A 54,553-nucleotide genomic window follows, 5' to 3' on the forward strand; every position below is an offset into this window, starting at 1 on the left:
CTTCCTCGATCAATTAGCCACGCCGCACCGTCACCAACGTCCTGGCCGGGTACAACTAGACCGGCTGCACGGACCGCGCGCCGGCCAGGCCGCGGGTCCGCTGCACGGTGACCAGTCCCTGAACGCCGAGGCTCACCGCGACGAAGAGCAGGATGCTCGCGGTGTTCACGGTCTCCGCGGCCGGCACGACCGTCCTCGCCAGCAGGTCGAGGCCGACGTGCGCGCCGATCCCGACGACCCAGAGCACCGCGGTCAGCGCGTGCCCCTGGGTCCAGACGACGCCGTCGCGCACCCAGAGCCGCACCGTCCGGGCCCGCAGAGCGCCGAGCACGGCCCCGATGGCGAGCCCGAGCGCCAGGAGCGTCCACCCCATCGGCGGCACGGGGTGGGCACCGGCCGCCGACACCAGCTGCACGACCCCGACGACCGCGAGGATCCCCGCGAGCCGCAGCCTGCGGGCCGTCAGCGGCTGTGGCCGCAGCTGGTTCACGATCACCCACGCCAGCACCGCGATCCCGACCAGTGCCGAGAGCATCCCGGTCATCCCGTCCTCCCTCCCCGGGCCGGCACCCCGCCGACCGACCGGACGACCGTCGCCCGCCCGGGTGGGCCCGGGCGTCCACCCGGGGGTGGAGACGCGGTGGAGAGCGGGTGTGCCGGGCGCCGCGCGGGGCCAGACTCGGCGCCATGGACGTCCGACCCGATCCGGCCGCCCCGGCCGCGGTGTCGCGGGGGCTGCCGACGGTCGGGGTGCCCGACGCGCCCGCGACCTCGGTGCTCGGGCGGGTGCGCGGTCTGCGTCCCGCGTTGTGGCTGCTCGTCGCGCTGGTGTCGCTGTGGCCGCTGACCGGCGAGGCCGTCGTCGCGGCCGGGCTGATCCTCGTCGGGGCCGCGGCGGCGGTGGCCGCCGACCGCGACCCCGGGATCGTCGCGGGCGACCGCACGGGACGCCGGGTCGGGCTGCTCGCGGTTACCGCGTTGAGCGGCCTGGGCGCCGTGCTCGTCGAGCCGCGTGGCCTCGGGTACGTCTCCGCGTTCGTCGCGGCGACGATGGTCGCGCGCCACGTCACCGACGTCCGCGTGATCGCCGGCTTCGCCGGCGTGCTCACCGTGCTGGTCGCCGCGGTGATGGCGGCCGTCTCCGACAGCCCCTGGGCGATGCTGGCCGCGGTCGCGGTCCCCCTGCTCGCCTCCCGGGGCTACAGCCGCGCCCGGTTCCAGCGCGAGCACGCCCGGGTCGTGGCCCTGCTCGCGGAACGGGACGCGCTGCGGGGCGCCGAGCTCGCGGCGGCCGCCGCGGAGGAGCGGGCGCGGATCGCCCGCGACCTGCACGACGTCCTCGCCCACACGCTCTCGGGACTCTCGCTGCACCTGCAGGCGATCCGGGCGGTGCTGGCGCGCCGTTCGGACAACACCGACGACCCCGTGCTCGCCCAGGTCGACCGCGCCGCCGACCTCGCCCGCTCGGGCCTGGCCGAGGCCAAGGAGGCGGTCGCCGCGCTGCGCGCCTCGGGACCCGCGGCAGGGCGCGCCGACGTGGAACGCCTGGCCGCGGAGGCCGGCGCCACGCTCACGGTGGCGGGCGACCTCGACGCCTGCCCCGCCCCGTGGCGCGACGCCGCCGTCGCCACCGTCCGGGAGGGGCTGACCAACGCCGCCCGCCACGCGCCGGGAGCGGCCACGCGGGTCGAGGTGGACGCGCGCGAGGGGCTCGTGGTGCGGGTGGGCGACGACGGTCCGGGGTCCGGCCGGGAGCCGGCGGGCGGTGCCGGCGGGGGTCACGGGCTCGCGGGTCTCGCGGAGCGGGCCGCACTCGTCGGCGGGGACCTCGCGGCCGGGCCCGATCCCGACGGCCCGGGCTGGCGGGTCACGCTGCGGGTGCCGGCCGGGGACCGTGCGACGGTTCCGGGCACGGTGACCCGGTGACTCCACTGCGCGTCGTCCTCGCCGACGACCAGGCCGTCGTGCGGGACGGTCTCGCGCTCCTGCTCGGTGCCGCCGACGATCTCGAGGTCGTCGGCGCCGCCCCCGACGGCACCGCGGCCGTGGAGGTGGTGCTCGCCGAGCGCCCCGACGTCGCGCTCGTCGACCTGCGCATGCCCGGGCTCGACGGCGCCGGGGTGACCGCGGCGCTCCGTCGCGACGCGCCGGAGGTGCGCGTCCTCGTGCTGACGACGTACGCCGACGACGACGCCGTCCTGCCCGCGCTGCGCGCCGGCGCGGCGGGCTACCTGACCAAGGACACGACGGGCGAGGCGCTCGTCTCCGCGATCCGCACGGTCGCGGCGGGCGGGTCGGTGCTCGACGCGGCGGTGCAGCGCCGGCTCGTGGAGCTCGCGGGGTCGCCGCCGCCGGTCGAGACCGGCAAGGCCGGCGCCGACGTCACCGTCGAGGCCGGCCTCACCGCCCGCGAGGTCGACGTGCTGCGTCTCGTCGCGCAGGGCCTGTCGAACCAGCAGACGGCGTCACGGCTGGTGGTGAGCGAGGCGACGGTGAAGACGCACGTCAACCACCTCATCTCGAAGCTCGGCGTCGACGGCCGGCCCGCCCTCGTCGCCTGGGCCTGGCGCCACGGCGTCGCTCCCTGAGGTCCGTGAGCAGTTGGCGCCCCTGGGAGGGCGCCGACTGCTCACGTCCGGGGGAGGAACCAGACGCCCAGGCCGGCGAGGGCGACACCGGCGCCGAGGAGGCAGACGCCGCTCCACCCCGCGGCCGGGTAGATCAGCGACGTCGCGGCCGAGGCGAGCGTGCCGCCGAGGAAGGCCGAGACCATGTAGGCCGTGGTCACGCGGCTGCGGGCCTGCGGGGCGAGCGCGTAGATCACGCTCTGGTGGCTGATCTGGAGCGCCTGCTGGGCGAGGTCGAGCACGACGACGCCCACGATCAGCGCGACGACCGACGCCGCCCCGAGCCCGAGCAGCGCCCAGCTCGCCGCCAGCACCACCAGGCCGACGGTGACGACGAGGGTGCCGTGCCCCCGGTCGGCCAGCCGCCCGGCCAGCGGCGCCATCGCCGCGCCGGCGAGACCGGCGAGCCCGAACAGCCCGATGACCGCGGGCCCGTAGCCGTAGGGCGGCGCGGACAGCAGGAAGTCGATCGAGGTCCAGAGGATCGTGAAGCAGCCCATGCCGACCGCGGCCAGCATCATCCGGCGCCGCAGCTCCGGCTCGCGGCGCACCAGACCGAGCACCGAGCGCAGCAGCCGGGGGTAGCTCGACGACTCGGTGGGCGCGACGTGCGGCAGCCCGACCCGGACCACGACGGCGAGCAGCACCATCACCCCGGCCGCGACGCCGAACACCCAGCGCCAGCCGCCGGCCTCGGCGACGAACCCGGCCACGGTGCGCGCGCCGAGGATGCCGATGAGCAGCCCGCTCATGACGGTGCCGACCACCTGGCCGCGCTCGTGGTCGCCCGCCAGCGAGGCCGCGAGCGGCACCGCGATCTGCGCGACCGCGGACGTCACCCCCACCAGCGCCACGGCCGCGGCCAGCACCGCGAACGTCGGCGCGGCGGCGGCGAACGCGAGCACGGCCGCGCACGCCGCGAGCAGCACGGTGACCAGGCGGCGGCGCTCGAGGAGGTCGCCCAGCGGGACGAGCAGCGCGAGGGCGGTCGCGTAGCCGATCTGCGACGCGGTGACGAGCAGCCCGGCCGTCCCGTTGCCGACCCCGAAGGCCTCGCCGATCGTGTGCAGCAGCGGCTGGGCGTAGTAGATGTTCGCCACCGCGGCGCCGCACACCACCGCGAGCAGCAGCGTGCGGGCCCGCCCGATCGAGGAGCTGGTGCCGGCGGGGGACGTCGCGGACGAGGTCTCGGCACTCACCGCACGACCGTGCCCGGCGACGCGGGCCGATACCCGTGGTCGAGACCGATCCCACCCCCGACCGGTCCGGTACGTCGCAAGTGCGCGGTCTCTACGCCCGGGCCGGGCGCCGCCGGTGCGGGAGACCGGCGCGGGACGGGTCGAGGACGACGTCGTCGCCGACCGCGACCGTGGCCGGCCCGACCCGCAGCGTCCCCGAACCGAGCGCCGCGCACCGCACCCCGGCACGGCCGCGCAGCGCCGCGTGCGCGCCCGGCGCGAGCACGACGTCCATCCACGCGCAGGGGGCGGCCGGACGCCCGCCGCCGAGGAGGACCGGTCCGTTCCCGGCGTCGATCGCGAACTCCCGCCCGCGCAGCGCCTCGACCTCGAGACCGCGGGTGACGATCGTGCGCCGCGCCGCGACCGGGTCGAACCGCGCGACCCCGAGCTCGTCGGCCACCGCCTCGAGGGCCTCGACGGCGAGCACCGTCACCGCGGCCTCCCGGTGCGCGGCCTGCCCGGCGTAGCGGTCCCCGACGACGCCGTGCCCGGCCCGGATCGCGATGGTGGCCGGGGTCTCGGTGCGCACCGCCCGCGGCCCGTCGCCCGGCCGACCCTCGTACGCGTGCTCCGGCGACACGACGAACCCGACGATCTCGATCGGCGTGGTCACCCGGTCCAGCGTAGGTCGGTAACGGTGACCGATGATCCGGCGAGAACCGGGCGAACGCACCCGATCCGCCGGGGGCGCGACGTCTCGGGGGACCTCCGCCATGAGCCAGCCGTACCTGCCGCCCGGCCAGCACCCGTCGTACCCGCCGCACCAGGCGCCGTACTACGGGCCCCAGTACGCGACCCATTACGCAGCCCAGTACCCGGCGCCGTACGCCGCGCCGGTCGCCCCGCACGCGTCGAACGGCCTCGCCACCGGCGGCTTCGTCGTCGCCCTGTGCGGCGCCGTGCTCTCGATCATCCCGTTCCTCGGCATCGTGGCGTGGATCGTCGCGCCGGTGGGCCTGATCCTCTCCATCATCGGCCTGACCCGGTCGGCCCAGCAGGGTGGTCGCGGGCTCGCGATCAGCGGCGTCGTGCTCGGCGCCGCCGCCCTCCTGATCTGCCTGCTGTGGGTCATCGGCCTCGCGGGCGCCTCGTCGACGAACGGGTCGACCTACAGCACGTCCGGCTACTCGTACTCCGCCCCGCGCTAGCCCTCCGCGCGAACCCGCGTCCTCGGGCCCCGCGTGCGCGAACGGCACGTCTTGCATGTTCAGCGGGGCTCGCGCTCTGCCGAACGTGCTCCTCGCGACAGGGCAGGGCAGCCGGCGGACCCGCGCCCACCTCGGACCGGAAGATCACGAGCACCTGGTCCCCCCGCGCCAGCCCCTGCACGTGGATGAGGTGCTCCTGATCTCCGCGGAGCCACCGAGCCGCGGAGTGCGAAGAACAAGGGGCGCCTTCGCTGCGCCCGACGCAGCGAGGGACGCCCTCGCTCCGCACCGTCCCTCGGGGGCTACGCCGACCCGTGTCCCCGGGATACGGGTTCCCGCCACCACCACACTGGCCCCGTGCGGTTGGGCGTCTCCGGGGCGGTGGTGGACGGCGCGTGGTGCGCCGGCGACGTCGAGATCGCCGACGGTCGCGTCGCGGCCGTGGGCCTCCCGCCCGCCCAGGGCGACGCCGTCGCCGTACCGGGGCTCGTCGACCTGCTCTGCCACGGCTACGCCGGTGTCGATCTCGCGAGCGCCGAGGTCGACGAGATCGCCACGGTGCGGGCGGCGGCCGCGCGCGACGGCACCACGGCGCTCTGCCCCTCGCTGCTCACCGACGACCCCGATCGCACGACGGCCGCCCTCGCCCGTCTCGACGCCGCCCGGGACGTCGACGGCGACGGTGCCCACCTGCTCGGCGCCCACCTCGAGGGCCCGTTCCTCTCCCCCGGCCGGATCGGCACGCACCCGCCCGAGCACCGCCGCGATCCCGATCCCGCGCTGCTCGCCCGCCTGCTCGACGCCGGCCGCGTCGACGTCGTCACCCTCGCCCCGGAGCTCCCCGGCGCCGCCGCGCTCGTCGATCTCCTCCTCGCCCGCGGGGTCGTCGTGTCCGCCGGACACAGCGACGCCGACGCCACGGGCGCCCACGCCGCCGTCGACCGCGGCGTGCGGGCCGGGACCCACCTCTTCAACGCCATGAGCGGGCTCGGGCACCGCGCGCCGGGGCTCGCCGCCGTCGCCCTCACGCGCCCCGAGGTCGTCGCGACGCTCATCGCCGACGGCCACCACGTCGCCCCCGAGTTGGTCCGGCTGGCGTTCGCCGCCGCGCCGGGCCGCGTCGCGCTGGTGACCGACGCCGTCGCCGCCACCGGGATGCCCGACGGTCCGTACCGGCTCGCCGGGGTGCCGGTGACGCTCGCCGGCGGCGTCGTCCGCAACGGGGCCGGCGGGCTCGCGGGCGCCGCGACCCCGCTCCTCGGTGGCGTCCGCACCGCCGTAGCCGCGGGCGTCGGGCTCGTCGAGGCGCTCGGCGCCGCCACGACCGTCCCGGCGGAGCTCCTCGGGCGCCCCGACCTCGGCCGTCTCACCCCGGGCGGGCGGGCCGACGTCGTCGTCCTGGACGGCGGCATGGCCGTCACCCGTGTGCTCGTCGACGGCCGCGTGAAGACGATGTGAGTGACGCTCCGGCGTCGAGCACCACATCCGAATTCTCACGATGGTGTAACGAAATCCCTTCTGTGTACGGTAAGCCCGGCGAGAGGCCCACCGATCGGGTGACAGCCGCTCACGCAACGACGAGCACGAGACGAGCACGAGACGAGCGAGGTGACGTGGCGAGCAGGACCCACCCCACCGTCCCGCCGTCGACCCGGCGCCGTCCCGCCCGTCGCTCCACCGACCCGGACGCACCGACGATCCAGCTCCGCCGGGCGATCACGACAGCCGCCGCCCCGGCCACGACGGGCGCGACGAGGTCGACCAGGTCCACGCAGGCCACCACCCCGGTCACCACCGTCACCGTCCTCGTGCCCGCGCACGACGAGGAGGCGGGCATCGCCGCGACGGTGGAGGGTCTGCTCGCCCAGGACACCCCGGACTGGCTGCGGATCGCGGGCGTCGTCGTCATCGCCAACAACTGCACCGACCGAACGGCCGAGATCGCCCGCGGCTACCCGGTGACGGTCATCGAGATGGCGCGGAACCCGGACAAGAAGGCCGGCGCGCTGAACCACGGGTGGCGCGAGGCCGCCCGCGACGCCGATCTCGTCCTGACCATGGACGCGGACACCGTCCTGCTGCCCGACACGGTCGCCGCGATGGCCGGCGAGATGCGGGCCAACGCCGTGCTCGGCGCGGTGTGCGCCCGCTACTGGGCGACGCCGGGGCGCGGGCTCGCGTGGCGGCTGCAACGCCTCGAGTACACCCGCTACGACGACCTGCGCGACCTGCGCGGCTGGCGCGTGTCGGTGGCCAGCGGCGCGGCGGCGATGTACCGGGGCCGCGCTCTCGAGCAGGTCGCCGCCGCCCGTGACGGCGCGCCGTGGGACGGGGCCTCGCTGATCGAGGACTACGCGCTGACCCTCGAGCTCAAGGCCCGCGGCTGGCGCGTGGCGGCCGCGAAGCACGCCCACGTCTACACGACGCCGCCGAGCACGTTCCGCGCGCTGTGGCGCCAGCGGCTGCGCTGGGGCCGCGGGGGCATGGACGAGTGCCTCAAGCGCGGCTGGACCCCGGCGACACGGCAGGACGCGCTGTCCTACGTGCTGTTCGGCGCCAGCGTGTTCTTCCGCGTGCTGTTCATCGCGATGCTCACGCTGATGATCGTCTACGAGGTCCCGTTCCGGTACGCGCTGATCGGCCTCATCCCGCTCGCCGTCATGTGGGTGGAGCGGGTGACCTCGATGTGGCGGCTGCCCGGGCGCGGGGCCGTCGACGTGGCGCTGGTGGCGATCCTGCTGGTCGAGGACGTCTACGGGTTCTTCCTGGAGTGGTGTGCGGTGGTGGCGGCGTTCCGCTGCCTCAACGCGCGCCGCCAGGCGTGGTGAGCAGGACCGGATCGGAAGGGGACGGAGCGCGGGGATGTACGGCGAGCACTCGTATTACCTGACGAGCGGGGTCGGCGGCGGGACCACCGGGCTGGCGCTGGCGGCGGCCACGGGCATCAACGTGATGGCGGCGGTGCTCATGGGCGTGACGGTGGTGTTCACGCTGATGCTGCTCGTGCGGATCGTGCGCCGCGGCGCCCGCCTGCGCCGCTGAGCCCGGCCGCCGACCCCGCCGACCCGTGTCCTTCGACGACCGGCGCCGCAACGTCCGCTCCCTGCTCTTCTTCCTCGTCGCCCTGCTCGGCACGGCCGTGGTCTCGTTCGCCGGCACCTTCGCCGGGGCGGCCGACCGCGAGCAGAACGGCCGGCGCTACACGCCGACCGCCGCCGACCGGGCGCTCCCGCCGGCGGTGGGGGCCGCGCCCGGCCCCCGCGTGGCGCTGACGTTCGACGACGGCCCCTCGCCGCAGGTGACGCCGTTCGTCCTCGACGTGCTCGCCGCCAAACAGGTCCCCGCCACCTTCTTCCTGCAGGGCGAGCACGTGGCCGCCCACCCCGACCTCGTGCGGCGCATCCAGGCCGAGGGGCACGTCGTGGCGAACCACGGGTGGGAGCACTCCTGGTTCCCGGACCTGACCCCCGAGGAGGCCGAGGACGACATCCGCCGCACCAACGACGAGCTCACGGAGATCACCGGCGTGCGCCCCGTGCTGTTCCGCTACCCCTTCGGCCAGCCCTCCCCCGGCGGCGACGCGGCCCTGGCCCGCCTGGGACTCACCGGCGGCGTGCACTGGCGCTGGGCCTCCGACCGTCCCGGCGACTTCCAGTGCCCGGGCGCCGGCGCGGTCGCCGACTACGTCAGCGCCGAGGCGGTCGACCAGGCGATGATCCTGCTCCACGACGCCGGCGACGTCGTCGGCTGCGCACCCGACCAGCTCGACTACCTGCCCCGCGCGATCGACACCCTGCGCGCCCGCGGCGTGACCTTCGGGGTGGTCGCGCCGTCGCCCCTGCCCTCGACCGTCAACGCGGGCTCGCGCGCCGCCGTGGTCCCGCGGTGAGGGTCCTGCTGATCGTGCTGACCGCCGCGCTGCTCGCCGCTTGCGCCCGCGCCCCGGCCGCCGAGCCGACGCGGCCCGCCGCCCCCGGCGGCCTCCCGACGGCGTTCGCCGACCGCCTCGTCGCCGACGCCGTCGCCGACCCCCTCGGCCCGGACGGGCCGCCCGGCGCCCGGGCCTGGACCAGCGTCATCCAGGCGCCGCACCGCCAGACCGACCGCGACGTCGGCGCCGCGGGGATCGCCCACGGGCTGCTCGCCCTCGCCGCGGCCACCCCCGTCCCGGTCGAGCGCGAGCGCCACCTGGCCGGTGCGCGGGCGGCCGGGGACTTCCTGCTCGGTGCCCGGACCGGCGACGCGGGCCGGTTCCCCGACTACGTCGACCCCGGCGGCCCCTCACCCCGGGCGTACACGTCGTTCGACGACGGTGCCGCGGGCATCGGCGAGGTGCTCTGGCGACTCGCGGAGGCCACCGGCGAGGACCGCTTCCGCGCCGGGGCGCGGGCCGCGATGGGCTGGGTGCTCGACCGGGCCGAGGGCGTCGACGGCCTCCCCTGCCCGCAACGGTGCCGCTGGGCCTGGGTCGACCAGCCGGGCGGCACCGACCCGCCCTCCTACCGCCACGGGATGGGCGAGGGCCAGGCCGGGATCGTCTACGCGCTCTCGGTCATGGCCGAGCGCACCGGCGACCCCGAGCTCGCCGCGCACGCCGCCGGCGGCGCCGCGTACCTCGCGAGCCGGCTCGATCCGGACGGCGGCCTGCCCGAGCGTGCCGACGAGCCGCGGCGCAACACCGGGTTCCTCTCCGGCACCGCGGGCGCCGCGTTCGTGTTCCTGCGCATGTACCAGTGGACCCGCGACGAGCGGTGGCGCGCGGCGGCCGAGTCGGCGCTCGGGTTCCTCGACCGCACGGCGCAGCCGGCGGCCGGCGGGCTCACGTGGCCGATCCTGCTGGGTGCCGGCGACGCCGCGCTGACCCCCGACAACCCGCGCCGCGCCACCGGGATGGAGGAGGGCGCCGCGGGGATCGGCTGGGTGTCGCTGCAGGCGCACGCGATCCTCCGCGACCCCCGGCACCTCGAGCGCGCCCGGGGCGCGGGCCGCTGGCTCACTGCGGTGGCCCTCGACGAGCCGACGGGACTCGCGTGGGAGGAGTTCGAGGGGAGCCCCACCGTGCACACCGCGACGAACAGCGGCGCCGCCGGCACGGGCTGGTTCCTGGACACGCTGGGCCGCGTCACCGGCGAGGTCGAGTTCGCGGCGGCCGCTCGCGACGCCCGGGCCTGGCTGCTCTCCGTGGCGACCCCGGACGGACGCTGGGGGGCGACCCGCGAGGCGGGGATCTGGACCCTCGGCGGGGAGCCGTCATGGCACTGGGGCGCCGCGGGCGTGATCGGGTTCCTCGCGCGCACCGCGGGCGGCCCCGTCGACAGCCCGGCGATGCAGGAGTCGCTCGTGCCCCTCGAGGGCCCTCCGGGAGCTCGGGAAGCTCCGGGAGAGAACGGGAAATAGTTCCCGATCCTCCCGCCGTCGCACCGTCTCGCCGGGCGTTGACTCGGTGTCACCCGGTGACGTCTGGCCGGGCCGCGCCGCGATCTGCGTGGAGATCCGTTGGGACCCGAGGAGGAGCCGTGACCGTCGTCGACCTGGTGGTGCTCGCGGTGGTGCTGTTCGCCGCGCTGCGCGGCTGGCGCCGCGGGGGCACCGGACTCGTCCTGCGCGCGGCCGGCGCCGTCGCGGGCGTCCTGCTCGGCGGGGCGCTGGCGCGCTGGCTCGCCCCGATGATCCTCGCGCCGGACTCCGGCTTCTCGCTCGGCGCGCTCGTGCTCGGCGCCGCGCTGGTCGGGGCGCTGGTCGGGTGGGGCCTCGGCCGCCGGCTGGGCGAGGCGCTCGCGCGCCGCACGGGCGGGGGCTGGCACCGGCCCGGACTGCCCGACCGGCTGCTCGGCGTCGCCGCGCACGGCGCGCTGGCGGTCATGCTGCTCGTGCTCCTCACCGGGATCCTGACCGTGACCGGCCCGAGCGGCCTCGGCGACGAGCTGCGCGGCAGCACCGTCCTCGGCGCGGCCGCCGAGCACCTGCCCAACCCGCTGGTCCTGCTGCCCGGCGGCGAGAGCGGCCTCGTGGCCGACGGGGGCGGACGGTGACGGGCCCGGGCAGGGTCCCGCTGACGAGCCCGCGCGTGGCCGGGGCCGGGGCGCTCGGGCTGCTGCTCGTGACGTGGTGGACCTCGGGCTCCTTCGTCCTCGCGCTGCTCGTGCTGGTCCTCGTCGGGGGCACCGGCGCGCTGGCGTGGCTGTTCGTCTCGTGGCGCCCGCGCAGTGCCCGTGGCGCCGACGGTCCGGACGCCCTGCTGGGCGCCCTGCCGACCACCGACCTCGCGCCGCCGTCCGCGGGCGAGCGGACGCGACGGGCCCTCCGGGGCCTGCTCGGCCGACCCTGGGTGCAGGGTGACGGGCTGATCCGGGCCGCGGCGCGGCGGCTCGCCTCCGAGGAGGCGCTCGTCTGGACCCCGCGCGGGCAGCGCGTCACGGCGCCGCACCTGTGGGTCGAGCTGAACCCCGACGACCTCGCCGACGTCGCCGCCCGCTGGCCCCTCGAGGTGCTGGCCGACGAGCTGCTCAGCGGCTACCTCGAGCACGCCCGCGGCACCGAGGCGCGCCGCATGGCCGAGCGCACCTTCCTGCACCTGGTCCCGGGCGCCGACGTCCCGGTCGGCCGGGTGGTCGTCACCGCCGCCTTCTCCCGGCCGCCGGCCGATCCCGTCGCCACGGCGTCGGCGACGGACCCGACCCCGTCGTCGCTCGCGGCACCGCCGGCTCCCGCCGGTGCCCTCCCCGCTCCTCCCGGGCCCCGCCCGGCCGTGCCGGGGGCAGCCGGCCGGCCGGGCCGTGGCCCGCTGCCCCCTCCACCTCGGCCGGCTCCGGCGCGGGGGCCGGCCGGGGTTTCCCGGGACTCCGTCGGGGGGTCCCGGGAAGACGGAGGGGCGACGCAGCAGGTCGGCGGGACGACGGTCCTCGACCGCGGTCCGGGCACGTTCCGGACGCTCGTGGCCCGGGTGATGCCCGGTGACCGGTCGCCCTCGGCGCGGCCGGACGACCCGCGACCACGCGTATCCTGGCGTCCGCCGGCGGGTCCCCGCCGAGGCGGGTGAACCCCACCCGTCCCCCGCTCGACCGGGAGGTGGCGTGACCCGAACGCGCGCCCCCCAGCACGCCCCTCCCCGCCTGCCCGTGGGCGGCCTCGCGGTCCTCGACGTCCGCACCGAGCGCACGCAGTCGGTGCCGTGGGGCGAGCGGGTGACGATCGGGCGCGGCGACGGGGTGCGCCGCGCCGGCGAGGGGGCCGGGGCGCCCCGGCACGTCGCCGTCGCCGACGACCGCGTCTCGCGCCTCGCCGCCGAGATCGAGGTCCGCGACGACGCCTACCTGATCATCAACCGGCAGCGCCACGGCGGCCTGCTGACCCTGTTCGTGCCGGGGGTGCCGGGCAAGGACCGCATCCGGGCCGGCAACGGGCTGCTGGTGCGCGACGACCGGTCCTCGCTGGGCCTCTGGTTCCCGGACGGCCAGGAGCTGACCCTCGCCCTGCTCCGGTTCGCGCCGGCCGCGGGCGCCGGTCCCGGCACGAGCGGTGGGCTCGCGGGCGGGCGCACCATCGACACGTCGCTGCCCACCGCCGAGACGTGGTGGTCGGTGCTGGTCGCGGCGTGCGGCCCGACGTTGCTCGCGGCCGTCACCGCCGGTCCCGGCACGGTGCCGCGCGACGTGCACGGCGACGCCGAGCAGATCGCCGACTGGCACCGCGCCGAGGGCCGCCCCGCGCCCAGCCCCAAGACCCAGAGCGAGGCCTTCCGGCACGCGCAGCGCTGGCTGCGCGGGCTGCGGCTCAACGACAAGACCCGCGGCTGGCGGATCGCGGTCGTCGAGCAGGCGATCCACCTGCGCCTGGTGACCGTCGACGACGTCCGCCTGCTCTTCCCGAGCCAGGTGCCGCCCGGGATCCGCTGAGCGCCTATCCGTCCGTGAGGTCGACGGTCGGCAGGTCGCCGAGCGTCGCGAACGCATCGAGGTAGGGCCCGACGTCGCCGCGGGTGGTCCAGCGGCGCAGCTGGGCGGCCGATCGCCGCGCCATCAGCGCCCGGGTGAGGTCGAAGTCGGACGCCCGCACCTCGACCGCCGCGTCTGCGGCCTCCCCCGCCGAGCACCAGGTCCACGACCCGCCGACCAGGGCGATCGGCGCCAGCCCGGCGTCGAGCCGCGCCGCGAGACGACCGGCGAAGCGCTCGCGCATCGCGGCCATCGCCGGGGTGTCCTGCCCGCCCGGTTCCCGCAGCGCGCCCCGCAGGTCCTGCTCGTGGATCGTGACGTCGCCCAGCGGCCGGGTGCCGTGCTCGCCCATCCACGCCCGCAGCGGATCGGCGATCCCCTCCCACTCCGCCACGAGCGCGGCGACGTCCTCGCCGCGCCGGGCCTCGACCTGCTGGGCGGTCCACGCCTCGTTGTGGTCGTCGGGCTCGTTGCCGGCCACGACATCGGCGCCGAGACCGACCATGTGGGAGAGGAGGTCGCGGACGGTCCAGTCCGGGCAGGCCGGGACGGTCGTGGCCGCCCGTTCCGCCGGCAGATCCGTGACGAGGGCGATGACGCGCTGCTGGGCGCGGGTCCACTCCGCGATGCCGTCCACGGGGCGCGAGCCTGCCACCGCCGTTCCGGTGACGCGCGTGGCCCGTCCTCGTGAACCAACGGCATTCCTCCGTCAGAACCAACCGAACGCCCGGTGGCCGCCCGACCCGACCGTTCGTCCGCATCACGACGACCTGAAATGCGTTGTGTATCACTCGGTTGTGTCACAGTGGACGAATGTCACGCGAGGGGGACGCGACGAACGGTGGCCCTGCCACCCCGGACGCCATCAAACGAGCACCCGGCTATCTGGCCCGCCGACTGCACCAGGCCTACACCGCCGCCTGGGCCCGCCGGGTCGATCCGATCCTGACCGGACCGCAGTACGCCGTGCTGATGACGGTCGACGCCCATCCGCGCCTCGACCAGGGGTCGCTGGCGCACACCGTGGCGCTGGACCGGTCGACGATGGCGGACGTGTGCCGGCGCCTCGAGGAGCGGGGGCTCATCGAGCGCACCCAGGCGCCCGCGGACGGCCGCCGCAAGCTTCTCGGGCTCACCGACCAGGGACGCGAGGCGCTCCACCGGGTGCACCAGCGGGTCCTGGCGCTCGAGGGCGAGCTCATGGCCGCGCACGCCGACGACGTCACCGCGCTCCTCGGCCACCTCGACGACCTCTCCCAGCGCTGGGAGACCGTCGCGGCCGCGGGGCCGTCGACCTGAGTCGACCCGCGATCGCGAGCGCCGGCCCTCAGCGCTGAGCGGGGTGCTGCTCCTGGCGCTGGGCGCGCATCAGCAGCAGCGCCACCCCGGCCACGATCGTGGCGGCCAGCGCGACGGTGAAGATCGCCCACGGCACCACGCCGCCGGATGCCAGCGCGAAGAGGCCGAAGTAGGCCGTGACCAGCGCGTAGACCACGACCTGGACGCGCGTCAGGATGCGGTTGCGGTCGGTGTCGCGCGGCGGCCACGTGAAGCCCGGCATGAGGGCACGGTACGCCGCGGCACCGACCGCTCTCCGCTCAGGCGGCGGCGGGGACCGGCTCGTCGTCCGCCGGGGCCGTCCCCGGCGTCGTCTCCCGTGCGGTCTCCGGTGCCGTCCCCTGGTCGACCGGTGCGGCGGGGGTGACCGGCAGGCTCCCCAGCGCGGCCAGCGCGAGCCCGGCCAGGCCGGCGAAGACCACGGCACCGACAGTGGCCGCGACCCCGAGCCCGGTGGTGAACGCCGCCCGCACGGCGTCGAGCAGCGGCGCCGTCGGCCCGGCGGTCACGGCCTCGGTCAGGCCGGCCCGTGCCGCGTCCGCGAGCGGGGCGGGCGTGCCGGGCGGGACCACGAGGACGTCGCGGTAGACCGCGGTGGCGAGGCTGCCGAGCGTCGCCACACCCAGCGCGACCCCGAGCTCGCCGCTGGTCTCCGACAGCGCGCCGGCCGATCCGGCCTTCTCCTCCGGCACGGAGCCGACGAGCAGGTCGGTGCCGAGGGCGGTCGGCAGCGCGATCCCGACCGCCGCGAGCAGGAAGCCCCCGAGGAGCACCACCGTGCCGCCGCCCGCACCGGCGCCGAGCAGCCCGACGACCGCGAGCCCGACCGCACCGATCAGCAGCCCGGCCGCCATCACCCGGGCGGGCCGCACCGAGCGCGCCAGCCGCGGCGCGGACAGCGAGGCGATCACCATCGCCGCCTGGAGCGGCGCGAGCACGAGGCCGACCGTGAGCACCGACATCCCGTCGACGAGCTGCAGCCAGAGCGTGAGCAGCAGGAACGTCCCCGCCATCACCACGCCGCCGCCGACGTTGATGCCGAGCGCGCCCGCCGTGGCACGGCGCCGGAACAGGCGCAGGTCGAGCAGCGGGTCGTCGAGGCGCAGCTGGCGGCGGACGAACACCGTCCCGAGGCCCGCCCCGAGAGCGAGAGCCGCGACGGCGCCGAGGGTCGGTCCGTCCGCCGCGAGCGACTTCAGCCCCTGCACGACGGGCAGCACGGCCCCGAGCGAGAGCGCGACGCTGGCGAGATCGAGGCGCCCGGCCCCGGCGTCGCGCGACTCGGGCAGCAGGACCGGCCCGACCACGAGCAGCAGGACCATCACCGGGACGCCCATGAGGAACGCCGCGCCCCACCAGAAGGTCTCGAGCAGCGCTCCGCCCACCAGCGGGCCGACCGTCATGCCGCCCATGAAGCAGCTCATCCAGACCGAGATCGCGGTGCCGCGTGCCCGGGGATCCGGGAACATCGTGCGGATCAGGCCCAGCGTCGAGGGCATGAGCGTCGCCCCGGCGACGCCGAGCAGCGCCCGCGTGGCGATGAGCATGGCGGGGCCGGTCGAGAACGCCGCCGCCACCGACGCGACCCCGAACGCGCCCGCCCCGATCAGCAGGAGACGCCGGCGGCCGATGCGGTCGCCGAGGGTGCCCATCGTCACCAGGAACCCGGCGATCATGAAGCCGTAGACGTCCATCGCCCAGAGCTGGGCCGTCGGCCCGAGCCCGAGGTCGGCCGACAGCGCGGGCAGCGCCAGGTACAGCACGCTCATGTCGAGCGAGAGCAGCAGCGTCGGCAGCGCCAGCACGGCGAGCCCGATCCACGCGCGGCGCTCGGTCGTCGCGGGGGACGTCATCACGGACCTCCTGGGATGGGGTACGCGAGGACGCTAGCAGCGCTGAGTACTTAGCTACAACTTATTCGTACTTCTTTAGGACTGTACTGGGTTCCCCGACGGCGCGCTCCCCGGCAGCAGCCCGTCGGCCGGGCCGTTCGCCGACGCGCTCCTGTGGGCGCCGCCGCGGCGCTTCACCTCGCCGATCAGCCAGCGGGCGACGTCGACGAGCTTGAGGTTCGTGCTCTGCGAGGACTCCACGAGCATCTGGAACGCCTCGGACTCGTCCACCGAGAACCGTTCCATCAGGACGCCCTTGGCCTGGCCGATGACGTCGCGGCTGTCGACCGCACGACCCAGGTGGACGGCCTGCTCGCTGCCGTGCAGGAGCATCGACGCCTGGACGCCGAAGAGCCCGCCGATGACGCGGGCCTCGCGGTCGAAGACGGCGGGCTCGGGGGCGTAGAGGTTGAGGGCCGCGTGCAGGGGGCCGCTCGTGCTGAGCTGGACCGACAGCATCGACCGGTAGCCCGCCGCCACGGCCGCCGGCGCGAACCGCGGCCATCGCTCGGCGTCCCGGCCGCCGAGGTCCTCGGCGACGACGACGCCGTCGTCCTCGGGCGACTCGATCGCCGTGACGCACGGCCCTTCGTGCAGCGCCCCCTGCAGCCGGTCGAGCTCGGCGATCTCCCGACTGGTCGGGGTGCGGCTGCCGACGATGCCGTCCTCGGACACGGAGATCCCGCCGGCGGTCGCCCCGGGCACCGTCTCCACCGCGGCGGCGACGATCTCCGACAGCGTCTGCTGCAGGTCGCGGATGCTGCGCCGCTCCACCAGCGTCCGCGCGGTCCTGCGCAGGGCGACGACCAGCTGCTCGGCCTGACCCGGGTGCACGCGTTCTCCCACCTTCGACGGTCGCGACGAAGTCGGGGCAGCACCGTCACGCGTCGTTGCTGGCGGGTCCTCCGGGCGCGCGGGGCCGCTCCCACCCGGGGGTCACGGGCGCGAGCGGTCACGACAGCGGAGGGACCTGGCGAGCGCAGTGCCTCGGGCCGGCGCCCCGATCCACGAAGCGGCCGTCTGTTCGACCGCGGCCGGCAGAGCTTACTCAGTGCCCACGCCGCAGATGTCGCGGGACACGGAGATCCGACCGCCCAGCGCGGGTCACCGTCGTCGCGGTTCCCGGACCGCCCCTGCCGGGGTGGACCTCTCGATCGACACGCGGGCTCGTCCTCCGAGCCGGGGTTGTCGGTCGGGGTCGATCCAGGCCGGGGGTGTGAACCAGGGCAGGCCGTCGACGATGGCGACGGTCCAGTGCCCGTGATGGATCAGCTGGTGGTGGAACCGGCACAACAACGTCATGTTGTCCAGGGCGGTGTCGCCGTGGTCGAGCCACTGGCGCACGTGATGGGCGTGGCAGCGGCGGGGTCGTCGGGTGCAGCCGGGGAACGCGCAGCCACCGTCGCGCACGATCAGGGCGCGGCGGATGCCTTCGGGCGCTGAGTACGAGAGGCGCCCGACGTCGAGGGGTTCGCCGCGGGACCCGAGGACCATCGGCACGATGCCCGCGTCGCACGCCCAGCGGCGGATGGTGGTGACGTCGACCGCGTGCCCGGAGTCGAGGACGCCGTGCCCGACCGCGTCGCAGAGCCACCGGTGGTCGATGGTGATCGTGAGCAGGGCCCGGGCCGGCCCGGCGCCAGGGCTGGACGCGGGGCTCGGCGCGGCCCGCAGCGGCTCGGGGATCCGCGGCTCGGGGATCAGCGCCTGCTGACCGACACCCTCACCATCGCCACCGGCGCCGCCACAGGCAGCGGTGCCGTCACCACCGCCGCCGGCCGCGGTGTCGGCGGCGTCGCCGTCCGTCTCGCTGCTCGTCTCGCTGATCGTCTCGTCGTCCACGGCGCCGGCGGCGCTGACGGCGTCGTCGGCGTTCTCGGCGTCCGTGCCGATGCGGGCGTCGGCGGGCTCGTCGCTGGTGTGGTCGCTGTTCTCTCGGCGGGCGTCGGTGGCCAGCCCGGTGGCGCCGAGCGCGTTCTGGGCGAGGTCCTTGAGGGCGTCGGCGTGCCGGCGGGCCAAGTCCCGGTCGTCGTCGGGGCCGGCCGGGGTCGAGAGCAGGTCGAACACCTCGACGATCATCTCGGCGTCCAGCGGGTCCTGCAGCCGACCCTTCAGAGCCAGCGACCCGTCGCGGCGGCGCAGCAACCGCAACTCATCGCGCACGTCGGCCCCGTCGGGCGGGGCGACCCCGTCGGGGTCGAACTCGGCCAGCAGCCGCTCGGCGACCCGGCGCAGCATCCGCGGCGGCAACCCCGCCGCCGCCTCGGCCAGGATCCGCTCACACTCGGCGAGATCACCCGGGGCGATGGTGGCCACCCGCTCCAACCGCGTCATGGTCGCGCGGATGATCGCGATGTGGGCGGGCCCGGTCCGCCCCGCGGCCAGCACCGCCGCGGTGCACGGATACCGCGGCGCCAGCGGTTCCCCGGCCAGGGAGCGTCCCGCGACCAGGTCGGCGGCCTCGTCGCAGAGCCGGCGGGCCTCGCCGGTGTCGAACAACCCCAAGTCCCCCAGCAGCCGGTGCAGCGCCTTGTCCCCGGTCTGGGCCACGACAGCGAGACGGTCGAGCTCGGCGATGTCCTCCAGGCCGCGGTAGTACTCCTGCCGCGAGGCGACCAGACGCTGCCGGGCGCGGTCGAGCGCTTCACGCTCCACCGGCCCGACACCGCCCTCGCTCATGTGTTCGATTCTATCGAACACCACCGACAACGGCGACACCCACGACAACATCGTCGCGATCGTGAACGCTCCGCGAGTTCGACGCCTCGGTCGACGACGCCCCCCCCCCCCCGACCCCGACGACCCGGCGGTCGCCGCCGGCCGGAGGGCCGGCCGGCGTCGCGCGACGAGGGCCTCGCCTCGATCGAGTCGGGGCTGCCGGAGCTGCGGGCGCAGGCCGAGGCCGATCCGCGCCCGGAGCTCGCGGTCGCCGAGCTGGATCGGCAGCACGCGGACGCGCTCACGCTGGTGCCGGCGTGACCCCCGTCGCCGACGGGATCGTCCTCGTCGCCCTGCTCGTGACGCTGTGGTCGACCGTGCGGGCCCGCCGCACGATCCTCGCGACCTCGACCGGGCAGCGGGAGACCGCCGAGAGGGTCGGCGAGACGATCGAGATGCAGCAGGCGACCAACGAGGCGCAGCGGCGGATCAACGAGTCGCAGGCCGCGACGGTCGAGGCGCTCGCCGCGTGGCGGGCCGACCTCGAGGCCCGCGAGGCGCGGGCCGCGGCGCCCGACGACCCGGAGACCGCGATCGAGGAGGAGGTCGCGCGCGAGACCGGTGGTGCCGTGCCCGCCTGGGTCGCCGCGGAGCACGGGACGACCGGGCGGGACCTGTGAACGGCGACCGGGAGCGGCGCCCGGCGGAGACCTGGTGCGCGAGCTGCTGCCCGACCTCGACGACGGCGAGGTCGCCGAGGGCGACCACGACGGGGACGACGACGGGCTCGAGGCGCTCGAGGCGCTCACCGGCGGCGGCATCCTCGCCGAGATGTCCGACTGCCCGCAGTGCGGGTCGGCGGTGCTCGCGCGGGTCGGGGAGGCGCCGGTCGAGGGGTGCGCGCAGCACTCGCGGTGAGGCGGCGGCCGGTGGCGGGGTGCGTTGACACGTCGTGGTCGGCCGCGGCGGGCGGGCGCCCTACATCAAGCGGAGCAATTCGACTGTGACCCTGATCATTGGCGTCGCGGTAAGGCTATGTCTCGATATCCCCTCTCGATACCGCGCCTATCCCGTACCGCTCAGAAACGCGAGGTCTGAGCAGGGGAAACGCGGGACGGTACTCGTCTGAGCAGGGATCGACGGGACGTGACGCCCCCGGCCTCTTTCGCGTCTCTAGCGCACTTCGCGCCGCTTCGGATTCGCGAGTTAGTACATGCGAATGGAGAAACGTAGCGGGCGGGGGTCGGCGCGGGAGCCCCCAAGCACCCGCCGCTACCTTCGGCGGTGCCGGGCGATCAAGACGGCGACGAACGCGAAGCGGGGCCCCTCCACGTGGAAGAGGCCCCGCGGGTGGGCGGGCCCCCAGCGCGAACTGCGGGCTCGCCCGGGGTCGCCGTCCTGCTCGCCTCGCGGAGCTGTGACCTTCCCGATGAGAGCGAGGACGACTGATGGGCAACGTACCCGGAGCGGGAGCGGGCAACGACACCGGCGAACCGGAGGGGCCGCAGGGGCCGGGCTGGCGGACCTGGGTCTTCCGGGCGACGGTGTTCGCGGGGGCGGTCGCGGAGATCGTCACCGCCTACATGGCGGTCCGCTACGGCGGCGCCTGACCCGGGCTACCGGCGTGCCGCGGCGAGCATCCGGCGACCCTTGGCGTAGAGGGCGGCCTCGCCGGCGCGGGTGCGCGGGATCGGCTCGCCCCAGCGGGCGGCGCCGCGCGCGTGCGGGGTCGGGGCGCCGCCGCGGGGTGGTGAGCGGCGCCCGCGCCTTCGGCGCGAAGTGGCGGGTCAGGAAGGCGCCCTTGCGGCGCTTCTGCGCCGGGGTGCGCGCCGCGAGGACGGTGCGTCGCCGGTTGGCGGTGCCGCGGGCGGCGCCGCCTCGCCGGCCGGTCGGGCGGCCTCGGCTCGCTTGTCGTGCCACGGGGTCCCCTCGGGGGCGAGGGGGCGGGTGATCCGCCCGCCGGGGTGCAGGGAGAGGACCTCGACGGCGCCGTCGGTGCCCGTGTCGTAGCGGTCGGCGGCGCCGATCGCGGCGACGAGGGCGCCGGCGGTCCCGGCGAGCCCGTCCTCGTCGCTCCCGGGTAGCCGCTCGTGGTCTAGGCACGCCTCGAGGCAGCCGAGGGCGAGGTCGCCGCCGGAGCCGATCGCGGTGATCGGCGCGTCGAGGGGCTCGGCGAGCCCGTCGGTGACTTACCAGAGCCCGCCCTGGTGGGCGAGGAGCTGGGCGTCGTCGACGAGGCCGTCGTCGGCGGTGGGGCAGAAGCTCCACGACCGCGCGGTCGAGACCGGGTACGAGGCACGTCGCGGCCATAAGCTCCGCCACGGAGGCCGGACGCCGAGGTCGGAAGGTGAGACATGCCCTCGTTCGCCGACGCCCGCGCACTCGCGGAGACGGTCCTCGCCGACCACCTCCCGGACCGCTGGCTCCACGTCCAGGCCACGACACGGGAGGCTCTCCAGCTGGCGGATCTGCCGGAGGTCGACCGCGAGCCGCTGATCCAGGCCGCCGTCCTGCACGACATCGGCTACTCACCCGTGGTCGCCCGCAGCGGCTTCCACCCGCTCGACGGGGCCCGCTTCCTGTCCGCCCGCGGGTACGACGACAGGGTCGTCGCGCTCGTGGCCCACCACTCCGCCGCGGTCGTCGAGGCGGCCGAGCGCGGGATCGGCGGCCTGGCCCGCTTCGCCGACGAGGAGAGCCCGACGCGCGACGCCCTCTGGTACTGCGACGCCGTCACCGGGCCCCGCGGCGAGCACTGGACACCCGACGGGCGCTGGGCGGAGATCCGCGTCCGCTACGGAACGGACCACGTCGTCACCCGATGCCTCGATCGGGCCGAGCCCCTCCTGCGGTCGGCCGTCGACCGGACGGGAGCGAGGCTCGTAGCGGCGACCCGCGGAGCGTGACTCGCGGCGTCATCAAGCCTCGCCGGGTTCCTCCGGATCGTCGTCTCTCGCGCCGTTCTTCGTCGACACCGTCGGCGCTCCCGCACCGACCAGAGTGGCAGCACCGGACGCGTTCCCGGCGCCGCCCGACGGCGGCGTCGAGTGAGCCGGCGCCGGAGGTGTCTCCCGCGCCGCTCCGGCCTCTCCACGATCCTCGACCAGCGGAGCCCCTCCCGGGCTGGCCGCACCCCGGTAGACGGCGGTGAAGGTGGCGGCCAACCATCCCAGGAATCCGAGCGCGAAGGCCGCGATGAAGTCGGGTGTCTTCTCCGAGGTGAACCAGTAGACGCCGAGAATGAAGCAGCCCACGGCGGCGTAGATCACGACACCGATTCCGAGCAACGGATTCTGGGAGACGGCTCCGCTGGCCTGGACCGCCACGGTCTGCGTGTTCTGCTGTTTGGCCACCTCGATACCGAGCACCGAGGCCGTTCCCGCGCCCACGGCCGTCGCCAGCAGGCCCGCGACGGTGACCTGGGCCTCCGGCAGGTCGAGCGCCGGGAACTGTGGCGTCGGCGCGTAGGCGATCAGGCGGACACCGACGTAGGTCCACGCTGCGGCGAACAACACCAGGAGAAGAGCGGCACCGACCGACTTCAGTCTGTCCATGATTCCCCCCAGAATCCGGTCACCGAGAAGGTAGACCCGAGAAACGCCGCCCTCGGGAGAAGTCGCTCGATCGGCCGAGTCGTGCGTGCCCTCGGCGAGCAATCGACCGCGACGTGGAGTCGCTCACACTTCCCGTATCGGAGGGCAGCTCCATGCCCACCACAGCGATGCCGCGGGAGACGTCAGGAGTACGCGGCGACCAGTCCCACGACGATCCCGATCACCGACACGACGCCGATCACGACCCCGCCCGCGACCGCCGGGCGCTTGCTCCGGCGGCTCCCGGTCGCCCACAGCCCGATGGCCGGCACGAACCCGAGCGCGAAGAGCCCCAGGAACGGCAGGGTCAGGGCGGCCAGGATGCCGGCGGTCCCGGCCGGCACGGCCCGGTCCCCCTCGGGCGTGAGCTGCGCCGGGCGGACGTCGCCCGCGGTCGAGTCCGGCGAGGCGTCGACGGCCACCGGCGGCCCTCCCCCGTCGGGCGCGAACCGGCCGGTGCAGTCGTAGCGGCCCCGCCCGAGGTCGGTGCACTGCTCGACGGTCAGGGTTCCCGGCGTGCCGATCGCTCCGGTGGCGAGCCGGAGGTCCCCGATCGCCGCGACGATCGGGAGCACGGCGAGCACGAGCCAGAGGAGCAGCAGGATGATCTTGCCGACCGGACCGGGATCGCGGCCGGGACCGGGTGTCGGCGCGCCGACGAAGTCCGTCACGGCGACAGCATCACCGAGCCGGGCCCGCGTTCCGGCGCGGCGCACCGCAGTCGCGCGTCAGTCCGCCGGCGCGAGCTCGTCGGCGTCGACGAACGCCGGCACGGCGGGGACGCTGCGGTCGACCACGGCCGGGCTCGGCGCGCGGTTGATGAGCAGGCGCATGACGTCGGGGCGCGCGTAGTGCCCGACCGGGTCGGCCGCCGACTTCGCGATGGCGATCATCGAGAAGTCGAGGTCCGCGACGACCATGCCCTCCTCCGTCTCCGGGAGGTCCTCGCCGAGCGGGGTGCCCTCCGGCCCGAAGATGCGCGCGAACCCGCCGCCCAGCATCAGCAGCTGGCGCTTGGTCTCGGTGTCGCAGTACAGGTCGTGGCCGGCCTGCCCGACGACGGCGCACGGCGCGACCACGAACGTCTGTCCCTCGACGGCGTACACGAGGCTGGCGGCGTTGTTGACCTCCGGCCCGAGTGCTCGCGCGCCGCCCCGGTAGAGCGAGAAGCTCGGCCAGGCGCCGACGTGGATCTGCTCGCCGAGGCTGTACATCGCGTACTTGGTCAGCGGCTGGAGGTGCTCCCAGCAGTTCAGCGCCCCGACCCGCCCCAGGGGCGTGTCGTGGACCTGGACGTCGCTGCCGTCCCCCTCGCCGAACACGGAGCGCTCGACGTGGGTCGGCTTGAGCTTGCGCCGCACGCTGATCACCTGGCCGGTGTCCGAGATCAGCGCCTGCGACATGTAGAGGCTGCCGCCCGCGCGTTCGCTGAAGCCGAAGACCACGTGGATGCCGTGCTCGCCGGCCGCGTGCGCGATGCGCCGCATGTGCTCACCGTCGCGGGTCATGGAGTTCTCGGCGTACCGCGGCACGAACGGCATGCCCATGGCGGGCGCGTCCAGCCAGATCCACCACGGATAGCCGGGGATGAACGTCTCGGGGAAGGTGACCAGTTGGACACCCTGCCGGGCGGCGTCGGCGATGTAGCCGATCATGTGCTCGACGCCGGCGTCGAGGTCCAGCCAGCGGGGCTCGGCCTGGACGGCGGCCGCACGCACCACGTGTGCCATGGGGGTCTCCTCGTCGATCGCGGTGGCGGGACGACGTCGTCGCCGGTGACGGGAGCGTGCGCGACGTCCCGGGCGGCGGACTGACGCCGCGTGCCACCGGCACTCGCGCCGCGTGCCGACCTAACCCCGGGAGCGGTAGGCGCCGGGGCTGACGCCGGTGACCTCGCGGAACGCGCGGTGCAGCTGCGCCTCGCCGCCGAAGCCGCAGCGCGCGGCGACGACGGCGACGGGCAGGTGGGGCTGGCCACGGAGCAGGACCTCGGCGCGCCGGACCCGCTCGCCGCGCAGCAGCTCGCGCAGCGTCGCGCCCTCGGCCGCCAGGACTCGGAACAGCGTCCGCCGGGAGACGTGGCAGGCCGCCGCGATGTCCTCGGCGCTCACGCCCGGCCGGGTGGCGGCGCGGGCGATCGCGGTGCGCACCTGCTGGCGGGTCGCGGCCTCGAAGCCGGCCTCGGTGCCCGCCGTCGTCGAGGCCGCGAGCCCGAGGGCGAACTCGAGGAGGCCCAACGCGTGCGGGACCAGAGCGGGCGACGGGTGGCCCTGCCACGCCTCACGGGCCATCCCGACGAAGAACTCCGTCACCACGCGGCCCGGGCCGGGGGCGTCGAGCGTGACCGCGGTGGCCTCGCGGACCCGCGCGTGCGGCACCGCGGAGCGCGGCACCTGGATCACGAGCTGCCGGAACCGGTCACCGAACTCGAGGGTGTAGGGACGGGTGCTGTCGTAGAACGCCATCGCCCCGGCCCGCAGGCTCGCGACACGCCCGTCCTGGCGGATCCGGCCGTAGCCGTCGAGCTGGATGCTCGCGAGCACGTAGTCCTCGTGGCTCCGCGCGATCAGGGTGCGGGTGCGGTCGACACGCTGGGCGTCGGCGGTGACGGTCGACAGCTCGACGTCGTCGAGGACCTGGTGCTCGATCGCGCCGTCGAACGGCCCGTCGTGCCCCGGGCGGGCGGAGAGCTGCACGAAGGCGTCGCAGATCAGGTCGCGCCAGTAGTCGAAGGCCTGGTCCTGATCCACCGCCGTCGTGGACCACGCGGCCGCGGCCGGGGTCGCTCCCATGCCTCCAGGATTGAAGCCCGCCCCGACGGCGGTGTCTACGTCGCCGCCGGTCAGGCCGGGACGGCGTACCCGAAGAACAGGACGCCCCCGATGACGAGGAAGGCGCCGAGGTACCAGGCCAGCGTGCTCCTCCCCCGGTAGTTCTTGCGGTTGTTGTGCGCCTGCTGCCCCACCGCCGCGGCATTGAAGTACTCGGCCCAGGACCGTCCGAGCAGGAATCCCAGAACGATTCCGGCGAGGATCCCGCTGATCGTGAACGGATTCATGGCACGCCTCCCCCAGAGTGCCGACAACGCGTCGTCGCAGAGGCCGGCGGCAAAAGGAGTATGAACGGCCCACCCACCCGTTCGAGTGAATGACACGCCAATCAGCGACGGGGACCGAGCAACGGGACCAACCGCCCGGTGGTGGCCGCGTACTCGGCGTAGCCCGGCAGGTCGTGCACGAGCAGCGCCTCCTCGGCGTCGATCCGGTGCCGATAGGCCGTCCCGACCGCGAGCAGGGTGATCGCGACCGGCACGGCGTTGCGCGTGCTGATCGCCGCGCCGAGCCAGGCGAGGAGGGCGGCCAGATAGCCGGGATGACGCACGTGCCGGTAGGGACCGGACGTGACGACGGGTTGCCCCTCGGCGACGCGGAGCCCCCGCGAGTAGTGGCCGCCCAGCGCCCGCATGGCGCGGACCCGCAGCCCGACGCCGGCGATCTGGACCGCGATCCCGAGGGGCCCGCACGCCGCGGGCAGGCGCGTCGTCGTCGCCATCGGCGAGGCGGCCATGATCGACGCCGAGAGGAAGTAGGCCCGCGTCAGCTCCCCGACGCCGGCGACGTTCCGCGGCGCGCTGACGTCGTCGGAGATCACCTCCGGGCGGAACGACTCCATGACCCTGATCGCGCCGAACGCCCCGCCGACGCCGATCGCGCTCCAGACGACGTCCCCGACGAACCTGGCTGCCACGCCCGCGAGCGTGCACGCCCGCTCCGTCGACGGCCACTGTCATCCCTTCGGAGGTGCAGGTGCGCGCCGGGTGCGCCCACCCTCGTCCTCGTCCGCCCGATCGGCGGCACGACGGAGAGGAGCCGCTCCATTTTCACCACGGTCCGTCACTACCAGAACGAGGCACCGGACGTCGTGGCGCAGATCCAGGGCCACGAAGCCAGGCTCCGCGAGCTGATGACCGGGATCGAGGGCTTCGTCGCCTACTACCTGGTCGACAGCGGCGACGCGAGCCTCGTCACCGTGAGCGTCTTCGCCGACCGGGCCGGCGCCGAGGAGTCGACGCGCGCCGCGGCGAAGCTGATCGGCGAGCTCGGGCTGGGCGGCGCGCTGCCGAACCCGCCCACGGTCATCCAGGGCGAGGTCGTCGTCCACGCCTAGCGTCCGTCCGGACGCGCGTCTGGCCCGCGAGCGGCCCGACGGTCTAGTTTGCGGAGTGTCGGCGATTCGCCCGCAAAGGGGTGTCCGTGTCGAGACGTCGGATCGCCACGCTGGTCATCGCACCGTTGATGGTGATCGCCTGCTCGTCGGGCGGCGGGGCGTCGACGTCGTCCACCGAGGAGGTGCAGACGGGCGATCGCACCCTCGCCGAGCGCCTCGCGTCGGAGGCGACCGGGTCCGGGGCCTTCGTGCACCTGCAGGCCCTGCAGGACATCGCCGCCCGCACCGGCGGCAACCGGGCCGTGGGGACGCCGGGGTACGAGCAGAGCGTCGACTACGTCGCCGACGTCCTGCGCCGCGCGGGTTTCGACGTGCAGACGCCGGTGGTCGTCCAGGCCTCGGACGATCACGACGACGGCGAGGGCTTGGCGGCGACCGCCACCACGCGCAACGTCGTGGCGCAGACCAGGACCGGGCGGACCGACGAGGTGGTGCTCGACGGCGCCCACCTCGACAGCGTGCCCCAGGGGCCGGGGATCGACGACGACGGCAGCGGCGTGGCCGCCCAGCTCGAGATCGCGACGAGGCTCGGCGCCGACGCTCCGGTCACCCACGCGGTGCGCTTCGTCTGGTTCGGGGCCGAGGAGGACGGTCTGGTGGGGTCCCAGGCCTATGTCGCCGGGCTGTCCCCCGACGGACGTCGCGACATCGCGCTGATGCTCAACTCGGATGTCATCGCCGCACCGAACGGCGGCTACTTCGTGTACGACGGTGACGGCTCCGACGGCGCGAACACCGACACCGCGGCGCCCGGCTCCCGGGCCGTCGAGCGACTCCTCGGCGACCGCCTCGCGTCGCAGGGCGTCGCACCGCGCGGGACCCCGTTCGTCGACGACTCCGACTACGGACCGTTCGTCGCGGCCGGGATCGCCACGGGGGGCGTGTTCTCCGGGGACGCCGGCATCAAGTCCGCGGACCAGGCCCAGCTGTGGGGCGGGCAGGCCGGCGCCCCGTTCGACCCCTGCTACCACCAGGCCTGCGACACCGTCGACAACATCAACCGGCCGATGCTCGACCGCATGGTCGACACGCTGGCGTACGGGATCGGGGCGTTCGCGCTCGACCTCAACGGTGTCCCGCCCCGCACCGACCGCGCGACGGAGTGAACGAACACGAGAAGCCCCTGGCCGGTGGCTCTCGTCGAGCCTCTGTTGGCTCCTACGCAGCGAAGCTCGCGAAGGGTTGAGGCGTTCTCGCGACCGGACCAACGGCTCTCCGGGTGATCTCCCTTGGTGGGACGACCCGGCCGGCGCCCAGCTCGTGATCCACGAGACCGCAGCGACGAACCCCCTCATGCAGGCCCATCGAGGGTGAGCTGTCGTCGGTGGTGGTCGAAGTGCTGGGTCGGGAACGCGTAGATGTCGGCGAGGGTCATGTACGGCTTGAAGTACGGGTCCCAGCGGGTGGGGTAGTTCATCCCGCGAGCGAGGTCGGCGTCCGTCTCCCGGTCCAGGCGGCGGTGCAGCGCGGCGATCACCCGGTCGAACAGCGCCGTCTGCCCGCGCCGCCCGAGGGTGCTGCCACCGGCCCAGGAGCCGATGTAGTTGGCGAGATCGAAGAGGCGTGTGCCGGCGTCCAGGGCTCTCGCCCAGGCCCGACCCACGCCGGGAGGGAGTCGCCCGATCAGACGGACGAGGTTCCCGAGCGCCCGGATGATCAGATAGCCGAGCAGCATGTGGAACAGCAGTTGCTGGTTGGTCCACCGCGTGCCGTTCGACCGGCGTCTCAAGGCCGCGGGAGTCGCCTGGGCATGCAGCTCGTGGAACGTCGAGCGTGCGCGCTCGAGTTCCCGGTGAAGCGCCCGTCGGTCCATGCGCGCAGTGTGCGCCCGGCTTCCTCCGGCGCGCGATGCCCGGATCACGGCCGAGAAGACGCCGCTGGCGACCTCGTGGGTGACGGCGACCGCGACCTCGGAGAGGCCGGCCTCGCGGAGCTGGGCCAGGTGATCGGTCGGGCGAAGGACACCCGTGATCGCTCCGACCGACGCGGCGGCCTCCGCGACGTTGGCCGGGTCGTCGGCGACGCACACATTCCGGCGGGGTCGGACTCCGAACAGCTCGGGTTCTGGCCGGGACGGGCCTCGCCGGCCGCGGCGGCGTAGCGGGCACGGACCTGCTCGCGCGCCACGGCCTACCGATCCGCGGACCCGGTGCTCACGCGACGCACCCGCAGCCGGCGGCGGTCTTGGCCTCGGTGACGGTCACGCCGGACTCGGTGGCCTGCTCGTCGTGGGAGCAGCAGGCGGTGACCCCACAGCACGCGATGGGGCAGGCGGTCTGCCCGGTGACGGTCTCACCGGAGGCGTCGTCGGGCATCGTGGTGATGATCCCGTTGGTGCCGAAGTCCTGGGAGTCCTCCTTGACGGTGTAGACCTCCCACGGCTCGTGGCCGGGGCCCTGGACCCACACCTTGTCCTGGCGGGCGTAGCAACAGGTGGTGTCGTCCTCGACCTGGGTGAACAGCCCCAGCTCGGACAGCCGCGCGGTGGCGTCGTCGACCTCGGCGGTGGTCCCGACCTCCACGCCGAGGTGGTCCATGACGGTCGGGCGGTCGGCCTCGCCTTCGAGCAGCACCAGCTTCAGCGGCGGCTCGACGACCGCGAAGTTGGCGTAGCCGGGACGGCGCTTGGCCGGCTCGACGCCGAAGAGCCGGCTGTAGAAGCGGATCGAGCCCTCCAGGTCGGAGACCCGCAGGGCGAGCTGCACACGGGACATGGTGGTCCTCCTCGAACTCGATGGACGTCTGTTTCGACGTCGGTCGAACCAGAGGTTGCCTCGTGCTTCGACGAGTGTCAAGGTAGATGCATGTCAAAGCAGGAGGAGAGGCAGGTCCGGCCCGCTGGGGTCGTCGGGTGCTGCGAGCCGCTGGCGCGCGAGCCGCTGTCCGCGCACCAGTCCACCGAGCTGGCGCGGGTGTTCAAGGCGATGGGCGACCCCGTCCGCCTGCGGCTGCTCTCGCTGATCGCCTCCCACGCCGGCGGCGAGGCCTGCGTCTGCGACCTCACCGACGTGTTCGACCTGTCCGGCCCGACCATCTCCCACCACCTCAAGGTGCTGCGCGAGGCCGGACTGATCACCGGCGAGCGCCGCGGCACCTGGGTGTACTACCGGGTGCGCCCCGAGCTGCTTGACCAACTGTCGGCCGTGCTCGCGCCCGCCGCCCCCGACAGCGCCGCCGCCATGCCCACCGACCGTGACGCGCTGCCGGTCGTGGACGCGAGAGCGCCCCGGACGCCACCGACATCGTCCCTGCCGCATCGATCTTCGCCGGACACGACGAAGGCCCTGGTCTCAGCGCCGCGTGGGGCTGTGACCAGGGCCTTTGCTGGTGGGCGATACTGGGATCGAACCAGTGACCTCTTCGGTGTGAAGCCTGCCCGGCCATGTTGTCGACCACCGCCGGGCACCGTCGCGCGGCGCTGAGCTGCATGTTCGCGTCGGCGCGCTTCGAGGACTTACGGACGGCGTCGAGCGGCACGTTCCCGCGATGTTCCTGGCGATCGCTCTTGAGCCCCAGGACGAGGATCGACGCGTTCCTGCACATCAGGCACTCGGACCACTCCCCCGGCGACGTGCCCGATGTGCAGCCGCACGGGCTCGTGGAGCCCGTGTGGTCCCCAGATGGTCCCCAAAGGCGGCACTCGATCATTGACAACTACAACGCATCGGCTCTAGGCCGGCGGCTCGGGCGCGAGGAACCATCGATCGTTTGGATTGCCGGGACTGGCCAACAGACGGTGCGGGACGCGCCCTCCACCCAGTCTCGACGAGGACAGGTGAGGTCGATCCCCGGATGCCTCCGCCGTCCGGCCCCTGCCCGCTGGAGGTCAAGCGGGTGGCCAGGGCTGAGGGTCCATAGCCGACGCCTTGACGACAACGAGATTAGCTCGGCAAGTCGCGCTTGTTAGCCGGAGTCAGCGGGAGCCGCATGGCCAGAGTAGGGGTGCGGGACCGTTCAGACCCTGACAGGCCATGAGACGCCAACGGGCCGCACCACCCTGTCTTGCCCTCCTCAACACCGGTCGAACTCACGTACTGGTTCAACGTTGCGCCCTCTCAGCGGCTCGCCGAGTGCGCTAACGACGCGAGGTGGGGTACCGCCAGTCAGAGCACATGTTTCGCTAGAGTGTGCACGATCAGTCTCCTTCGCTTACCGATGTGTTGATGAGGCGGCGCTATGGCAGATGGTTTTGGAGTTAACCGAAGGGCGGGCTTCCTTCTCGGGGCCGGGTCATCGGTTGATGCGGGACTACCAATGGCAGCAGACCTTACAGACATAATCATCAAAGGTGCTTCAGTTAAGAATCGGAACATCTTGGAGTTTGTCCGATCCGGCATCCAGATGCAGCGCGCCGCTGCGGCGGTAGATTCAAACAGTACCGAGCCGAGCTCCCGAGTTGACTCAGAATCACTATATAACGCGGTCAACGATCTAGTCTTTAGGAACCAGCTCGATATATCCCCGTTCGTCACCGCTTGGCATCCGCTTTTGAACTCCTTCCAAGACCGACGTGCAGATTCGCGAGAGGTCGAGAACCTGCTCAAGAAGTTCCAAAAGGAGACTGTGGCCGAGGCCCGCAAGACCGACAGAAATCCCACGATCTCGCTGACGAGGAGCTCTCGAGATTTGGCGCGTCGACTCACGCACGCTGAGACGCCTGGCCTACCTCAGACCATTCTTGATCAAATTAGGACCGACGTAGTTAAGGCCGTCTACATCGACGACGCGGCAAGAGTGCAATACCTTCAGCCTCTCTTCACCTTATCCGACCGCACTTCTGCGCCTGTCGCGGTCGCCACGTTGAACTACGATCAGTGCCTAGAACTCGCAGGAGAAAGCTTCGGAGTTGAAGTCTCAGACGGAATTTCAACCGCTCCAGGAGACAGGGAGATCGACTACGGGGCGGCGAGAATCAAACTCATAAAGTTGCATGGATCAAGCAATTGGGTCCGCGGAAGCCATGGTGTAACAAGAGTAGCCCAACAGAGCGAGGCTCTTAGCTACCGAAGCCAAGCCATCCTCTTCGGCGGCAGGAACAAGCTAACTGCTGAATGGCCGTTCCTAGAGTTGTTGTGGAGATGGAGTCAAGAGTTGCAGCAGTGCGAAGACCTGTGCATTATAGGGTACTCGTATCGCGACGAGCACGTGAACGCAATACTCCGGAACTGGTTGGATGACGACCCCGCACGGAGGGTGTTCCTAATCGATCCAACAACATACAACGACATCACGCACCCACTGGGTTGGCACGTCAAATCCGAGAGCTCCAATGCGGAATCACATTGGGACAATTCCTCGCTTGGCGTGGACCGTAAGCGAATTCAAGGCCCACCTCCTCAACCGCGGTTCACCATCATTCCCGACGGCGCGAAGGGTGGTCTAGCCAGCTTGGAGCGGAGCTGAGGAGCCGGCCTGTAAAGCCGGAGCGTGTTCACGGGACGGAGCCACTACGGCCGTGAGGGGTCGTCCTGGCCCTGACCTGGCTGTTGACCTTCTGGTGGTTCTGGTCGGCTCCGGGCTCGTCGAGGGCTCCCGTGCCCCCAGCGTGCCCCGGCGGTCGATCTCAGGACCAGCCCCGAGCAACGGCCCAGAGGCTGTACCGGCGACCATCGCGACGGAGCACGAGCCATGTTCGGAGAAGCTTCACGGGGCAAGAGGCTGCAGCGGCGAGGGCGCCGCCGTCCATCTCGTCCGCGCGGGCCCCTGCGCCTCGCCGTGAAGCTTGACAACTCCACGACGCGGCACTGACCAGCATCGCCAGCGCGGGTACATCTCTCGCTGGTCGGGCCTCGGGCCGGAGGTGGGGTGAACGCGTCCGCCGTTGGTACGGCCGCAAGGTCTCATCCGCGGCTTGCACCCCCGGGCCACGACCATCGGCTCGGGTCGACGGTTACGATCTCCCAGCCTTGCGACTTGAGTCACAGTGCCTAGAGGAAGGCGACCAATGGCCCGAACCGCCAAGCCTGGCCCTACCAAGAGTCTGGAGGCTCGGCTTTGGGATGCGGCCGATGCTCTCAGAGGTAACCAAGAACCTTCCGAGTACAAACACGTCGTCCTGGGACTTGTCTTTCTGAAATATATTTCTGACCGATTTGAAGCTAGAAGAGCGCAGCTCGAGCGACAACTATCCGACCCTGACTCGGACGAGTACATTCCGAACTCTCAACGGCGAGCGCAATTCCTTGAAGATCGGGACGAATACACTAGCCAGAACATCTTCTGGGTACCATCAGAGGCACGTTGGGGCGCCATTCAAGGCCAGGCAAAGCTGCCGTCGGTAGGGCAGACGATTGACGCCGCAATGGATAAAGTCGAGAAGCTAAACCCGTCTATTCGAGGAGTACTGCCTCGTAACTATGGCCGGGAAGGCCTCGATAAGCGCCGACTAGGGCAACTCGTCGATCTAATCGGGTCGATCGGTTTCACCGAGACTGACGATCACGGTAGCGACGATGTCCTCGGGCGAGTGTACGAATACTTCCTAGGACAGTTTGCAGGAAAAGAAACCGGCAAGGACGCCGGCGCCTACTACACCCCCCGCTGGGTCGTTCGTCTACTCGTCGAGATGCTTGAACCGTACAGAGGACGAGTCTATGACCCCGCATGCGGCTCAGGCGGCATGTTCGTGCAATCGGCCAACTTTGTTGCGGCGCACGGCGGCAACAGGTCCGACCTTTCTGTCTTTGGGCAAGAGTACACTGACACCACGTGGAAGCTCGCGAAGATGAATCTGGCGCTTAGGGGAATCGAGGCCGACCTCGGCGAAAATTCCGCGGATTCATTTACTCAGGACCTTCACCCTGACTTGCGCGCTGACTACATTATCGCAAATCCTCCATTCAATGTATCGTACTGGTGGGACGCAAAGCTCACAGGTGACCCACGCTGGAAGTATGGCACTCCCCCTGAAGGCAACGCGAACTTCGCATGGGTCCAGCACTTCGTACACCATCTTGCTCCGCGTGGAACCGCTGGTTTCGTACTCGCGAATGGTTCGCTGACCTCGAAGTCGGGTGGTGAGGACGATATTCGCCGTAGGATCATCGAGGATGATCTCGTAGACTGTATCGTCACCCTTCCCAGCAAGCTCTTCTTCAATACAGGGATCGCGGTCAGCCTATGGTTCCTGTCGAAGGGGCGTAGCGGTAATGGCCATCGGGACCGTCAGGGCGAAGTGCTGTTCATTGACGCCAGCAAGCTTGGTCACATGGTTAGCCAGCGGCTGCGAGAGCTGAGCGACGAAGATATTCAGAAGATCGCCGGCACCTACCACTCGTGGCGAGAGCGGTCGGCTGACTATGCAGACATTCCGGGCTTCGCACGATCTGCCTCGTTCCACGAGATCGAAGAGCAAGACTTCGTTCTAAGCCCGACACGTTACGTTCGTGCGATCGCTGCTGAGACCGACGACGAGCCAATTGACGAGAAGCTCGTTCGTTTAACCGACGAGTTGTTTCGAGAGCTTGACGCCGGCCAGACCCTTGAAGTTGCACTGCGCCGCAATCTGGAGGACCTTCTGTGAACGATGAATGGACTCCGGGTACATTAGCCGACATTGCCGAAGTAGTCGGACGGGGTATTACCCCAAAGTACGCAGATAGCGGCTCCGCAATTGTCGTCAACCAGAAGTGCGTGAGAAACAATCGACTAGATTTCGCTCGTGCCAGGCGCCACGATACCGGAACAAAGCCTGTTAAACAGGAGAAGCTCTTGTTGTGCGGCGATGTGCTCGTGAACTCCACTGGGGTGGGAACCCTAGGGCGCACGGCGCCAGTCGTTGAGTTAGCGGCCCCGACGACGGCCGATAGTCACTTGACCATCGTACGCCCGCTTCCATCTACAGACGCAGCCTGGCTCGGCTACTTGCTAGCCGCCAACGAGGCCAATATCGAAAGGATGGCCGAAGGAAGCACCGGCCAGACTGAATTGTCACGAGTTCGCCTCGCCAGCCTCGCTGTCGATATACCTCCTCCGCCAGTCCAGAAAGCAATTTCTGCAGTCCTGCTCTCTATTGACGACAAAATCGATTGCAACACTCGCGCGTTGCGCCTGATTGCCGAGCTAAGCCGGACCTGCTTCCAGGCGGCACTCGACGAAGGTGGTTTTCATTTCGCGCCCGTTGCAGAAGTGGCTACGTTTCACAATCGAAGACGAGTACCCCTGTCGAGCCGAGAGCGAGATCGTCGGCCCGGTCCGTTTCCATACTATGGCGCGACCGGCGTTTTTGGGTTCATCGATGACTACCTGTTCGACGAAGTCCTCGTTCTCGTAGGTGAAGACGGCAGTGTTGTTGAAGACGATGGCTCGCCCGTTCTCCAGTACATCTGGGGCAAAGCTTGGATTAACAACCACGCGCATCCGCTGTCCGGCAAGGGGCTCTCGAACGAGCTGCTCTACCTCGCACTCTCCGCGTCGGACGTGCGACCGTTGGTGACAGGTGCAGTCCAGGCAAAGATCAGCATGACGAACTTGAAAGCGCTCAAGGTTCCTATCCCTGCTGAATCGGTTCGAGAGACTCTAGAGGTGCGGCTCTCCAATCTGTTTTCTGTTTACCGGCAGAAGGCAGACGAGATTGTGAGACTGAAGGAGCTTCGCACAACAATCCTACCGGAGCTGATTAGTGGACGGGTCCACGCACCTATCCATCAGCTGGCCGACGCAGAGAGCGTGTCATGACTAGCTTCAACGAGAATACTGTCGAGATGGCGGCACTCTCTTGGTTCGCCGAGGTCGGGTTTCATACGATCTCAGGTCCAACAATTGCGCCAGAGGCTCCCGGCGCGGAGCGCGCCTCTTACGAACAAGTGTACTTGTACGACCGCGTCCGTTCGGCTGCGCGGAGGCTCAACCAAGAAGACCCATCTCTGGTCGACGAAGCGCTGAAGCGCCTTGAGCGAGCAACCTCCCAGAGCGAGATCGAGGAGAACGCTCGCGTTCACGAACTAATTGTCCATGGGATTCCTATTGAACACCGCGCCCCCGATGGCTCGCTGCGGACAACACGAATCCAGGTCGTCGACTGGTCACACGGCCAGAGCAATGACTGGCTGGCAGTGAATCAATTTTCTGTGACATACCATGGGAGGACACGGAGACCAGACATTGTCATCTTCCTCAACGGCATCCCGGTTGCGTTGCTTGAGCTGAAGAATTCGGCAAACGAAGGCGCCACTCTGAAGAGCGCCTGGAACCAAATCCAAACATATCGCAACGACATTCCGCAGGCCTTCACGCCTAACGCACTTGTCGTGATCTCGGACGGAATAAGTGCTGCTCTCGGTGCGTTCACTGCTCCCTTCGAGCACTATTCTCCGTGGAAGACGATCGACGGGAGTGCGGTCGTCAGCGACAGAGCGGCCCTTGAGGTATTGATCAAGGGAGTCTTTGAGCCATCCCGATTGCTGGATGTTGTTCAGAACTTCATTAGCTTCAGCGACGAAGGCGATGGTGTAGTTAAGCGCATCGCCAAGTATCACCAGTACTGGGCAGTTAATGCAGCTATCGAGTCGACTGTCAGGGCTGCCCAGCCATCCGGGGATCGGCGCGGTGGCGTTGTCTGGCATACGCAAGGGTCCGGCAAGTCTGTCGAGATGTTGCTCTACGCCGCTAAGATGATGCGCGACAACCGGATGAGCAATCCCACACTCGTGTTCATCACGGATCGAAATGATTTGGACGATCAGTTGTTCGACGAAGTGTTCGCGCCGGCACGAATTCTTCCAGAGGCACCGGCTCAAGCATCCTCTCGGTCGGACCTGAGGCAGAAGCTGCAGCGTGCTTCCGGCGGCATAATCTTCACTACGTTGCAGAAGTTCGCTACCGATCCGCGAGACGACACGGAGCTCGTGCTTACCGATAGGCGAAATGTAGTCGTTGTTGCCGATGAGGCGCACCGGTCGCAGTACGGGTTCGTCGAGAGGCTCGCACCGGATGGAACGATCCGTGGAGGCCTCGCTAAGAGCATGCGAGATGCTCTGCCAGGCGCAACCTACCTCGGGTTCACGGGCACACCGATCGAATCCGCGGACAAGTCGACACGCGCGGTCTTTGGTACATACATCGACGTCTACGACCTCACGCGCGCCGTCCAAGATGGCGCGACGGTCAAGATCTTCTACGAGTCGAGGCTAGCCCAAGTATCGCTAGCATCGGACGACCGAGACGCGCTCGATGCCCTCGCGGATGAGATCACGGAGCAGGTAGAGGAGGACGAAGCTAGTAAGGCCAAGACCCGATGGGCGCGCCTTGAGGCAATTGTCGGGGCTGACGAGCGTCTTGACAGGATTGCGCAAGATATCGTCGAGCACTGGGACAAGCGCCGCAAGTCAATTCTCGGCAAGGGGATGGTCGTTTCCATGTCCCGCCGCATCGCAGTGTCGCTCTACGACAAGATCGTCGCGCTTCGTCCTGAGTGGCACAACAGCGACCCCTCGCTCGGCAAGATCAAAGTAATCATGACCGGCTCGGCCTCGGACCCGGCAGAGTTCCAGCCGCACATCTACAACAAGGAAGTACGGCGAGACATAAAGGCTCGCGCGAAGGACCTCAACGATCCGCTCGAACTCGTGATCGTTCGCGATATGTGGCTCACAGGTTTCGACTCGCCGGTGATGCACACGATGTACGTCGACAAGACCATGCAGGGTGCCGGGCTTATGCAAGCGATAGCCCGGGTGAACCGGACGTTCCGCGACAAGCCTGGTGGTTTGATCGTCGATTTCATCGGCGTGTTCGCAAACCTGCAGAAGGCGCTTGTCGAGTACTCCCCGTCCGATCGAGACCAAGCTGGTGTGCCGATCGAGGACATGATTGACGTGATGCTGGAGAAGCATGACGTAATCACCGGCATACTTCATGGTTGTTCGTACAACTCATCACCAACGCTGCAACCCGCTCAGCGCTTGTCCGAGCACGCCAAGGTCCTCGATTTCGTGATGAGTGACCCCGACCGGGTCGAGCGATTCCTTGACCAAGTGCTCGCGCTGGCGAAGGCGTACGCCATCTGCGCTGCACGGGACGAGGCGGACGCCATACGCAATGATGTGCGACTATTTACCGACGTTCGAGCTGCAATCCTCAAGATTCAAAACCCGGACTCGGGACGGGGCGGCGCAGGAGCGGTCGATGTAGATACTGCGATCGGCCAACTCGTGAACGAAGCGGTCACGTCTGACGAAGTAGTCGACATCTACAAGCTGGCTGGTGTTGAGACGCCAGAGATTTCGACGCTGTCAGACGAGTTCCTCGATTCGCTCGCCGACAGAGATAAGCCGAACCTTCAGCTGGGCCTGCTCCGAAGACTGCTCAACGACCAGGTTCGGAGTATACGCAAGTCGAACGTAGTGCAGGCTAGAAGGTTCTCTGAGCTGCTCGAGAGCGCCATCAACAAGTATACGAATCGCACGCTCACGACCGCAGAAATTATTGCGGAGCTGGTTGAGTTGGCGAAGGACATGCGGAATCAGGTTAACCGGCACGACGAATTGGGGCTGGCTGCTGCTGAAGCAGCTTTCTACGATGCAGTTGCGCAGAATGACGCGGCCCTAACGCAGATGGGCGACGAGACCCTAAAGAAAATGGCGTCGGAGCTGGTTGCCTCAGTCCGCGAAAGCGCAACAATTGATTGGAATCTCAAGGAGTCAGTGCGTGCGAAGATGCGGAGCAAGGTGCGCCGTCTTCTCGCCAAATACGATTACCCTCCCGACCTTGAAGCGCAAGCCGTAGAGCTTGTGTTGCAGCAAGCGGAATTGTTCGCCAGCGACGACGGTCATTAGCTGCGTCTCAAGCGCATCAAGTAGATCGACCCGCCGGCCAGCGTCGCAGCTTAGTCAGCTTCCAAGGTGCTGTGGGCTGTGGTTCCCGGTCGGGTGGCGGGGCGCTGCCCCCGCCACGCTTGGAGCGCCTAAGCACGGGCGCGGAGGCTCACGATCAAGGGCGGCCGGTTCACCGCCTCCTCGTCCCTGCCGCGTTGCTCAATCTTGCCTTGCGGTGGGCCGGCCGTCGCGGAGCGATGCGCAGCACCCTTGATCGTGAGGGCGCCCGTGTGACGCTCCGGGGACCACAGACCTCTCCCGCCGGAGGCGGTTCCACGGCTCTTCATCTCGGCCGCGCGGCCCTGAGCTGCCTAGGCTTGGTGAGACTTGGGCGTCTGCTGCTGGTCTACGGGAAGGTGGCCGGGCGTGCCCGCGCCGGTCGCCGGGCCGAAGGTATAGGCGAGCCGGCTGCGGAGCCGCCCGGTCTGGCCCGTCAGGGCCGGCTTGAAGACGTAAAGAAAGTTCTCACCGATCAGGGGCGCAGGCTCGGCGCGCTGAGCAAACGGGCGGTTCCCTGCTTCGGCGATGGTGGATATGGTCGGACCGTGCCCTCTTTCTCCGATGCTCGTGCGCTCGCTGAACTGGCGCTGGCTGAGCATCTGCCCGAGAGGTGGCTTCACGTGCAGTCAGTGGCGCGAGAAGCGCTGCGGATTGCCCACGTCAAGGGCGCAGATCGTGACACCTTGTTTCAGTCCGCGGTCCTGCATGACATCGGGTATTCGCCGATCGTGGCGCGTATCGGATTTCATCCGCTCGACGGGGCGCGATTCCTTGCCAAGCACGGATACGACGAGCGCATCGTCAGCCTGGTCGCGCACCACTCTGCGGCGACGGTCGAGGCCGAGCTACGTGGCGTCGACGGGCTCGAGGCGTTCGACGATGAGGAGAGCGTGACTCGTGACGCTCTTTGGTACTGCGATGCGGTCACCGGCCCCCGAGGTGAGCGGCTCTCACCCGACGAGCGCTGGGCGGAGATCAGACAGCGGTACGGACCGGATCACCTCGTGACCCGGTTTCTCGGCATCGCCGAACCCTCGCTGAGAGCCGCGGTGGATCGCACCCGCGCGCGGATGACGGCAGCCGGGGTGCCTCAGTCGACGTGAGGGGCGTCGGCGGCCAGGCCGTGCTCGACCCGGCGACGCATCGTCGGGTGCATGTCGAGCTGGCCGAGCAGCCCGGGATCGACCCAACGCACGACCCGGCTCTCGCTGCTCGTCGTCAGCTCCCCCGAGACTGGTCGGGCGCGCAGGCAGATGGAGAACTCCTGGCGGACCTCGCCGTCGTCGTAGGAGATGACGTGACGGGGGTCGGAGTACACCCCGACGATGCCAGTCACCTCGACGTCCAGGCCGGTCTCCTCGCGGGTCTCGCGTACACCGGCCTGGCTGACCGACTCGCCCAGCTCCTGACCGCCACCGGGCAGCGCCCACAACCCGTTGTCGGTGCGCTGAATGAGCAGGACCCGGCCCTCGTCGTCGAGTACGACCACGGCGACGGCGACGACGAGGCTGTTGGCGGCCGGTGCCGTCGGGTCGTCGTAGTAGTCGGTCTTGCCCACGTCACCAGACCTACCACTTTGGCGGCTTCGCGGCCTCCCACACGACGTCGAAGCTCTGCGCGTACGTCTCGAACATCAACCCGGCCGAGAGCCGACGCAGGTGCATAGCCGGGGCGTGCGGCGCCGGGGCGCCGTAGACATGCGGGTTGACGATCATTTCGTCGTCGTAGCGGTAGATCGAGTTGTAGAGCGTTGTGCCGTGGCACCTGATGTCAACACCGGGCGCGTCCGCGATGCGCCCGAAGAACGCAAGCGCGTTGCGAATCTTCGCCGAGATCGCATTGCGCCCGATGCCCTCGTCGGTGCTGCGTCGCATCACTTCGCGACTGTTCGGGTCGCCGAACAACAGGCGAACCCGGCCGCCGGCCGCACCCTTCTCCCGCAGTGCGGGTAGCAACGCCGGGTTCTCGGTGAGAAACATGCCGACGTACACGAGGATGTCCACGCGCGCGGTGGCGTCGCCGAGCAGCCGGTCCCACAGCTCGCGCGGCACGGCGTTGCGGCTCGAGTAGACCTTAACGACCTCGGAGCCCGAGATCTCGTCGACCTTCTGGTCCGAGTGGGCCGACGGCCAGAGGTACGACTCGGCCTCGGCCAGCATCTGCGCCACCGTGCGTCGATGACGGGGGTAAGGGACGCGGTCCTGAGTGATCCAACGCTCGACGGTCTTGGGGTCGACGCTGGTCCGTTCGGCGACGTCGTCGAGTGTCACCCCGCCGCGGTGCAGCGCATCGCGTAGCCGTTCATTCGCCACGACCGGCACCCTTCGGGGGGACGTCTAGGACGTCCAAGGATCTCAAGGACGTCCGAAGAAGTCCAGCCGTGTGGTGTGGTTGTCCCGTCGATCTCCGGAGTCTTCATGGTGCCCCGAGCCCGGGGTCATCGCGGAAGTCCTCGGAGGACGACATGGCAATGATCAAGGTGGACACCTCGGACACCAAGTTCAGCGTGGGGGTGGAGCCGCGCCCGAAGAACGACATGGAGGGCCGCCAGCGCACCGACCGCACGACCGGCACTCCGCTGTTCGTCACGCAGCTGATCAAGCTGGACGACGACGGGGCGGAGATCATCGCGGTGACCACGCCCGGCGCCCCGGACATCGGGCAGGGCGCGGAGGTGCGCCCGGTCAAGCTCATCGCGATCCCCTGGCAGCAGGGCCAGCGGTCCGGGGTGGCGTTCAAGGCCGACGCCATCGAACATGCCCCCACCACCACTCAGGGCATTGCCTCGACCGCGCCCGCGCCGTCGAAGGGCTCGGGGTCGTGACCGCCGCCCGCAGCGAGGCCGTGTGGCACGGGCTCAACGGGAGTCAGGTCGACGGAACCGAGTGCGTGATGTGCGAGCGCTCGTTCCTCTGGCCCGAACTCCCCGCGGAGTTCCAGCCCGACCCGGTGCCCGGCACCCGCACGGGGCCGGCGGGCATCGCGGCCGTACCGGTCGGGCGCTCGCACACCGGCTCGCAGGTCTTCGCATGCGCCGGCATCTGCTCGGCTCTGGCCTACCCGGACTGATCCCCGGGGTCGGGGCTGGCTTCCCCGCAGCCCCGACCCCCTCTCCCGCTCGACTCCCCGCTTCTTCTCGCACCGGCCGGGCTCCGCGTCGGCCCTTCTCCTTCGGAGTGATCTGCCATGGCTCGCAACACCACCGGCCGCCCCGCAACCCGCCCAATCGTGCGCCGCGCCCGCACCGACTCCTTCGAGATCATCAGCAATCCGATCACCCACCCCGCCGCCCGGGTGGCCGGGCTGCTAATCCGGCTCCGTGCCGAGCTCACCACCCTGATCCTGAGCTTCGCCGTCCTCGCGATGCTCTACTCCTGGCTGCCCCCGGCCGCCGCATCCGCCGTTATTGCCGTCACCGTCGCCGCGATCATCGCCTTCCCCGCACTCCGCAGATTCGTGTCCCGACGCGGCTCGGCGGTCATGACCCGCCATCGGCTGCGTCAGGTCCTCGTGGAACGCCGGTGCTTGAACTTCTCCCGTCACGCACCGTTGTTCCTGTGGTCGCACCCGACTGAGGTCGGCGAGACCGTGTGGCTGTTCCTGCGTGCCGGAATCTCGCCCTCGGACATCGAAGGCGAGACGGAGTGGATCGCCTCGGGCTGCTTCGCTCGTGATGCTCGTGTAACGCCCGTGCGGCGAATGACCGCCCTTGTGCGGGTCGACGTGATCCGCCGCGACCCGCTCGCCCGCGACCTGATCGCCTCCGAGCTGGACGATTGGACGGCCGCCACCGGCCAGTCGCCCCCGTGCGGCACCGTGATCGTCCCGCCGAGGCCGGCCAACCAGCACCACTCCGGCACTAGTCGCGCCGCCGGCTCGAACGGTGTCCCGGCCTCGCGGTCCACGCTCGACGAACGCGACGACGTCCCGGTCGTGATCGACCACCCCGAGCCCGTGCAGCCCGAGCGCACCGAGGACGAGCGGACCGTGGTGCCCGACCGTGGCGGGGACTGGTCGGACTATGTCTGATCCGACTCAACTGCGCGTCCTGCTGCGCGACTGGCTCGACGCCATCCGCACGCCCGCTGTCCTCTGTGACGGCGCGCCGGAGCCGTCGGCGCTGTCGATCTGGGACCCGATCCACCTCGGCGTCGACGAACACGGCCAGCCAGTCCGGGTCACCCTCGCGTACCGGAACATGCTGCTGGCCGGGGAGCCTGGCGCCGGCAAGTCGGTCGGGCTGAACCTCCCGGTCGGGCACGCCGCCCTCTCGACCGACTGCGACCTGTGGCTGTTCGACGGCAAGCTGGTCGAACTCGGCCTCTGGCGCGCCTGCGCCGAACGTTTCGTCGGCCCCGACCTCGACGACGCCATCACCGCCTGCCACGACCTCCAGGCGGAGATGGACCGCCGCTACGACCTACTCGACGCCGAACGCCGACGCAAGATCACCCCCGACGACGCCGCCTACGGCATCCGTCCTGTGGTCGGGGTGTTCGATGAGGTCGCCTACTACTCGGCCACCGTCGGCACCAGGACCCAGCGCGAGACCTTCTCGGTGCTCGCGCGCGACCTCGTCGCCCGCGGCCGGGCCGCCGGGATCATCGTCGTCGCCGCCACCCAGCGCCCGTCCTCGGACATCATCCCCACGTCGCTGAGGGACCTGTTCGGCTACCGGTGGGCGTTCCGATGCACCACCGACTCCTCGTCGGACATCGTGTTAGGCGCCGGCTGGGCCACCCGCGGCCACACCGCCGCTGCCATCGCCCCCGAAGACAAGGGCGTCGGCCTCCTGCTCGCCGAAGGCGGCGAACCCCACCGCATCAAGTCCGCCTACCTCTCCGACGAACAGGTCTACGCCCTCGCCGACCGCGCCACCGCCCTGCGCGCCGGGAGCACCCCGTGAACGCCCCCGCCCGCCGCGCGGCCTCCGACCGTGGACCGGTGCAGCTCGCCCTCGATGCGGACCCGGAGGACGACGGCCGCCCGCTGTTGTTCCGGCTGTGCGCGGCCAACATCGCCCCGGTCATGGACGCCGCCGCGATCGTGCTCGTCGTCCGCCTCACGGTGCTTCCCGACACCACCGTGGAAGTGATCCTCTCCCCGAACGAGGCCGACCTGCTCGGCCGCGACCTGCGCGCCAACGCCCGCTACCTCGCCAGCTGTGACCCCAGCATCGACACGTCCCGCTGGGACCGACGATGAACACGGCAGCGGTTCCGACCATACGGCCGACGGGGGTGACGGTCGACGAGCTCGCCGCGCGCCGGCTGGCGAAGGCGGCCGGATCGGTGTCGTTCGACGAGCTCGGGGCGTCACTCGCGCGGGACTACGACGCCTGGACCGCACACGTGGCCGGCGCCGCCGGCTGCTCCCACCCGATCCGCCTGGTCGGGCTCGTACAGCACGTCCAGACCGCGACCGGTCGCATCACCGGGGAGCGGCACACCACCGACATGCCTGACGGCGTGCTCTACACCCCGTGCGGGAACCGCCGGGCCTCGGTGTGTCCCGGCTGCGCGGAGATCTACCGCGCCGACACCTACCAGCTCGTCACCGCCGGCCTGGTCGGCGGCAAGAGCGTCCCCGCCTCCGTGGGCGAGCACCCGTGCGTGTTCCTGACCGCCACCGCCCCGTCCTTCGGCGCAGTCCACGTGCACCGCACCGACCGCGCCGGGCGTGTCCTGCCCTGTCGTCCGCGCCGCGACCTCGAGCACTGCCCCCACGGCGCCCCGCTGGCCTGCTTCCAGCGTCACGGCGAGGACGCGCCCGAGCGTGGACGTCCGCTGTGCCTGGACTGCTACGACCACCCCGCGCAGGCGGTGTGGAACCTGCACGGCGGGGAGCTGTGGCGCCGCACCATCATCACCGCCCGCCGCGCCCTCGACGCCCTGGCCAAGCGGCACGGCATCAAGCTGCGCCTCTCGTACACCAAGGTTGCCGAGTTCCAGCACCGCGGCGCGATGCACTTCCACGCCCTGCTGCGCCTCGACGGCCTCGATCCCCGCGACCCCGACGCGGTCATCCCACCCGACGCTCGGGTCGGCGCCAACCACCTCGCCACCATCCTCCGGGACGCCGTCGCCGAGACCCGGTTCTCCACCGCGGCCCACCCGGCCCGCGAGGCCGGCTGGCCGATTGCCTGGGGCGAGCAGGTCGACCCCCGCCCCGTCCGACTCTCCCGGCTCGACCTCGATGACGCCGGAGAGATCACCACCACCGCCGTAGCCGGCTACCTCGCCAAGTACGCCACCAAAGCCACCGAACTCGCCGGCCACGCCTCCCGGCGGCTGCGCCCCGACACCGTGCGAGACCACGCGCCGTTGGACACCCACGTTGGCCGTCAGGTCGACGTGTGCTGGTACCTCGGCACCCGGCCCGAACGCGCCGACGCGAAGGAGTGGGCCGCGGGCTGGGGGCGGCTCCAACGCTGGGCGCACATGCTCGGCTTCGGCGGCCACTTCTCCACTCGCAGCCGCCGCTACTCCACGACCCTTGGCGCCCTGCGGCAGGCCCGTCGCGACTGGCGCCTGGCCCAGCACCAGGCCCGTCCCAACCAGGGAGACGAGCCCGGCGACGAGGACACCACCGAGATCATCGTCAGCTCCCTCGCCTACGCCGGCATCGGTTGGCACACCAGTGCTGACGCGCTCCTGGCGAACACCTCGTCCGCCAACGCCCGAGCGCGGCGACGAGCCGCCCGCGACGAACTCGACTCGATCACCGCATGACCACGAAGAAGGAGAAAGGACAATGCAGGGCGACGAACTACTGAAGAACCTGACCGACCGCTCCGACGACCCGGTGTCGTTGAACGACATTCCGGCGCTGCAGGTCTACACCGTGCGCCAGGTCGCCGCGGCGCTCGGGATCAACCTCGGGATCACGTACGAGCTGATCCGCAAGGGCGAGATTCCGGCCAAGCGCCTCGGACGGCGCTGGCTCGTGCCGCGCGAGGCTTTCCACGTGTGGCTCTCCGAGGTGTCAGCGGTGGCCTCGTGAGCATCCACCGGACCCCGGAAGGCACCTATCGGGCCAAGTGGCGCGACCCGTCCAACCGTCAGCGATCGAAGAACTTCACGACGAAGCGCGAGGCCAAGACGTTCCTGGCCGAGCAGGAGACGGCGAAGGCGCGAGGTCAGTACGTCGACCCCCAGGCCGGCCGGCTCCGGTTCGCGGTGCATGCGCGGGCCTGGCTCGACAGCCGCAACAGCGAGGCGACGACGCAGGCCCGGGACGCATCGATCATGCGGACCCATGTGCTCCCGCAGTGGGAAGACTGGCAGCTCGCGAAGATCGATCACCTATCGGTACAGAGATGGGTGACGCAGCTGGCAGGGCGCCGCTCCCCCGCCACCGTGGCCGAGGCGTACCGGCTCACGTCGTCGGTGCTGCGATCTGCGGTCAAGAACCGGCTCATCGCCTTCAACCCCTGCGAGGAGGTACGGCTCCCTAAGCGGCGCAAGCACGACCACGACGACCGCGTGATCGCGAAGGAGGACCTGTCAGAGCTATTGCTGCCCGCCGTGCCCGAGCGCTACCGCGCGTTCGTTGCCACCGCCGCGTGGGCCGGGCTGCGTTGGGGTGAGATCGCTGGTCTCCGGATAGATGCGTTGGACCTCCACCACCGCCTGCTCCGGGTGGTCCGAGTCGTGGTGGAGGTCAGTGGCACCACGGCGTTCAAGCCCTACCCGAAGTCCGGCGCCGGCCGACGAACCGTGCCCTTGCCGGAATGGCTCACCACGATGATCGGCGACCACACGGCGCAGTTCGGGCTCGGTGATCACGGCCTGGTGTTCCCCAACGCGGTCGGCAGGCCGCTGCGCCGGACGCTCTTCCGCTCCCGCGTCTGGCGTCCCGCGCTCGTCCGGGCGGGACTACTCGGCCAGGTCGTTGAGGTCGACGGTCATAAGTTCGAAGCCCACTGGACCGACGACAACGGCGAGTCCGTCGTCCAGGTCTGCGGGTCCTACGACGAGGCGGTGAAGGTAGTCGCTCGGGAGGCCGGCGCCGCGCTGCGCTTCCACGACCTGCGTCACTCCTACGCGACGTGGCTCGTGGACGACGGAGTCCCGCCGAACATGGTGCAGCGGGTGATGGGCCACGAGAACGTGACCACGACGCTGCAGCTCTACACGCGGCGCACCGAGCACCACGACCGCATCCTCGACGCCCTCGGCGGCAGGCAGGCGCCGACCCGCGAGGACGACGAGGCCGGGCCCGACGATGACAACGAGGACGGACCGGCCGGCTCGCTGTCGAGCATCAAGTGAGGGCCGATGTTCCCGAAGTGTTCCCGCCGGGACGGCGAAGGCCCGACCCCAAGGTTCGGGATCGGGCCTCTGACCTGCGGTGGGCGATACTGGGATCGAACCAGTGACCTCTTCGGTGTGAACGAAGCGCTCTCCCCCTGAGCTAATCGCCCGCAGCGCGTCCGAGCCTAGACCATCAGGCGATCGGGCTCTGCAGCCAGGTCCAGCCACCGAGGCCGACGACCTTGGCGACGAGGTAGAAGGCCCCGAGCAGCCAGAGGGTCGCGAGGACGACGGCGCACGTCAGCAGACCCAGCAACGCCTTGACGACGATGTTCTGGCGGCCGACCCACGCCATCCAGCGGTCGTAGTGGCGCCGGGCGAAGCGCAGGAGCCGGCCGGCCCACGTGAACTCGGTGGCGAGGATGCCGAGACCCGCGAAGACGATCAGCCATCCCGGGCCGGGGTAGGGGATGGCGACGACGCCGACGCACAGGACGACCGTGCCGAGGATCCCGATACCCAGCCGCCAGGCCTTGTTCGCCTTCGGGTTCCCGCGCACGCGCGCGCGGAAGTGACGCAGACGGGTCCGCAGCGTGCGGTGCCGCGGCGCCGGCGGCATGTCCGGCTGCCCGTCCGTCGAGCCTCCGGACGGCTGCTCCGCGGTCACGGTCGACGGCTCGGCCGGTTCGCTCAACGTCCCACCTGTCCACTCGCGACGACTCGTGTCGGCGAGGCGGGAGCCGTGCGTCCGGGCTCGAGTGACACCGCAAACCCGGCAAACGGGACCGCCTCGGGAGTCGAGGGTACGGAACTCACTCCCGGACCCTGTCCCCCGACGTCGAACGTCCCGAGCGCCTGCGGGGTTCCGTCGACGAGCCCCCACAGGACGTAGATCTCGTCGGTCGGGTTCGCCGCGAGGCCGGTCGTCAGCACCCGCTGACCGCGGCCGTCGTCGACGACGAGGCCGACGAGGGCGCCGTTCGGGTCCGCGAGCGTGGCGTGGGCCGTGCCGGGGGTACCGGCGTCCCGCAGGATGTCGATCACGGGCGCGTCCCGCTCGGCCTGGGCGGCCGCGGCGGCCGCGGTCTCGCGCTCGGCGCGCACCGACTGCACCGCCGTGACGATGCCGCCGACCGCGGCGATCACCAGGGCGACGGCGGCGACCGCGAGCCACCGGTTGGCACGCCGGCGCGAGGCGAGCGGGACGACGGTCCCGTCGGGGGACGCGGCGGCCGGGACGGCGACCGGCACCGCCTCGGCCTCCACGGCGTCGAGCAGCCGCCGCCGCAGCTGTGGCGGCGGGTCGACCGGGACGACCGCCTCGGCGAGGCCGCCGAGCATCTCGGTGGTCTCGTCGACCGTGCGACGGCAGACCGGGCACTCCTCGAGGTGCGCGGCGAACTCCGTCGCCTCGTCCTCGTCGAGAGTGTGCAGGGCCCAGCCGACGGCGAGGGCGTCGTGCGCCCCGGTGTGGGTGTCGGGGACGGCGCGTTCGTTCATCGGTCCTCCCCTTCCACCTCGACCTGGGGCCCGAGAACGGACCGCAGCTTCTGCGTGCCGGCGAACATCCGGGACTTCACGGTGCCCAGCGGCACCCCGACGAGGCTCGAGACCTCGCGCTGCGTGTAACCGCCGAAGTAGGCCAGCGCGAGCGCCTCGCGCTGTTCGGCGGGCAGGTCGGCGAGGGCGTCCCGCACCTTCCCCGCGACCACCGCCCCGAGGGCGGCCTGGTCGGCCCCCGGCCCGGGCGGGATGTTCCAGTCCTCGCCGTCGGCACTCGGCGCCACGGTGCGCTTCCGCCGTGTCGCCTCGCGGCGCACGGCGTCGACGGCGCGGTGGTGCACGAGGGTCAGCAGCCAGCTGGACACCGTCCCGCGGGCCGGGTCGAACCGGGCGGGGTCCCGCCACACCACGAGGAACGCCTCCTGCACCACGTCCTCCGCCAACGACTCGTCCACGCAGATACGACGGGCGAGCGAGTAGGCCGGGCGGCCGAAGCGGTCGTAGAGCTGCGCGAGGGCGTCCGCGCTGCGCTCGCCGATCTGTTCGAGCAATGTGGCGTCGGTCACACGAGCAGGACCGTCGTCGTCACGCTCCGGAGCCGCCTCCGGGACTCCTCGCGACGCGTCGGTCACTGGTCGACCCTCTCCTTTGGTGTCCGTGTCCGGGTCAGACGTCGCTCAGGCTAGTGCTCCCGGGGCACACACGAACGCCCGGCCGGGGAGGGTGCTTCGTTACGGAACCGAACCGGGTAAGCCGGTAACCAAGTGCTCGTACGGTGTGATGCATGCGTGAGCCGGGTGAACCGGCGTCACAGGGTCGTCCGCCAGTCGTTTCCCCCGACGACAGCAGCGTGCGAAAGGCAGCCACATGCTCAACGACCACACGACGATCCGCTCCACGGCGGTCTTCGACCTCGTCGGTCCGCCGAACCCGCCCGTGCCCGTCCAGGTCGAGATGCGTTACGACACGCGCGACCCCTACGCCGTGCAGGCGGCCTTCCGGACCGGCCGCGCCGGCTGGGTGGAGTGGGTGTTCTCGCGCGATCTCCTCACCGACGGTCTGCTCGGTGTCGCCGGCGCCGGCGACGTCCGGATCCGCCCGGCCGAGGCCGACGCCGAGTCGATCGAGATCGAGCTCAGCTCCCCGTCCGGTCACGCCACGTTCCGGGCCGCGAGCCGCGAGGTCTCCGAGTTCCTCGCCCGCACGCACGAGATCGTCGCCCCCGGCTGCGAGGACGACTGGCTGGACCTCGAGCACGCCCTCGGGCTGCTGCTGTCGAGCGACCCGAGCTGAGCAAGCCCCCCCCCGCGATGAGCGAGGGGCGCACGATGCAGTAGTGTTCTCTTCGTCGGCAACGGCGGGTCGGTGATCCGAAACCCGCCGGCCACACGCGGACGTAGCGCAGTTGGTAGCGCATCACCTTGCCAAGGTGAGGGTCGCGGGTTCGAGTCCCGTCGTCCGCTCGGGAGGCTCCTCGGCTGGTTTCACGCCACGGTAGGCCGGACGACCTCCGGAAGCCTGGCGCAGTGGCCGAGTGGCTTAGGCAAGGGCCTGCAAAGCCCTGTACGCGGGTTCGATTCCCGCCTGCGCCTCGGGCGATTAGCTCAGTGGGAGAGCACTACCTTGACACGGTAGGGGTCACTGGTTCAATCCCAGTATCGCCCACCCCGGAAAGCCCTGGTCGGACGCCTGAAGAGGCGGAGACCAGGGCTTTCGTCGTGTTTGCGTGACGATGGGTGCGCCGAACAGGTGGCGCTCGGCGCCTTTTCCTCGGATCACTGCCACGCTGAGTGACTCACGTCACCAGTAGCACCGAGGAGGTCCCCATGAAGATCCTGAGCCCGGCGCAGGGCGACGACGTCTGGCGGGACTGCTTCAACGCCGGCGACATCGACGCCCTGGTGGGCCTGTACGAGGCCGACGCGATCTTCGTTCCCGAGCCCGGCGGGAAGCCGCTGGCCGGGCGCGAGGCCATCCGCGACTTCTGCCTCAACTTCCCGATCACCGAGGCCACCATCGAGTTCCGGCCGCGCGCCATCCTCGAGCGGGACGCGGACGCGCTCACCTACTCGGACTGGACGATCCGCGGCAACGGTCCCGACGGACCGACGTCCATGAACGGGCAGGCGACCGTCCTGATGCGCAAGCAGGCCGACTCCACCTGGCTGATCGCGATGGACGATCCCTTCACCCAGCGCTGAACCGACCAGGCCGGGGCACCATGGTGCGATGACGTCCCCGGAGCGCTCGCGCGCCGAACTCCCCGACGATGCGGGCGGCGACCCGGCGTGCTGGATGCACCGGGTGTGCGCCGAGTGCGGCCGGCTCGCCGACGAGGACCCGCCGACGCGGTGCCCGTCGTGCGGTGCCGCGCTGGAGGTCTGAGGACGTCCCGCCTCAGGCGGCCGCCGGACGCGGGCGCGTCGCGGCGAGGATCAGGTCGGCGACGAGCGCCGGATCGTCGCCCATCGGCACGTGACCGCACCCGGGGAGCACGTAGACCGCGGCGTCGGGCAGCGCGCGGCGCAGGCGCCGGGACTGCCAGCGGGGCAGCAGGAGGTCGCGCGCACCCCAGCCGACGGTGGTCGGCACCGACGCCCGGCGCGGCGGCACCCACGTGTCGAGGTGGGCCAGCATGGTCGCGAACGACGTCCCCGGGTGGCTCAGGCCCCGCAGGTCGCCGGTGATCTGCACCGGGTCGATGCGCGAGGGGTGCGCGAGGAGCAGCCCGACGATGGCGGTGCGCAGCACCGGGACCGCGAGCATCCGCTCGAGGCGCCGCGACGGGGTCACCGCCAGCAGGGCGTGCGCCCCGCCGAGCACCGCCCTGGCGTAGCCGCGCTCGGCCCGCGACCAGAAGCCCGCGGGCGAGAGCGCGGTCGCCGAGCGGACGGTGCCGCGGGCGGCGAGCTCGAGCGCGACGAGGCCGCCCATCGAGTTGCCGACGACGTGCGGACGCTCGAGGCCCTGGGCGCGGCAGAACGCCTCGACGGCGTCGGCGAGCGGGGCGATGTCGCCGCCGTAGTCGCCGGGCAGGTCGGGGGACTCGCCGTGGTCGGGCATGTCCAGCGCCCAGACCTCGCGCTCCTGCGCGAGCAGCGGCGCGACGAGGTCCCAGCCCTGGCGACGGTGGGTGATCCCGTGCAGGAGCAGCACCGGTTCGCCGGTCCCGGTGCGGGTGTGTGCGAGCTCCACTCAGTGCTCCCGGGGCCGGATGACGACCTTGCCCGCGACGCGGCGCTCGGCGAGCTCGGCGATCGCCGACGCGGACTCGGCGAGCGGGTAGGTCGCGCTGATCGGCGGCGCCAGGCGGCCGGCGGCGACGTCGTCCCGGATGGCGTCCCACTGCCGGTGCATGAAGCCCGGGCGCTTCGAGGCGTAGGCCCCCCAGCCCGCGCCGACCACCGAGATGTTGTTGAGCAGCAGCCGGTTGACCTTGACCGTGGGGATGTCTCCGGCCGTGAACCCGACGACCGCGAGGCGGCCGTCGTCGCCGAGGCTGCGCAGGGAGTCGGTGAAACGGTCACCGCCGACCGGGTCGACGACGACGTCGACCCCCCGACCCCCGGTGAGCTCCTTCGCGGCGTCCTTGAAGCCCTCGACCGGCACCCAGTGGTCCGCGCCCGCGGCCGTCGCCACCTCACCCTTGCCCTCCGACGAGACCACGGCGATCACCGTCGCCCCGCGGGCCTTGGCGAACTGGATGCAGGCCACGCCCACGCCGCCCGCCGCGCCGTGCACGAGCACGGTCTCCCCCGCCGCGAGGTGGGCGCGGGTCTCGAGCACGAAGTGCGCGGTCAGGTAGTTCATCGGCAGGCCGGCGCCGATGTCGAAGGACACCTCGTCGGGCAGCGGGAACACCGTCTCGGTGGAGACCGCGACGGTGGCGGCGAAGCCACCGAGGACCGGCAGCGCGGCGACCCGGTCGCCCGCGGAGAAGCCGGAGCCGGCGGGCGCCTCGCGCACGGTGCCGGCCACCTCGCTGCCGAGCAGGAACGGCAGCTCGGGCCGCATCTGGTACTGGCCGCGGGTCAGCAGCAGGTCGGGGAAGACGACACCGGCCGCCTCGACGTCGACCAGCACCTGGTCGCCGGTGGCCTTCGGCTCCTCGACCTCGTTGACCTCGACCGCTTCGGGCCCGTCGAGCCGGACGACCTGCACCGCGCGCACCGCAACACCTTCGATCAGGAGGGGAACCGTCAGTCGGGACGGTTTCTACAGCAGCGACCGGGGTCAGGTGAACCGGTAGACCGTCGTCCGCGTCGTGGCCCCGCCCTCGAGGTCGGCGGTCCCGGTCACGTCGTGGGCGCCGAGCGCCGTGCAGCGCCGGCGCGGCAGGTACTCGCGGCCGGGGTCGCCGACGACGACGTCGACGCCGGCCGCGGCCGCCTCGTCGCAGAAGCGCTCCATGTGCCGCGCCATCGGCTGCTCGTAGAAGACGTCGCCGGCGAGGACCACGTCGACGTCGAGGTCGAGCTCGGTCTCGAGGACGTCCCCCACGACCTCGACCGCCACGCCGTTGGCGGCGGCGTTGAGCCCGATCGCGGTCCGGGCGCGGGCGTCGGTGTCCGAGGCGACGACGGCGGTGGCGCCCGCCCGGGCGGCGGCGATCGCGACGATCCCCGAGCCGGAGGCCAGGTCCAGCACGCGGCGGCCGCGCACGAGCTCCGGGTGGTCGAGCACGTGACGGGCGAGGGCCTGCCCCCCGACCCACGCGAAGGCCCAGAACGGGGGCGCCTCCTCGTCGATCGCCGACCAGGTGCGGTGGATGTCGTCGGCGAGCAGCAGCGTCAGTTCGGGCACGAGCGGCGCGGTGCCCGGCGCCGTCCAGTCACGCACGCCGTCACTGCTCGTCACCGCTTGCCTCCGAAGAGACGCAGCGCCGTGGCCTGTTGATCCCTACGCTGGATCCGACGCATCATCCGTCCCACCCGCATCCGCGACCGGTGTCCGAGGAGGCCGCCATGACTCATCCGGCGGACGAGGACGCCGTCCTGCTCTACGTCGGCGGGCCGCTCGACGGGCGGGTCGAGGTGCGGGAGGCGCGGCACGGCGCCCCGCTGCCCGTGGTGACCCACACCCACCTCCACGACGGCCCCAAGGTCGTCCACGTCTACGACCTCCACCCGCTGACCCCGGGGGCCGGCGTCTACCACCTGCGGCCCGCCGAGGTCGGCGCGGATCAGTCTCCCGCGGCCAGGTAGCTCAGCCCGCACAGCGTGCCCCACGCGGCCGCGACGCCGACCGCCTTGGCGCGCGCGGTCCGGTCGGGCAGGGACGTGCCGAGCAGCACGAGGTCGACGAGGTCCGAGCCGGTGCGCACCGCGACCGCCGTGCGCAGGGCATCGCCGGCGGGCGCGAGCGCCATCGCGAGCCCGGAGGCGAGGTCGCGCCCGCCCAGGGCTCGGATGCCGATCGCGGTGGCGGTCGGCAGCGGGGCTCCCTCGGCCTGCAGCGCGGTGGGCTTCGCGAAGAGCGACGGGTTCGCGATGATCGCCACGCTGTAGCCGGCGGTGGCGACGCCGAGGACGCGGGGGATCCAGGTCAGGTTGCGTGATCTTCTCGAGGACACGGACTCCGCATACCCGCAGCGATGAGTTCGCGACCGTCGCGCCGTCAGACCGGTGACCCCGACACCACGCCCCGTGGAGGACCCCGTGAGCGCCCCCCGAACCGCCAGGACCGACACCGTCACCACCGGCACCCTCGCCGTCCCCGGCGCGCGGCTGCACCACGAGGTCCGCGGCGCGGGCCCGCTCGTGGTGCTGTTCGGCACGCCCATGGACGCCGGCGCCTTCACCGGCCTCGCCGAGCTGCTCGCCGAGGACCACACGGTCCTCACCGCTGACCCGCGCGGCATCGGCCGCAGCCCCGTCGACGATCGCTACGCCACGCCCACCCTGTCGACCCGCGCCGACGACCTCGCGCGCCTGATCACCCACGTCGACCCGGTCGGCCCGGCGAGCGTGCTCGGCTCCAGCGGCGGCGCCGTCACCGCGCTCGCCCTCGCGCAGGAGCACCCCGACCTCGTCCACACCGTGGTCGCCCACGAGCCGCCGCTGGTGGAGCTGCTGCCCGACCGTGCGGAGCGCCACGCCGGCGCCGAGGTCGTCGTCGAGCGCTGGTTCGCCGGCGACCACGTCGGCTCGTGGCGGGCGTTCCTCGAGAACGCCGACATCCACATGCCCGAGGAGGTGTTCCAGGCGGTCTTCGCCGCCGCACCGGACGCGGCGGCGCGCGCCGACGGCGACTACCAGAACGGCCACCTCCTCGGCCCGACGACACATCACCGCCCGGACCTGGAGGCCCTCCGCGCCGGCGCGC

Annotated in this window: 62 protein-coding genes, 4 tRNA genes and 1 pseudogene (1 of these 67 cut by a window edge); 41 read left to right on the forward strand and 26 right to left on the reverse strand. The window is 71.5% G+C overall.

From position 1 onward, the window contains the following. Window positions 1–55 precede the first annotated feature (55 nt). Entirely contained in the window at window positions 56–544 is a 489-nt protein-coding gene (locus ACR9E3_RS29580; RefSeq protein WP_460384470.1) for a hypothetical protein, read from the reverse strand. 143 nt (window positions 545–687) lie between these two features. Here ACR9E3_RS29580 and ACR9E3_RS29585 point away from each other — a divergent pair, with 143 nt between their 5' ends. Both ACR9E3_RS29585 and ACR9E3_RS29590 read left to right on the forward strand, forming a co-directional pair. Then, entirely contained in the window at window positions 688–1,926 is a 1,239-nt protein-coding gene (locus ACR9E3_RS29585) for a sensor histidine kinase (RefSeq protein ID WP_460384471.1), read from the forward strand. Further along, the gene (locus tag ACR9E3_RS29590; protein WP_460384473.1) at window positions 1,923–2,588 is read left to right on the forward strand and encodes a response regulator; all 666 of its coding nucleotides are present in this window, start codon (window positions 1,923–1,925) and stop codon (window positions 2,586–2,588) included. Before ACR9E3_RS29585 ends, ACR9E3_RS29590 begins: the two co-directional genes overlap by 4 nt. A gap of 41 nt (window positions 2,589–2,629) precedes the next feature. Here ACR9E3_RS29590 and ACR9E3_RS29595 read toward each other — a convergent pair whose 3' ends face one another. Together ACR9E3_RS29595 and ACR9E3_RS29600 are read right to left on the reverse strand one after the other, a co-directional pair. Next, window positions 2,630–3,826, reverse strand: a complete 1,197-nt coding sequence (locus ACR9E3_RS29595) for an MFS transporter (protein ID WP_460384475.1) — start codon at window positions 3,824–3,826, stop codon at window positions 2,630–2,632. A gap of 91 nt (window positions 3,827–3,917) precedes the next feature. After that, window positions 3,918–4,481, reverse strand: coding sequence for an MOSC domain-containing protein (locus ACR9E3_RS29600; protein ID WP_460384476.1), 564 nt, complete (start codon window positions 4,479–4,481; stop codon window positions 3,918–3,920). 100 nt (window positions 4,482–4,581) lie between these two features. Here ACR9E3_RS29600 and ACR9E3_RS29605 point away from each other — a divergent pair, with 100 nt between their 5' ends. The 9 genes from ACR9E3_RS29605 to ACR9E3_RS29645 all read left to right on the forward strand — a co-directional run bounded on the left by ACR9E3_RS29605 (window position 4,582) and on the right by ACR9E3_RS29645 (window position 12,911). Next, a complete protein-coding gene (locus ACR9E3_RS29605; RefSeq protein ID WP_460384477.1) occupies window positions 4,582–5,016 on the forward strand; it encodes a DUF4190 domain-containing protein in 435 nt (144 codons plus the stop codon). A gap of 357 nt (window positions 5,017–5,373) precedes the next feature. Then, window positions 5,374–6,474, forward strand: coding sequence for an N-acetylglucosamine-6-phosphate deacetylase (locus tag ACR9E3_RS29610; RefSeq protein ID WP_460384478.1), 1,101 nt, complete (start codon window positions 5,374–5,376; stop codon window positions 6,472–6,474). Window positions 6,475–6,629: 155 nt separating this feature from the next. Beyond that, window positions 6,630–7,844 (forward strand): glycosyltransferase family 2 protein, encoded by a 1,215-nt coding sequence (locus ACR9E3_RS29615; RefSeq protein ID WP_460384479.1) that lies wholly within the window; start codon window positions 6,630–6,632, stop codon window positions 7,842–7,844. Window positions 7,845–7,878: 34 nt separating this feature from the next. Next, the gene (locus ACR9E3_RS29620; RefSeq protein WP_285659907.1) at window positions 7,879–8,058 is read left to right on the forward strand and encodes a hypothetical protein; all 180 of its coding nucleotides are present in this window, start codon (window positions 7,879–7,881) and stop codon (window positions 8,056–8,058) included. Between the two features lie 25 nt (window positions 8,059–8,083). Then, on the forward strand, window positions 8,084–8,905 hold the full coding sequence (locus ACR9E3_RS29625; protein ID WP_460384480.1) for a polysaccharide deacetylase family protein: 822 nt from the start codon (window positions 8,084–8,086) through the stop codon (window positions 8,903–8,905). Beyond that, window positions 8,902–10,413, forward strand: coding sequence for a hypothetical protein (locus tag ACR9E3_RS29630; RefSeq protein ID WP_460384481.1), 1,512 nt, complete (start codon window positions 8,902–8,904; stop codon window positions 10,411–10,413). Before ACR9E3_RS29625 ends, ACR9E3_RS29630 begins: the two co-directional genes overlap by 4 nt. Before the next feature lie 119 nt (window positions 10,414–10,532). Beyond that, a complete protein-coding gene (locus tag ACR9E3_RS29635; protein ID WP_460384482.1) occupies window positions 10,533–11,048 on the forward strand; it encodes a CvpA family protein in 516 nt (171 codons plus the stop codon). Between the two features lie 35 nt (window positions 11,049–11,083). Then, a complete protein-coding gene (locus tag ACR9E3_RS29640; protein ID WP_460384483.1) occupies window positions 11,084–12,055 on the forward strand; it encodes a hypothetical protein in 972 nt (323 codons plus the stop codon). A gap of 34 nt (window positions 12,056–12,089) precedes the next feature. Then, window positions 12,090–12,911: a hypothetical protein gene (locus tag ACR9E3_RS29645; protein ID WP_460384484.1), complete on the forward strand. Its 822-nt coding sequence runs from the start codon at window positions 12,090–12,092 to the stop codon at window positions 12,909–12,911. Window positions 12,912–12,915: 4 nt separating this feature from the next. Here the strand turns inward: ACR9E3_RS29645 and ACR9E3_RS29650 are convergent, their stop codons facing one another. Next, on the reverse strand, window positions 12,916–13,587 hold the full coding sequence (locus tag ACR9E3_RS29650) for a maleylpyruvate isomerase N-terminal domain-containing protein (protein ID WP_460384485.1): 672 nt from the start codon (window positions 13,585–13,587) through the stop codon (window positions 12,916–12,918). Window positions 13,588–13,763: 176 nt separating this feature from the next. On the opposite strand from ACR9E3_RS29650, the gene ACR9E3_RS29655 reads away from it, so the two are divergent. Next, window positions 13,764–14,249: a MarR family winged helix-turn-helix transcriptional regulator gene (locus tag ACR9E3_RS29655; protein WP_460384486.1), complete on the forward strand. Its 486-nt coding sequence runs from the start codon at window positions 13,764–13,766 to the stop codon at window positions 14,247–14,249. Window positions 14,250–14,277: 28 nt separating this feature from the next. Here the strand turns inward: ACR9E3_RS29655 and ACR9E3_RS29660 are convergent, their stop codons facing one another. The 4 genes from ACR9E3_RS29660 to ACR9E3_RS29675 all read right to left on the reverse strand — a co-directional run bounded on the left by ACR9E3_RS29660 (window position 14,278) and on the right by ACR9E3_RS29675 (window position 18,859). After that, window positions 14,278–14,511, reverse strand: coding sequence for a hypothetical protein (locus tag ACR9E3_RS29660; RefSeq protein WP_460384488.1), 234 nt, complete (start codon window positions 14,509–14,511; stop codon window positions 14,278–14,280). Between the two features lie 37 nt (window positions 14,512–14,548). Further along, window positions 14,549–16,141, reverse strand: coding sequence for an MFS transporter (locus ACR9E3_RS29665; protein WP_460384489.1), 1,593 nt, complete (start codon window positions 16,139–16,141; stop codon window positions 14,549–14,551). A 75-nt stretch (window positions 16,142–16,216) separates the two neighbouring features. Beyond that, window positions 16,217–17,014 carry a GAF and ANTAR domain-containing protein gene (locus ACR9E3_RS29670; RefSeq protein ID WP_460384490.1) on the reverse strand — a complete coding sequence of 266 codons (798 nt, stop codon included), beginning with the start codon at window positions 17,012–17,014 and terminating at the stop codon, window positions 16,217–16,219. Between the two features lie 270 nt (window positions 17,015–17,284). After that, window positions 17,285–18,859, reverse strand: a complete 1,575-nt coding sequence (locus ACR9E3_RS29675; RefSeq protein WP_460384492.1) for an HNH endonuclease signature motif containing protein — start codon at window positions 18,857–18,859, stop codon at window positions 17,285–17,287. 296 nt (window positions 18,860–19,155) lie between these two features. On the opposite strand from ACR9E3_RS29675, the gene ACR9E3_RS29680 reads away from it, so the two are divergent. The 4 genes from ACR9E3_RS29680 (at window position 19,156) to ACR9E3_RS29695 (ending at window position 21,744) form a co-directional block, all read left to right on the forward strand. Beyond that, on the forward strand, window positions 19,156–19,518 hold the full coding sequence (locus ACR9E3_RS29680) for a hypothetical protein (protein ID WP_460384493.1): 363 nt from the start codon (window positions 19,156–19,158) through the stop codon (window positions 19,516–19,518). Window positions 19,519–19,552: 34 nt separating this feature from the next. Next, window positions 19,553–19,756, forward strand: a complete 204-nt coding sequence (locus tag ACR9E3_RS29685; protein ID WP_460384495.1) for a hypothetical protein — start codon at window positions 19,553–19,555, stop codon at window positions 19,754–19,756. Between the two features lie 530 nt (window positions 19,757–20,286). Continuing rightward, on the forward strand, window positions 20,287–20,448 hold the full coding sequence (locus tag ACR9E3_RS29690) for a hypothetical protein (protein ID WP_460384496.1): 162 nt from the start codon (window positions 20,287–20,289) through the stop codon (window positions 20,446–20,448). Between the two features lie 744 nt (window positions 20,449–21,192). Further along, entirely contained in the window at window positions 21,193–21,744 is a 552-nt protein-coding gene (locus ACR9E3_RS29695) for an HDIG domain-containing metalloprotein (protein WP_460384498.1), read from the forward strand. Window positions 21,745–21,756: 12 nt separating this feature from the next. On the opposite strand, the gene ACR9E3_RS29700 is transcribed toward ACR9E3_RS29695, so the two are convergent. The 6 genes from ACR9E3_RS29700 to ACR9E3_RS29725 all read right to left on the reverse strand — a co-directional run bounded on the left by ACR9E3_RS29700 (window position 21,757) and on the right by ACR9E3_RS29725 (window position 26,178). Continuing rightward, window positions 21,757–22,392: a hypothetical protein gene (locus tag ACR9E3_RS29700; protein ID WP_460384499.1), complete on the reverse strand. Its 636-nt coding sequence runs from the start codon at window positions 22,390–22,392 to the stop codon at window positions 21,757–21,759. Between the two features lie 182 nt (window positions 22,393–22,574). Then, entirely contained in the window at window positions 22,575–23,102 is a 528-nt protein-coding gene (locus ACR9E3_RS29705; protein WP_460384501.1) for a hypothetical protein, read from the reverse strand. A 57-nt stretch (window positions 23,103–23,159) separates the two neighbouring features. Further along, window positions 23,160–24,161: a carbon-nitrogen hydrolase family protein gene (locus ACR9E3_RS29710; protein ID WP_460384502.1), complete on the reverse strand. Its 1,002-nt coding sequence runs from the start codon at window positions 24,159–24,161 to the stop codon at window positions 23,160–23,162. A gap of 120 nt (window positions 24,162–24,281) precedes the next feature. Then, complete coding sequence (locus ACR9E3_RS29715) at window positions 24,282–25,223, reverse strand: AraC-like ligand-binding domain-containing protein (protein WP_460384504.1); 942 nt, start codon at window positions 25,221–25,223, stop codon at window positions 24,282–24,284. A 50-nt stretch (window positions 25,224–25,273) separates the two neighbouring features. Continuing rightward, a complete protein-coding gene (locus ACR9E3_RS29720; RefSeq protein WP_285659485.1) occupies window positions 25,274–25,489 on the reverse strand; it encodes a hypothetical protein in 216 nt (71 codons plus the stop codon). Window positions 25,490–25,590: 101 nt separating this feature from the next. Next, window positions 25,591–26,178 (reverse strand): methyltransferase family protein, encoded by a 588-nt coding sequence (locus ACR9E3_RS29725; RefSeq protein WP_460384505.1) that lies wholly within the window; start codon window positions 26,176–26,178, stop codon window positions 25,591–25,593. A gap of 174 nt (window positions 26,179–26,352) precedes the next feature. Here ACR9E3_RS29725 and ACR9E3_RS29730 point away from each other — a divergent pair, with 174 nt between their 5' ends. Further along, window positions 26,353–26,598 (forward strand): hypothetical protein, encoded by a 246-nt coding sequence (locus ACR9E3_RS29730; protein ID WP_460384507.1) that lies wholly within the window; start codon window positions 26,353–26,355, stop codon window positions 26,596–26,598. Window positions 26,599–26,684: 86 nt separating this feature from the next. After that, on the forward strand, window positions 26,685–27,764 hold the full coding sequence (locus ACR9E3_RS29735; RefSeq protein ID WP_460384508.1) for a M20/M25/M40 family metallo-hydrolase: 1,080 nt from the start codon (window positions 26,685–26,687) through the stop codon (window positions 27,762–27,764). Between the two features lie 185 nt (window positions 27,765–27,949). Here the strand turns inward: ACR9E3_RS29735 and ACR9E3_RS29740 are convergent, their stop codons facing one another. Continuing rightward, a complete protein-coding gene (locus ACR9E3_RS29740; protein ID WP_460384509.1) occupies window positions 27,950–28,387 on the reverse strand; it encodes a DinB family protein in 438 nt (145 codons plus the stop codon). A gap of 21 nt (window positions 28,388–28,408) precedes the next feature. On the opposite strand from ACR9E3_RS29740, the gene ACR9E3_RS29745 reads away from it, so the two are divergent. Beyond that, window positions 28,409–28,759 carry a hypothetical protein gene (locus tag ACR9E3_RS29745; protein WP_460384511.1) on the forward strand — a complete coding sequence of 117 codons (351 nt, stop codon included), beginning with the start codon at window positions 28,409–28,411 and terminating at the stop codon, window positions 28,757–28,759. Between the two features lie 52 nt (window positions 28,760–28,811). On the opposite strand, the gene ACR9E3_RS29750 is transcribed toward ACR9E3_RS29745, so the two are convergent. After that, a complete protein-coding gene (locus ACR9E3_RS29750) occupies window positions 28,812–29,372 on the reverse strand; it encodes an ArsI/CadI family heavy metal resistance metalloenzyme (protein WP_460384513.1) in 561 nt (186 codons plus the stop codon). Window positions 29,373–29,462: 90 nt separating this feature from the next. On the opposite strand from ACR9E3_RS29750, the pseudogene ACR9E3_RS29755 reads away from it, so the two are divergent. The 6 genes and pseudogenes from ACR9E3_RS29755 to ACR9E3_RS29780 form a co-directional block, all read left to right on the forward strand. Then, window positions 29,463–29,819, forward strand: a pseudogene (locus ACR9E3_RS29755) (ArsR/SmtB family transcription factor); the annotation flags it as partial. 1,015 nt (window positions 29,820–30,834) lie between these two features. Further along, entirely contained in the window at window positions 30,835–32,061 is a 1,227-nt protein-coding gene (locus tag ACR9E3_RS29760) for an SIR2 family protein (RefSeq protein WP_460384514.1), read from the forward strand. A 541-nt stretch (window positions 32,062–32,602) separates the two neighbouring features. Next, window positions 32,603–34,180: a type I restriction-modification system subunit M gene (locus tag ACR9E3_RS29765; protein WP_460384515.1), complete on the forward strand. Its 1,578-nt coding sequence runs from the start codon at window positions 32,603–32,605 to the stop codon at window positions 34,178–34,180. Continuing rightward, window positions 34,177–35,334: a restriction endonuclease subunit S gene (locus ACR9E3_RS29770; protein ID WP_460384516.1), complete on the forward strand. Its 1,158-nt coding sequence runs from the start codon at window positions 34,177–34,179 to the stop codon at window positions 35,332–35,334. The genes ACR9E3_RS29765 and ACR9E3_RS29770 overlap by 4 nt, the downstream gene beginning before the upstream one ends. Then, on the forward strand, window positions 35,331–38,432 hold the full coding sequence (locus ACR9E3_RS29775) for a type I restriction endonuclease subunit R (protein ID WP_460384517.1): 3,102 nt from the start codon (window positions 35,331–35,333) through the stop codon (window positions 38,430–38,432). The genes ACR9E3_RS29770 and ACR9E3_RS29775 overlap by 4 nt, the downstream gene beginning before the upstream one ends. A 584-nt stretch (window positions 38,433–39,016) precedes the next feature. After that, complete coding sequence (locus ACR9E3_RS29780) at window positions 39,017–39,574, forward strand: HD domain-containing protein (RefSeq protein ID WP_460384518.1); 558 nt, start codon at window positions 39,017–39,019, stop codon at window positions 39,572–39,574. Here ACR9E3_RS29780 and ACR9E3_RS29785 read toward each other — a convergent pair. Together ACR9E3_RS29785 and ACR9E3_RS29790 are read right to left on the reverse strand one after the other, a co-directional pair. Then, complete coding sequence (locus ACR9E3_RS29785; RefSeq protein ID WP_460384519.1) at window positions 39,562–40,029, reverse strand: NUDIX hydrolase; 468 nt, start codon at window positions 40,027–40,029, stop codon at window positions 39,562–39,564. The genes ACR9E3_RS29780 and ACR9E3_RS29785 overlap by 13 nt on opposite strands. A gap of 10 nt (window positions 40,030–40,039) precedes the next feature. Beyond that, the gene (locus ACR9E3_RS29790) at window positions 40,040–40,783 is read right to left on the reverse strand and encodes a DUF5919 domain-containing protein (RefSeq protein ID WP_460384520.1); all 744 of its coding nucleotides are present in this window, start codon (window positions 40,781–40,783) and stop codon (window positions 40,040–40,042) included. 152 nt (window positions 40,784–40,935) lie between these two features. On the opposite strand from ACR9E3_RS29790, the gene ACR9E3_RS29795 reads away from it, so the two are divergent. The 8 genes from ACR9E3_RS29795 (at window position 40,936) to ACR9E3_RS29830 (ending at window position 46,744) form a co-directional block, all read left to right on the forward strand. Continuing rightward, window positions 40,936–41,295 carry a hypothetical protein gene (locus ACR9E3_RS29795; protein ID WP_460384521.1) on the forward strand — a complete coding sequence of 120 codons (360 nt, stop codon included), beginning with the start codon at window positions 40,936–40,938 and terminating at the stop codon, window positions 41,293–41,295. After that, complete coding sequence (locus ACR9E3_RS29800; protein WP_460384522.1) at window positions 41,292–41,540, forward strand: hypothetical protein; 249 nt, start codon at window positions 41,292–41,294, stop codon at window positions 41,538–41,540. Before ACR9E3_RS29795 ends, ACR9E3_RS29800 begins: the two co-directional genes overlap by 4 nt. A gap of 117 nt (window positions 41,541–41,657) precedes the next feature. Beyond that, window positions 41,658–42,500 carry a hypothetical protein gene (locus tag ACR9E3_RS29805; protein WP_460384523.1) on the forward strand — a complete coding sequence of 281 codons (843 nt, stop codon included), beginning with the start codon at window positions 41,658–41,660 and terminating at the stop codon, window positions 42,498–42,500. Next, the gene (locus tag ACR9E3_RS29810; protein WP_460384525.1) at window positions 42,493–43,377 is read left to right on the forward strand and encodes an FtsK/SpoIIIE domain-containing protein; all 885 of its coding nucleotides are present in this window, start codon (window positions 42,493–42,495) and stop codon (window positions 43,375–43,377) included. The genes ACR9E3_RS29805 and ACR9E3_RS29810 overlap by 8 nt, the downstream gene beginning before the upstream one ends. Further along, complete coding sequence (locus tag ACR9E3_RS29815) at window positions 43,374–43,676, forward strand: hypothetical protein (RefSeq protein ID WP_460384526.1); 303 nt, start codon at window positions 43,374–43,376, stop codon at window positions 43,674–43,676. Before ACR9E3_RS29810 ends, ACR9E3_RS29815 begins: the two co-directional genes overlap by 4 nt. A 35-nt stretch (window positions 43,677–43,711) precedes the next feature. Next, window positions 43,712–45,202 carry a replication initiator gene (locus ACR9E3_RS29820; RefSeq protein WP_460384528.1) on the forward strand — a complete coding sequence of 497 codons (1,491 nt, stop codon included), beginning with the start codon at window positions 43,712–43,714 and terminating at the stop codon, window positions 45,200–45,202. 22 nt (window positions 45,203–45,224) lie between these two features. Continuing rightward, on the forward strand, window positions 45,225–45,473 hold the full coding sequence (locus ACR9E3_RS29825; RefSeq protein ID WP_460384529.1) for an excisionase family DNA-binding protein: 249 nt from the start codon (window positions 45,225–45,227) through the stop codon (window positions 45,471–45,473). Beyond that, window positions 45,470–46,744 carry a tyrosine-type recombinase/integrase gene (locus ACR9E3_RS29830; protein ID WP_460384530.1) on the forward strand — a complete coding sequence of 425 codons (1,275 nt, stop codon included), beginning with the start codon at window positions 45,470–45,472 and terminating at the stop codon, window positions 46,742–46,744. The genes ACR9E3_RS29825 and ACR9E3_RS29830 overlap by 4 nt, the downstream gene beginning before the upstream one ends. Before the next feature lie 80 nt (window positions 46,745–46,824). Here the strand turns inward: ACR9E3_RS29830 and ACR9E3_RS29835 are convergent. The 4 genes from ACR9E3_RS29835 to ACR9E3_RS29850 all read right to left on the reverse strand — a co-directional run bounded on the left by ACR9E3_RS29835 (window position 46,825) and on the right by ACR9E3_RS29850 (window position 48,795). Then, window positions 46,825–46,896, reverse strand: a tRNA-Val gene (locus ACR9E3_RS29835). A gap of 23 nt (window positions 46,897–46,919) precedes the next feature. Beyond that, a complete protein-coding gene (locus tag ACR9E3_RS29840) occupies window positions 46,920–47,420 on the reverse strand; it encodes a TIGR02611 family protein (protein WP_460384531.1) in 501 nt (166 codons plus the stop codon). Continuing rightward, window positions 47,417–48,226, reverse strand: a complete 810-nt coding sequence (locus ACR9E3_RS29845) for an anti-sigma factor (RefSeq protein WP_460384532.1) — start codon at window positions 48,224–48,226, stop codon at window positions 47,417–47,419. The genes ACR9E3_RS29840 and ACR9E3_RS29845 overlap by 4 nt, the downstream gene beginning before the upstream one ends. Next, window positions 48,223–48,795: a sigma-70 family RNA polymerase sigma factor gene (locus tag ACR9E3_RS29850; RefSeq protein WP_460384534.1), complete on the reverse strand. Its 573-nt coding sequence runs from the start codon at window positions 48,793–48,795 to the stop codon at window positions 48,223–48,225. Before ACR9E3_RS29850 ends, ACR9E3_RS29845 begins: the two co-directional genes overlap by 4 nt. A 301-nt stretch (window positions 48,796–49,096) precedes the next feature. Between ACR9E3_RS29850 and ACR9E3_RS29855 the strand changes: the two genes are divergently transcribed. From ACR9E3_RS29855 to ACR9E3_RS29880, 6 genes are all read left to right on the forward strand, one after another. Further along, window positions 49,097–49,522, forward strand: coding sequence for an SsgA family sporulation/cell division regulator (locus tag ACR9E3_RS29855; protein ID WP_460384535.1), 426 nt, complete (start codon window positions 49,097–49,099; stop codon window positions 49,520–49,522). Window positions 49,523–49,619: 97 nt separating this feature from the next. After that, window positions 49,620–49,692, forward strand: a tRNA-Gly gene (locus ACR9E3_RS29860). A gap of 57 nt (window positions 49,693–49,749) precedes the next feature. Next, a tRNA-Cys gene (locus ACR9E3_RS29865) sits at window positions 49,750–49,821 on the forward strand. A gap of 1 nt (window position 49,822) precedes the next feature. After that, window positions 49,823–49,894, forward strand: a tRNA-Val gene (locus tag ACR9E3_RS29870). 161 nt (window positions 49,895–50,055) lie between these two features. After that, window positions 50,056–50,430: a YybH family protein gene (locus ACR9E3_RS29875; RefSeq protein WP_460384537.1), complete on the forward strand. Its 375-nt coding sequence runs from the start codon at window positions 50,056–50,058 to the stop codon at window positions 50,428–50,430. 28 nt (window positions 50,431–50,458) lie between these two features. Continuing rightward, window positions 50,459–50,614: a hypothetical protein gene (locus ACR9E3_RS29880; RefSeq protein ID WP_460384538.1), complete on the forward strand. Its 156-nt coding sequence runs from the start codon at window positions 50,459–50,461 to the stop codon at window positions 50,612–50,614. 12 nt (window positions 50,615–50,626) lie between these two features. Here the strand turns inward: ACR9E3_RS29880 and ACR9E3_RS29885 are convergent, their stop codons facing one another. From ACR9E3_RS29885 to ACR9E3_RS29895, 3 genes are all read right to left on the reverse strand, one after another. After that, window positions 50,627–51,424 (reverse strand): alpha/beta fold hydrolase, encoded by a 798-nt coding sequence (locus ACR9E3_RS29885; RefSeq protein WP_460384540.1) that lies wholly within the window; start codon window positions 51,422–51,424, stop codon window positions 50,627–50,629. Continuing rightward, window positions 51,425–52,399 carry an NADPH:quinone oxidoreductase family protein gene (locus ACR9E3_RS29890; RefSeq protein ID WP_460384541.1) on the reverse strand — a complete coding sequence of 325 codons (975 nt, stop codon included), beginning with the start codon at window positions 52,397–52,399 and terminating at the stop codon, window positions 51,425–51,427. A gap of 63 nt (window positions 52,400–52,462) precedes the next feature. Then, a complete protein-coding gene (locus ACR9E3_RS29895) occupies window positions 52,463–53,068 on the reverse strand; it encodes a class I SAM-dependent methyltransferase (protein ID WP_460384543.1) in 606 nt (201 codons plus the stop codon). Between the two features lie 125 nt (window positions 53,069–53,193). Here ACR9E3_RS29895 and ACR9E3_RS29900 point away from each other — a divergent pair, with 125 nt between their 5' ends. Continuing rightward, window positions 53,194–53,433, forward strand: a complete 240-nt coding sequence (locus ACR9E3_RS29900; protein ID WP_285659463.1) for a hypothetical protein — start codon at window positions 53,194–53,196, stop codon at window positions 53,431–53,433. Here ACR9E3_RS29900 and ACR9E3_RS29905 read toward each other — a convergent pair. Further along, window positions 53,412–53,801 carry a hypothetical protein gene (locus tag ACR9E3_RS29905; protein ID WP_460384544.1) on the reverse strand — a complete coding sequence of 130 codons (390 nt, stop codon included), beginning with the start codon at window positions 53,799–53,801 and terminating at the stop codon, window positions 53,412–53,414. The two genes, ACR9E3_RS29900 and ACR9E3_RS29905, sit on opposite strands and share 22 nt — an antisense overlap. Window positions 53,802–53,886: 85 nt before the next feature. On the opposite strand from ACR9E3_RS29905, the gene ACR9E3_RS29910 reads away from it, so the two are divergent. After that, on the forward strand, window positions 53,887–54,553 hold the 5' portion of the coding sequence (locus tag ACR9E3_RS29910; protein WP_460384545.1) for an alpha/beta fold hydrolase. It continues 176 nt past the right edge of the window; the window shows 667 of its 843 coding nt (coding positions 1–667); it begins with the start codon at window positions 53,887–53,889; its stop codon lies beyond the right edge, outside the window.

Source organism: Actinomycetospora sp. C-140, assembly GCF_054796175.1.

What these genes read in the sequence shown, in the direction of transcription:
- ACR9E3_RS29580 (WP_460384470.1), bottom strand. Translation starts at nt 544, where the DNA reads ATGACCGGGATGCTCTCGGCACTGGTCGGGATCGCGGTGCTGGCGTGG.
- ACR9E3_RS29585 (WP_460384471.1), top strand. Translation starts at nt 688, where the DNA reads ATGGACGTCCGACCCGATCCGGCCGCCCCGGCCGCGGTGTCGCGGGGG.
- ACR9E3_RS29605 (WP_460384477.1), top strand. Translation starts at nt 4,582, where the DNA reads ATGAGCCAGCCGTACCTGCCGCCCGGCCAGCACCCGTCGTACCCGCCG.
- ACR9E3_RS29620 (WP_285659907.1), top strand. Translation starts at nt 7,879, where the DNA reads ATGTACGGCGAGCACTCGTATTACCTGACGAGCGGGGTCGGCGGCGGG.
- ACR9E3_RS29655 (WP_460384486.1), top strand. Translation starts at nt 13,764, where the DNA reads ATGTCACGCGAGGGGGACGCGACGAACGGTGGCCCTGCCACCCCGGAC.
- ACR9E3_RS29660 (WP_460384488.1), bottom strand. Translation starts at nt 14,511, where the DNA reads ATGCCGGGCTTCACGTGGCCGCCGCGCGACACCGACCGCAACCGCATC.
- ACR9E3_RS29665 (WP_460384489.1), bottom strand. Translation starts at nt 16,141, where the DNA reads ATGACGTCCCCCGCGACGACCGAGCGCCGCGCGTGGATCGGGCTCGCC.
- ACR9E3_RS29675 (WP_460384492.1), bottom strand. Translation starts at nt 18,859, where the DNA reads ATGAGCGAGGGCGGTGTCGGGCCGGTGGAGCGTGAAGCGCTCGACCGC.
- ACR9E3_RS29690 (WP_460384496.1), top strand. Translation starts at nt 20,287, where the DNA reads ATGGGCAACGTACCCGGAGCGGGAGCGGGCAACGACACCGGCGAACCG.
- ACR9E3_RS29695 (WP_460384498.1), top strand. Translation starts at nt 21,193, where the DNA reads ATGCCCTCGTTCGCCGACGCCCGCGCACTCGCGGAGACGGTCCTCGCC.
- ACR9E3_RS29700 (WP_460384499.1), bottom strand. Translation starts at nt 22,392, where the DNA reads ATGGACAGACTGAAGTCGGTCGGTGCCGCTCTTCTCCTGGTGTTGTTC.
- ACR9E3_RS29710 (WP_460384502.1), bottom strand. Translation starts at nt 24,161, where the DNA reads ATGGCACACGTGGTGCGTGCGGCCGCCGTCCAGGCCGAGCCCCGCTGG.
- ACR9E3_RS29715 (WP_460384504.1), bottom strand. Translation starts at nt 25,223, where the DNA reads ATGGGAGCGACCCCGGCCGCGGCCGCGTGGTCCACGACGGCGGTGGAT.
- ACR9E3_RS29720 (WP_285659485.1), bottom strand. Translation starts at nt 25,489, where the DNA reads ATGAATCCGTTCACGATCAGCGGGATCCTCGCCGGAATCGTTCTGGGA.
- ACR9E3_RS29745 (WP_460384511.1), top strand. Translation starts at nt 28,409, where the DNA reads ATGCAGCTCGTGGAACGTCGAGCGTGCGCGCTCGAGTTCCCGGTGAAG.
- ACR9E3_RS29750 (WP_460384513.1), bottom strand. Translation starts at nt 29,372, where the DNA reads ATGTCCCGTGTGCAGCTCGCCCTGCGGGTCTCCGACCTGGAGGGCTCG.
- ACR9E3_RS29760 (WP_460384514.1), top strand. Translation starts at nt 30,835, where the DNA reads ATGGCAGATGGTTTTGGAGTTAACCGAAGGGCGGGCTTCCTTCTCGGG.
- ACR9E3_RS29765 (WP_460384515.1), top strand. Translation starts at nt 32,603, where the DNA reads ATGGCCCGAACCGCCAAGCCTGGCCCTACCAAGAGTCTGGAGGCTCGG.
- ACR9E3_RS29775 (WP_460384517.1), top strand. Translation starts at nt 35,331, where the DNA reads ATGACTAGCTTCAACGAGAATACTGTCGAGATGGCGGCACTCTCTTGG.
- ACR9E3_RS29795 (WP_460384521.1), top strand. Translation starts at nt 40,936, where the DNA reads ATGGCAATGATCAAGGTGGACACCTCGGACACCAAGTTCAGCGTGGGG.
- ACR9E3_RS29805 (WP_460384523.1), top strand. Translation starts at nt 41,658, where the DNA reads ATGGCTCGCAACACCACCGGCCGCCCCGCAACCCGCCCAATCGTGCGC.
- ACR9E3_RS29810 (WP_460384525.1), top strand. Translation starts at nt 42,493, where the DNA reads ATGTCTGATCCGACTCAACTGCGCGTCCTGCTGCGCGACTGGCTCGAC.
- ACR9E3_RS29825 (WP_460384529.1), top strand. Translation starts at nt 45,225, where the DNA reads ATGCAGGGCGACGAACTACTGAAGAACCTGACCGACCGCTCCGACGAC.
- ACR9E3_RS29845 (WP_460384532.1), bottom strand. Translation starts at nt 48,226, where the DNA reads ATGAACGAACGCGCCGTCCCCGACACCCACACCGGGGCGCACGACGCC.
- ACR9E3_RS29855 (WP_460384535.1), top strand. Translation starts at nt 49,097, where the DNA reads ATGCTCAACGACCACACGACGATCCGCTCCACGGCGGTCTTCGACCTC.
- ACR9E3_RS29875 (WP_460384537.1), top strand. Translation starts at nt 50,056, where the DNA reads ATGAAGATCCTGAGCCCGGCGCAGGGCGACGACGTCTGGCGGGACTGC.
- ACR9E3_RS29880 (WP_460384538.1), top strand. Translation starts at nt 50,459, where the DNA reads ATGACGTCCCCGGAGCGCTCGCGCGCCGAACTCCCCGACGATGCGGGC.
- ACR9E3_RS29900 (WP_285659463.1), top strand. Translation starts at nt 53,194, where the DNA reads ATGACTCATCCGGCGGACGAGGACGCCGTCCTGCTCTACGTCGGCGGG.